Raw genomic sequence first — 57,671 nt, forward strand, 5'->3', positions numbered from 1 at the left:
CACAGCTGACCAGGTACCTGGTTCACGGGTGCATTTTGTGGTTGAGGTCAACGTCAAAGGTGAACTTCTGAAAATGGTTTGCGCGGGTGAGGTGACGAGGGTCGAGCACAAGGCGGGCACAGTCGGGGTCGCCGTCAAGCTGACCAGTTCGTTTTTCACCGATACTGACCACGCAGAAGATCCTGCGGAACCAGTTGACGACTGACACGCTGTTATGAAAATTTTGGTGACCGGTACCGCCGGTTTTATTGGGATGGCCGTTGCCCAGAGATTGCTGGCACGCGGTGATGAGGTTCTTGGGCTGGACAACCTCAACGACTATTACGCGGTATCACTCAAGGAAAGCCGGCTCAACCAGCTCACATCCCACCCCAACTTCCGCTTTGTCCGGATGGATGTGGCAGACCGGGCTGGAATAGCCGCCCTGTTCAAGGCCGAGGCTTTTGACCGTGTGGTGCATCTGGCCGCCCAGGCGGGTGTGCGTTATTCGCTGCAGAACCCGCTGGCCTACATCGACAGCAATCTGGTCGGTTTTGCCAACATTCTGGAAGGCTGTCGCCACAACCAGGTGGCGCATCTGGTGTATGCCTCCAGCTCCAGCGTGTATGGCGGCAACACCAAGATGCCGTTTTCCGAGCACGACAGCGTGGACCACCCGGTCAGCTTGTACGCTGCCACCAAAAAAGCCAACGAGCTGATGGCACACACCTACAGCCACCTGTACGGTCTGCCCACCACTGGCTTGCGCTTTTTCACGGTCTATGGCCCCTGGGGGCGCCCCGACATGGCGCCGATGTTGTTCACCCAGGCGATCCTTGAAGGCCGTAGCATCGATGTGTTCAACCACGGCCAGATGTTGCGTGACTTCACCTACATCGACGACATTGTGGAAGGTGTGGTCCGCACTCTGGACCACATCGCCACGCCCAACCCGGCCTACAACAGCGCCGAGCCTGACCCAGCCAGCAGCCACGCACCCTACCGGATCTTCAACATTGGCAACAGCGCGCCGGTGCCCTTGCTCGACTTCATTGGCTGCATTGAACAAGCCCTGGGAAAAATCGCCGACAAGCACTTGTTGCCGATGCAACCGGGTGATGTAGCGGCCACGTTTGCCGATACCGATGCCTTGAATGCGTGGGTGGGTTTTGCGCCTGACACCCCCTTGCAGGAGGGCATCAACCGTTTTGTGGCCTGGTACCGCGACTATTACCGCGTGTAGTCACAGCTCTGCCAGCAAACCACGGGCACCCGCCTCACACAAGCCCAGCACCCGCTCAAACCCGGCCAGGTCGCCGTAATACGGGTCAGGCACCTCGGACAAGCCCAAGGCCGGGGCATACGACAACAACAAGCGACATTTGCTGCGTAAAGAGGCTGGGCAGTGGCGATGCAACCCCGCCAGGTTATCCTGGTCCATGGCCAGGATCAGGTCAAAACGCTCAAAGTCCTGTGCTGTCACCAAACGGGAACGGGTTTTGGGTGGTGTGTAACGGTGTTTGAGCAACACATCTTTGGCCCGCGCATCCAGGCGTTTGCCACTGTGGGCGTGGGTACCGGCCGAGTCAAAGTGCAGTTGGGTACCACGGCCTTGGCTGTGTGCCAGTTGCCGGGCCACCGCGCAGGCCATGGGAGAGCGGCACACATTGGCCATACACACCAGAAGGACGTGGGTCATGGCGCGGAATTCTATCGACGCCCTGACAACAAGCCGCACAAGTTTGCGCTTCTTTGGCGCTACAAACTCCTGGCATGTGAGTAAACTGCAGCGCTGGCCTCGCATGGCCCCAAGAATCCTCGCTGTCCCTGGAGTCACCGCATGAAACTGCATCAACTGTCGCTTTTTTTGTTGGGTGCGCTGCTCAGCGCCTGTGCCCTGGCGCAAGGCGCAGCTCAGCCCAACGCGCAGGCCATGCTGCAGGCCAGCGACGCGGTGCGCAACCCGGACAAGCCTTTTGGCGTCACCGTGACACTGATCGAATACCGCGGCGGCAAACAGACCGACACCAGCACCTTGGGCAGTTATGCCAAGTCCGATGCCCGAAGCGGCCAGTTTCGCACCCTGATCCGATTTGTGGCACCGGCGCGTGACGAGGGCAAACTGATGCTCAAAAACGGCAACGACTTCTGGTTTTACGACCCGTCCAGCCGCGCCAGTGTGCGCCTGTCACCCCAGCAGCGGCTGATGGGCCAAGCCTCCAACGGCGATGTGGTCACCGTGAACCTGGCCAAGGACTACCAGGCCAAGATTGGTTTGGAAGAAGAGATTGCCGACGGCAACCGCCAGATGCGGCGCAGCACCCGGCTGGACCTGAGCGCCAGCAGCCCGGAGGCCAGCTACAACCGCATCGAGCTGTGGGTCGACAGCGCCAACAGCCAGCCACTCAAGGCCCGATTCTTTTCAGAAAGTGAGCGCCTGCTCAAGACGGTTTATTACCGGCGTTACCAGCAGCAACTGGGCAAGGAGCGCCCAACCGAGATGGTGATCATTGACGGTCTGGATACCAAATGGGTGACGGTGATGCGTTATTCGGACTTTGTCTACCGCGATGTGCCCGAGGTCTGGTTACAACGCGACTACCTGCCCAACTTCAAGCCGGAGTAACCATGCAATCTAAACAGGCTCTAGCCCTTATATCCATTGCCTTGTGCGCTCCTGTTTTTGCTGCAGACCTGGCCGAAGACGACGCCCTGAACCTGGCTGACGGCACCCATGAGAGTGCACCGGTCGAACTCAGCAGCTGGCGCCTCTTCACCGAAGCCACCGCCGGGCGCACCACGGTGCACCAATGGGGCCAGCCGAACCGGGCCGAGGACACCCAGCGCCTGTCGCTCGACCTGCTGATCGACAAAAAACTCAGCCCGGAGTTGCGCGCCGTGTTGTCTGACCGGCTGGACCTGAACCACCAGAGCGAAGCGCTGGGCCAGAAAACCCTCAACAGCCTCAAGGAAGCCTACCTGAGCTGGCAGCCGCAGAACGACAGAGTACTGGATGCTGGCCGCATCAATGTGCGTTACGGCGCGGCCATGGGTTACAACCCGACCGATTTTTTCCGCGAAGGTGCCAACCGCGCCATCACCTCGTTTGACCCCAACGCCATCCGCGAGAACCGCATGGGCACCGCCATGTTGCGCGGCCAGACCCTGTGGCAAGGTGGCGCGCTCACCGCCATTCTGGCGCCCAAAGTGTCTGACAAACCCAACCATGGCGACTGGAGTGCCGACTTCGGCTCGACCAACAACCGTGACCGCTGGCTGGTGTCGGTGAGCCACCAGCTGGCCGACAACCTGAACCCACAGTTTGTGCTCTACGGTGACCAGCGCCAGCCGGTGCAGATGGGTCTGAACCTGGCGATGCTGGTCAACGACGCCACGGTGGCGCATGTGGAATGGTCGGGCGGGAGGCAAAAGACGCTGCAGGCGCAAGCCTTGCCGCTGTCACCTGCGGTGGCGCAGGACGAGGCCTTTCGCAACCGGCTGGCCACCGGCCTTACCTACACCACAGCCAACAAGTTATCGATCACCGGCGAATACCACTACAACGGTGCCGCCGTCGACAAAGCGGTGTGGAACGCCCTGCGCACCAGTTCCATGCTGGACTACGCCAGCTACCGCGAGCTGCTGGAGGAGCAGCTTGAGTCAACCACCCGCCAGGCCGCGTTTGTGCGCGCCAGCTGGTTGGACGCTTTCATCAACCGGCTCGACCTCACTGCCGTGCTGCGCTACAACCTGGACGACCACAGCCAACTGTCTTGGCTGGAGGCACGTTACCGCTTTGACAAGTCCGAAATCGCCTTGCAGTGGATGACGGCCAGTGGCGACGACAGCAGCGACTTCGGCGCGATGGCCCAGCGCCGTTATCTGCAGGCGCTGTTTCGTCACTACTTCTGAGAACAATCGCTACGTAATAAGTAGCTATCCAACCTTGATAGATAAGGGATAGAGACCAATTTAGCTTACAAACCCGGCGCCCAGCTATTTTTTCAGGGCCAGCGATGGCGCACTCAGCGCGCTGTCGTACGGGTGGCGCGGTCCACCAAAAGAGCGCAACACGCGTTTGACGTAGTTACGCGTTTCCAGGTAGGGCGGCACACCTTTGTAGCGGTCCACCGTGCCTTCACCGGCGTTGTAGGCGGCAGCCACCAGCGCCACGTCACCCTCAAAATACGCCAGCAGCCAGCGCAGGTAGGTCAGACCACCGCGGATGTTCTGCGCCGGATCGAAAGCGTTTTTGACATTGAAACGCTGACTGGTCTCGGGAATCAGCTGCATCAGGCCCTGGGCGTTTTTGGCCGACACCGCCTGGGTGTTGAAGTTGGACTCGGCGGCGATGATGGACAGCGCCAATTGCGGCTCCACCTTGAAGCGCGGTGCCAGCTGGTGCACCAGCTTGTAGATGGTACGTGGTGCAATCAGCGCATAGTCCACCGGCGTCCAACTGGCAAAGTGAACATCCACCGGCAGCGGCTCGGGCTCACGCATGCAGTCGGGCATCTCAGGCTGGACGTCGACCAGTTTGTCGGCGAGCCGCCGCGCGGTGTCAATGCCCTGCTCGGCCGCCGCCTGAAACAGATACAGCGCCCGGCCATCGTGGCGCGCCACACCCCGGCCGTTGGCATACATCCAGCCCAGGTTGTACTGGGCATCGCGGTCACCCAAACGCGCTGCCTCGCAGTACAGGTTGGCCGCCAGCAGCGCATCACGCCGCACACCCTCGCCGTTTTCATAGGCCAGCGCCTGCTCAAACAAGCTGCGCTGCGGGGTGGCGGATGCGGTGTTGTCTTGCGCCAAAGCAGCTTGCGCTGCCAGGGCGCAGGCCATCAGCAGCCAAGTCGACAAACGGGGTGGGGAGGTCAGAGACATACACGGATGCTAACTTTGTCGTCTGGGTTGCGCCTTTTGAGCCATAAGCCCAGTGCATGCCGGCAACCGGCCCACAGGCCTGCCGGGGTGCGCCAGTCAAAAGCGACCAGACCCCAGCGCTCGCGCCGGTGGGACATCCAGTCACGTTTGTAGGCGTCGTCGCCGGTGAGGTAGTCGACCTCCTGCACCTGATCCACATCGATCACATGTTGCATCAACGCCGCCGTCAGCACCGAGCCCACCGAAAAACGTTCAAACCCAGTGACATAGGCCAGCTTGAAAATCGAGGCCTTGCCAGACTTGACCAGCCACAACTGCGCGGCAATGGCCTGGCCATCCAGGCGCAGCACACCCAGGCGCAGCCAGCCTTGCGCCGCCGCCGTGCGCGCCAGCGCCGGGATGAAGAGGGAGTTGGGCTCGGCGCCTTTCCAGCTTTTTTGGTAGACCGTCACAAAATCTTGAATAGCTGCCTCCAGAGACCCATCAGGCTGCCGCTGGATGTCGATGCGCCAGGGACCTTGCTTGTCCAGTCGGCGTTGCCCTCGTGTGATGCTGTGACGCAGGGCCGAGGGCAGGCTGCTCTGGTACTCGGCAAACGATCTGCCTGCCAGCTGCAGGTACCAGTTGCCAAAACAGAAATACCGACCCACCAGGTAACCCGCCTGGCGCAAAGCGACTTCAAACCCGGCAAAAAAACCACTCTGTGGATCCAGCGGGTCAAAACGCAGCACCGGCCAGCGCGCCCGATGTGATCGTATGGCCTGGGCAAAGGTCTGCCAGATCGCCTTCTCAGGCCCCGCGTCTGGCGCGTCAGCACACGCACCGGGCCAGACCAGGGGGGCATACAAGCTGCTGTAGTAGTTGCTCAAACCGGTGAGCTGGTGGCCCAGTAACAGCGGCAGGCACACCGCCGACCCGGCTGCACCACCATCCAGCAACCAGAGCTGGCAGCTGACTGAACCCTGACCCGTCGTATCCAGCCCGCAGGTAGCCAGGTTGTCAAACCAGGCCAGCGTGGCAAACACATCGGCCTGCTCGTGCACCTGCTGCACCCCCTGCTGTGCCAGCACAGCACGCAGATCGTCAAAGTTGTCCAGGATCTGGATAGCGGGTGGGCTCACGCGTGTCTTTCAGCTGAAGGGGGTTCACTGGTTATCATAACCAGCACCTTCCCGGGCGCAGGGCGCCTGGCAAGCAAGTCGGCATGACATAGTGACAGACCAAGGAGTAGTGGTGAGCGTAGAGACTGACGTCAAGAACATTCTGGACAGCGTGCTGAGCCTGCAAGGGCGCAGCGCAGACTGGCAGCGCCCAACCCCCCTGCTGGGGGCGGTGCCCGAACTCGACTCGATGGCGGTGCTGGGCATCATCACCGGGCTGGAAGAGCGTTTTGGTTTTGTCATCCACGATGACGAGCTCGACAGCGCCATTTTTGCCACCCTGGGTTCACTCAGTGATTTTGTTGCGGCCAAGCTGGCCGGGTAGACGAACCCGCGCACCATGACGCAAGCTGGCGCGACCCTACAAGCTTTTTTTCTGGACGGTGCACGCGGCCAGCGTTTTTGTCTGCTGCACACGCCCCCCAGTGAGCAGCCGGTGCGGGGCCATGTGGTGTATGTGCACCCCTTTGCCGAGGAAATGAATGCAACGCGGCGCACGACAGCCGTACAGGCGCGCGCCATGGCACGCGCTGGTTTTGCGGTGTTGCAGATGGACCTGATGGGTTGTGGCGACAGCTCCGGCCATTTTGAAGAAGCCAGCTGGGACGCCTGGGTGGCCGATGTGACCCTGGCTCGGCGTTGGATGCTTGAACGCTGGCCCGGGGTGGCCTGGTTGTGGGGCGTGCGCGCTGGTTGCCTGCTGGCAGCACAGGCCTGTCGGCAAGACAAGCAGCCAGCCAAGCTGCTGTTGTGGCAACCGGTGCTGTCCGGCAAACAACACCTGCACCAATTTTTGCGCCTGCAAATGGCCGGTGACATGGTGCGTGGTGAATCCAGCCGGGGCACCTCGCACCTGATGCACCTGCTGGAGCAGGGTGAGTCGGTGGAAGTGGCAGGCTACAGTGTGTCCGCGGCGCTGGCACAGGGCTTGGCACGCGCCGATCTGGAGGCCTTGCCTGCTGGCACACAGATTGTCTGCCTGGAGCTGGGTGATGCCGACACAGGCGCAGTCTCCCCAGCGCTGTCGGCACAACTGCAGCGCTGGTTAACCTCAGGCTGCCACGCGCAGGCCGAGGTGGTGGCTGGCTCGGCTTTTTGGCAGATGCAGGAAAGCGCAGACAGCCCCGCCTGGCTGACAACGAGCTTGCACAGCTTGGGCTGTGCCACACCGGAAGTGGCCTCTTGAAAACCACTGAACTGCCCGTGCTAATGTCCTGCGCTGGCGACACGCTGGTGGGTGTCATCTCGCAGCCAGAGCAGCCCGGCTCGCTGGGTTTGGTGATGGTGGTCGGTGGGGCGCAGTACCGCGCGGGTAGCCACCGGCAATTTGTGTTGTTGGCACGCTGCCTGGCTGGGGCGGGTTTCCCGGTGCTGCGGTTTGACCACCGTGGCCTGGGTGACAGCAGTGGTGAGCGCCAACCGTTCGATACCATCCACGACGACATCGGTGTGGCCCTGGACACACTGCAGCAGCAGTGCCCCAGCGTCCAACGGGTGGTGTTGTGGGGGCTGTGTGACGGCGCCTCAGCCGCCTTGTTGTACAGCGGGCAACGCGCGGATGCCCGCGTGGCGGGGTTGTGCCTGCTCAACCCCTGGGTGCGCTCGGACAACACGCTGGCACGCACACGCATCAAACACTACTACGCCGGGCGTCTGCTGGAGTGGTCGTTCTGGCAGCGCATATGGCAAGGTCAGTATGAATGGCGGCCGTCGTTGCAGGGCTTGTGGCAAAGCCTGCAGGCCTTGCGTGCGCCAGCACCATCCGGCACGCCTGCGCCAGCGTTTCAACACCACATGGCGCGGGCACTGCGCCAGTTTTCAGGGCCGGTGCTGCTGCTGCTGAGCGCACGTGACTACACTGCCAAGGAGTTTGTGGAATGCGCCCAGAGCGACCCAGCCTGGAAAGGTCTGTTGCAGCGCCCGCAATTGCAGCGTGTGGATGTGGCAGAGGCCGACCACACCTTCTCCAGAGCTCTGTGGCGCGCTGCCGCTGAGCAAGCGGTGCTGGACTGGATGTATCAACTGGAGACATCTGCTTGAAACGTCTTCTGATGATCGCTTTTCATTTTCCACCATTGGCGGGTGGCAGCGGAATCCAGAGAACTTTGCGTTTTGTGCAACATTTGCCAGCTTTGGGGTGGCAGCCACTGATATTGACAGCTGATCCACGTGCCTATGCAAAAACCAGTTCTGACCTATTGACAGACATTCCGGCCAGCACGGTGATTCAACGTTCGTTTGCGTTGGATTCTGCACGCCACCTGAGTCTGCGTGGGCGCTACCTGGGTTGGATGGCCCGGCCTGACCGATGGGTAAGTTGGAAATGGGCTGCTGTGCGTGACGGAATGCATCTGATCAACACTTTTAAGCCGAATGCCATTTGGTCGACCTACCCTATTGCCACAGCCCATTTGATTGGTGCCAGTTTGCAGCGCGAATCAGGGCTACCCTGGATTGCTGATTTCCGCGATCCGATGGCGCAAGACGGCTACCCCAGCGATAGGGCGACCTGGAATAGTTTTAAGCGTGTTGAGGAGCAGGCTACAGAGTTGGCCGCTGCATGTGTGTTTACTGCGCCAGGTGCTGTGCGGACATATCAAAAGCGCTACCCCAAGGCGGCCTCGCGCATGCATTTGATTGAAAACGGGTTTGATGACGAAAGTTTTGTCAGACCAGCTGAACAGACAGAAGCCTTGAATCCTGGCAAGTTGACCCTGTTGCACAGCGGCGTGGTTTATCCCTCTGAACGTGACCCTCTTCCATTGTTTGCTGCCATAGCGCAATGCATACAGGATGGGCGTGTGTCCCGTGAGCGTCTGCGTGTGCGCTTTCGGGCAGCTGTACACGAAGACATGCTTGCAAGCCTAGTCAGGCAACACTGCTTACACGATGTGGTGGAGTTGTGCCCAGCGCTGCCTTATCGCGAGGCTTTGGTCGAGATGCTGCGAGCCGATGCCCTGCTGGTGATGCAGGCCGCCAACTGCAATGAACAGATTCCTGCCAAATTGTACGAATACCTGCGCGCAGGACGGCCCATTTTGGGTCTGACTGACCCATGCGGCGACACCGCAAACGCCTTGCGGGCAGCTGGCATCGCATCCATTGCTGCACTGGACAGCGCAAGCGATATTGCCGCTCGGTTGCCCCAATTTTTGTCTCAGATCGAAAGCCATCAAGCAGACCTGCCACACCCTGGAGCTGTTAACGCCGCATCACGCCACAGCAGGTCGCAAACACTCGCCAGACTGTTAAACCACATCACTGACGGCTTGACCCTGCCACGCGGCAATCTGTAATTGCCTGCCTGTAAGATGGTTGCTTATGTTGCAGGCCACTTTGTTACCCGAACTTGTCATCCACACGGCGCAGCGCCGCCCTGATGCTGTGGCGCTGACACACGGGTCTGAACATGGGACCTACGCTGAATTGGCCGATCAAATGACGGCACTGGCCGGTGGGTTCATGCAACTGGGCTTGCAACGGGCCGACCGGGTTGGCATTTACCTGGAAAAGCGCCTGGAGACGGTGGTGGCCAGTTTTGCCGCGTCGCTGGCCGGGATGGTGTTTGTGCCGATCAACCCCCTGCTCAAGGCCGACCAGGTACGCCACATCCTGCGCGATTGCAATGTGTCTCTGCTGGTGACATCCCCCGAGCGGCTGGCCACGCTCGGTGCGGCCTTGTCTGATTGCCCGGACCTGCAACATGTGGTGCTCTGTGCACCAAGCGATGCTGCGCACGAGTTGGCGCACTGCAGCATCTCCACCTGGCAGGACCTTATCAACAGCCCACGCCGACCCGGCCATCGGGTCATCGACACCGACCTGGCAGCCATTTTGTACACCTCGGGCAGCACCGGCCTGCCCAAAGGGGTGATGTTGTCGCACCGCAATCTGGTGGCCGGAGCCACCAGTGTGGCCTCCTACCTGGGCAATCAGCCCGATGACACCCTGCTGGCCGCGCTACCGCTGTCGTTTGATGCAGGTTTCAGCCAGCTCACCACCGCGTTTTCTGTCGGTGCCCGGGTGGTGCTGCTCAATTATTTGTTGCCGCGTGATGTGCTCCGGGCCATGGCACAGGAAAAAGTCACTGGCCTCACGGCGGTGCCGCCGCTTTACCTGCAATTGCTCACCTTGGACTGGCCCAAAGCCACCCGCGAACACCTGCGTTATTTCGCCAACACTGGCGGCCATTTGCCGCGTGAAGCGCTGGCCCAGTTACGCCAGCGCGTGCCACAGGCCAAGCCGTATTTGATGTATGGCCTGACCGAGGCCTTTCGCTCCACCTACCTGCCGCCCGAGGATGTGGATCTCAAGCTCAACTCGATTGGCAAGGCCATCCCCAATGCCGAGGTAGTGGTGCTGCGCCCGGACGGCAGCGCGTGTGCGCCCGATGAGCCGGGTGAACTGGTGCACCGCGGCGCACTGGTGGCCATGGGTTACTGGAACGACGCGGAAAAAACCGCCGAACGCTTCAAGCCGCTGCCAGCTGGCCTGCCGGGTCGCCCGGCCGGTCTGCAGCTGCCCGAAGTGGCGGTGTTTTCAGGTGACACGGTGCGCCAGGATGCCGACGGTTACCTGTACTTCGTCGGGCGGCGTGACGAGATGATCAAGACCTCAGGCTACCGGGTCAGCCCGACCGAGGTGGAAGACATCCTGTACGCGACCCAGCTGGTGGGTGAGTGTGTGGCCTTTGGTGTGCCGCATGAGAGCCTTGGACAAACTATTCAAATCATAGCTACCAGCCCTTTATCTAAAAGGGCTACAGGCCAAAATGACCTGATATCTCTGTGCAAAAGCCGGATGCCAGCCTATATGTTGCCCAGCGGCATCGACTGGGTGGCCGGGCCGCTGCCACGCAATGCCAATGGCAAGATTGACCGCTCCGCCCTCAAGCGCGACTGGCAAGCACGCCAGTCCAACCCCGCACCTCTATTGCCTCCTGAGACATGACCCCCACCATACAAAACGCGCCCCCCGCTTTGCCCCAGCATGCACCCATGACCCAGTTTGCGGTGAGCCAGAGCGAGTTGATGCTCGGTGGTGACAGCCTGTCGCGCTTGGCCGCACGGGTCGGGCAGACCCCGTTTTACGCCTATGGCCGCTCTCAAATGCGCCAACGCGTAGCCGAACTGCGCCAAGCCTTGCCGTCCAAAATCCGGCTGCACTACGCCATGAAAGCCAACCCGATGCCCGCCTTGGTGGGCTTCATGGCAGGCCTGGTGGATGGCCTCGATGTGGCATCGGCGGGGGAAATGAAAGTGGCGCTGGATGCGGGTGTCAACCCCAAGGACATCAGTTTTGCCGGCCCCGGCAAACGCGATGCCGAGTTGCGCCAGGCGGTGGCGGCCGGGGTCTTGGTGAACATCGAGTCGTTCCGCGAGGTGGATGTGCTGGCCCAGGCCTCACAGACCCTGGGTTTGCCAGCGCGCGCCGCCGTGCGCATCAACCCCGATTTCGAGCTCAAAAGCTCGGGCATGAGGATGGGCGGCGGGCCCCGGCCCTTTGGTGTCGATGTGGAGCAAGTCCCTACCCTGCTCGCCAACCTGGGCCGTGCCGGTCTGGCGTTTGAGGGCTTTCACCTCTATCCGGGCTCACAAAGCCTGAGCACCGAGGCCATTTGCCAGGCGCTGCAGCAGTCGTTTGACCTGGCGCTGCGCCTGTCGCAACACGCACCCGACAAGGTGCGGGTGCTGAACCTCGGCGGTGGCCTGGGTGTGCCGTATTTCCCAGGTGACAAGCCGCTGCAGCTGGAGCCGATTGGTGAGCAACTGGAGCGCCTGTTACAACTTGCCCAGGCCCACTTGCCACACACCAGTCTGGTACTGGAACTGGGTCGTTACCTGGTGGCCGAGGCCGGTATTTACGTGGCACGGGTGGTCGACCGCAAGTACTCGCGCGACCAGCTGTACCTGGTGGCCGATGGTGGGCTGCATCAACACCTGGCCGCCACCGGCAACTTTGGCCAGCTGCTGCGCAAAAACTACCCTGTTGCCATCGGCAACAAGATGGGACATCCGGCCACACAGGTCACCAAGGTGGTGGGGCCGTCTTGCACACCGCTGGATGTGCTGGCTGACCGGGTGCCGCTGCCTGAGGCGCAGGTGGGAGATCTGCTGGTGGTGTTCCAGTCCGGGGCTTATGGCGCCAACGCCAGTCCGCACCAGTTTCTGACACACCCGCCGTGTGTTGAGGTGCTGGTTTAAGGATGCTCCCCCCCCGCCAGCGGTGGTCAAGTCTTGCTCGCTGGTTGGTGGCAGGTATCTGCCTGGCGGCAGGCCTGGGTCTGTCCAGTCATCACCCGGTGTCAACGATGCTGGCGCTGGTGCTGCTGTGCCTGGCAAGCTGCCTGGTGGCCTGGCAACCCCGGCTGTGGTTGTGGCTGGTACCAACCTGCCTGCCCTGGCTCAACTTTTCACCCTGGACCGGCTGGCTGATGTTCGAGGAGTTCGACATCCTGCTGCTGGGAGTGCTGGCCGGGGGCTACGCTCGCTTGGCGTGGGACAAACCGGCAAGCCTCCCCAAACCTCCCCGCAGTGCAGGGCACTGGCTGGTGCTTTTGGTGCTGGTCTCGGGTGTGGTGTCGCTATGGCGCGGTCTGGCCGATGCGGGAGGGCTGTCTTTTGACTGGTTTGCCAACTACAGCGATGCCTTGAACAGCTGGCGGGTTTTCAAGAGCCTGGGCTTTGCCGCCCTCTTTTTGCCGCTGCTGCGGCGGGAGTTGTTGCAGTCAACACGGCAGGCCACCACAACCCTGGCGACCGGTGTGGTCAGCGGGCTGACCCTGATGGTGCTGGCCACGTTGTGGGAGCGCGCCGCTTTCCCAGGTTTGCTGGACTTTTCCAACCCCTACCGCACGGTGGCTTTGTTTTGGGAAATGCATGTCGGCGGGGCCGCCATCGACAGCTACCTGGCTCTGACGGCGCCTTTTGTGGTGTGGGCCCTGTATGCCACACGTCGACCCGCTCTGTGGGTCAGCCTGGCCCTACTGGCTATTTCGGGCGCCTACATCTGCCTGACCACCTTTGCACGTGGCGTGTATCTGGCTGTGCTGGCACCGCTGGTGCTGCTGGCTTTTTTACTTTGGTTGCAAAACCAGACTCGCCATGGCCGAAGCGCCTGGCAGGGCCTGCGCCAACAGATAGGCGCACCGGGCTGGAGGCTCAAGGCCAGTGTGGTGCTGGTGCTGGCATTGGTCCTGGAAGTGGTGGGTGTGCTCGAAGGCGGCAGCTTCATGTCAGAGCGCCTGACCAGTGCAGGGCAGGACCTCTCCAGCCGAGTAGAGCACTGGAAAAATGGGCTGGGCCTGCTCCGGCGTCCAACCGACTGGCTGCTGGGCAAAGGCTTGGGGCGTCTGCCTGCCAACTATGCGGCACAAGTGCCTTTTGAGGAGTTTCCTGGTGACGCCAGGCATCAGCAGGAAACCCAGGACGGGCAAGCCACGCAGCAATTTGTCTCTCTCTATGGTCCCAAAACTCAGGGCAAACTGGGGGGTGTTTACGAGCTGACCCAGCGCGTTGCACTCACCGAGCCCGAACGTTACCGCGTGCGCCTGGCTGTGCGGGTCAAACAGGCAACCCGGATAGAACTGTTTTTGTGTGAACGTCACCTCTTGTACGACCGTGCGTGTCAGGCCGCCTTCTTGCTCATCCAACCGGCAGAAGGTGTAGATCCCTTCGCCTGGCAGCCCATCACAGTGGCGCTGCAAGGCCCTCTCTTGGGATACGAGCGCTGGTTCGCCCCTCGACTCAAAATGTTTTCCATCTCAGTGGTGGATGCAGGTAGCCAGGCCGATGTGGACAACATCGTGCTGACCGGCCGCAGGCCACAAAATCTGCTGGTCAACGGCGATTTTTCTGCCGGCCTGGCACGCTGGTTTCCCGCAGCACAGTCCTATTTTGTACCCTGGCATCTGGACAACCTGTTGTTGGAGCTGCTGGTGGAACGCGGCGGCCTGGGCCTGCTGGCATGTTTGCTGCTTATTGGCTACGCGCTGTGGCATCTGGTGCTGGGGCGCGCCAGACTGAACACATTGGCACCTTATGTTGCAGCATCCCTGGTGGCAGTTCTGCTGGTCGGATTGGTCAGCAGTGTGATGGATGTGCCACGGGTCGCATTTCTTTTTTTCCTGCTGGTTTTCCTGGCAATCAAGTTGTCAGAGATGCCCCAGGAAGCGAGCAGCAGGCAGCATTAAAACGCTGTTTTGTTGTGATAATGTTCTGAAATCAAAGCTGTTTAGGGTTTGCTCATGAAAATTACCGTGATTGGCACCGGCTACGTTGGCCTGGTGTCTGGAACTTGCTTGGCTGACGTGGGCAATGATGTGCTCTGCCTGGATGTGGATCCGGCCAAAATCAAAATTCTTGAAGACGGTGGCATCCCGATTTTTGAGCCCGGCCTGCAGGACATGGTCAAGCGCAATGTGGCAGCGGGTCGGCTGCACTTCACCACCGATGTCGAGCGCGCAGCGCACTTTGGCACAGTTCAGTTCATTGCCGTGGGCACCCCGCCTGACGAAGATGGCTCTGCCGACATGAAATACGTCACAGCCGCCGCCCGCAACATCGGCAAATACATGACCGACTACAAAGTGGTGGTCGACAAAAGCACGGTACCCGTGGGCACAGCCGACGCCGTGCGCGCGGCCATCACTGACGAACTGCAAAAACGTGGTGTCAACACCCCCTTCAGTGTCGTCTCCAACCCCGAGTTCCTCAAAGAAGGCGCAGCCATTGAGGACTTCATGAAGCCCGATCGGATCATCGTAGGTTGTGACGACGAGCAAGCCGCCCACAATATGCGTGCCCTGTACGCGCCGTTCCAGCGCAACCACGATCGAATGATCCTGATGGACATCCGCAGTGCCGAACTCACCAAATACGCCGCCAACGCGATGCTGGCCACCCGCATCAGCTTCATGAACGAGCTGGCCAACCTGGCCGAGAAGCTCGGGGCTGACATTGAACATGTGCGCCGGGGCATCGGCTCAGACCCGCGCATTGGCTACGACTTTTTGTATGCCGGCGCCGGTTACGGTGGTTCGTGTTTCCCCAAGGACGTCAAGGCATTGATCAAAACCGCTGCCGTGGATGGCAGCATCCACCTCAAGGTGCTCAACGCGGTGGAAGAGGCCAACGACCTGCAGAAACACGTACTTGGCAACAAGATCAAGGCACGCTTTGGCACTGATCTGACGGGTAAACACTTTGCGCTTTGGGGTCTGGCCTTCAAGGCCAACACGGACGACATGCGTGAAGCCACCAGCCGAGAAGTGATCAAGGACTTGATCGCTGCTGGCGCCACCGTCACAGCCTACGACCCGGTGGCAGGCAACGAGGCCAGACACTGCTTTCCCGATGAACCGCGTTTAAGTTATGCCAGCAACCAGAATGCAGCCCTCGACAACGCGGATGCACTGGTGATCGTCACCGAGTGGAAGGAGTTTCGCAGTCCCGACTTTGACAACATCAAAGCCAAGCTCAAAGCACCGATCATTTTTGATGGCCGCAATCTGTATGACCCAAAAACAGTTCGCGGCCTTGGGTTTGAGTATTTGGCCATTGGGCGCTAGGGAAACGGTGTCGGCGCCCCATCTGGCGCGCCTGACGTACTGTCGACCCTGGTTGACGCTGCAGAGGAACCCATGATCAAAATATTCAACCACTATTTCCACAAACGAACCCTGTTCCAAATTGGTCTGGACGTGATGCTATTGCTGTTGATTGCATTGATCACCTCCACGGCACATGAGTCACAACACACGCTTCTAGGCTCCAAGGTTGTCATGACCTTTTTGACCCTGACCGGCGCCATGATGCTTCTGAACGTCAGTCTGGGCTTTTACCAGAGGGTGCATAACCGTTCACTGGGACAAACCAGTGCACGTGCGGTGTTGGCCTTGTTGTGCATGGCTCCCGTGATTTTGGGCTTGGCGACCCTTTATTTCGACGCCAGGTCTTTCGCCATGACGCTGCTGTCTGCCATTGGATTGATGTTGTTGTTGCGTGTGTATGTGATGCATTTCACACCGCGCAACCTGATGCGCCAGCGCGTCCTGGTGTTTGGCACCGGCTCACGCGCCCGGTTGGTGGGAACGGCCTTACTGAAGTCCGACCCGACTGTGGACTTGGTCGGTTACTACGCTGGCCCTAACGAACAAGAGGCCATGGTGTCTGCCTGGGGGCTGCTGTCCATGACCAACTCCCTGACCGACATCGTCAAGGACCAACAGGTCGACGAGATTGTGGTGGCCCTGTCCGAGCGGCGTGGTGGCAGTATGCCTTTGCGTGAGTTGCTGGACTGCAAGCTGCAAGGTGTCAAGGTGGTCGACATCGCCACCCACTTTGAGCGAACACTTGGACAGATTCGACTGGAGTCGCTGTCGGCGGGCTGGTTGATTTTTGGTGATGGTTTTGGTACGGGTTGGTTCAGGGCCTTCATCAAACGGGTGTTTGACATTGTTTGCGCCAGCATCCTGATTGTGCTGACGTTGCCGGTGATGTTGATCACCGCTTTGCTGATTGTGCTCGAAGATGGTTTCCCGATCTTGTATTTTCAGGAGCGGGTGGGACAAAACGGCCGCCTCTTTCATGTGGTGAAGTTTCGCAGCATGCGCACCGATGCAGAAAAGGACGGAAAACCCCGCTGGGCTAGTGCCAAAGACGACCGTGTGACACGTGTTGGCCGGGTGATTCGCAAGCTGCGTGTTGACGAGCTGCCGCAGCTGTTCAGCGTGCTGACGGGCGCCATGAGCATGGTGGGTCCGCGCCCGGAACGCCCCTTCTTTGTGGACAAGTTGACGCAGGAAATCCCTTATTACGCGATCCGCCACAGTGTCAAGCCAGGCGTGACCGGCTGGGCGCAGGTACGTTACCAATACGGCTCGTCGGTTGAAGACGCGGCCGAAAAGCTGCAGTACGACCTGTATTACGTCAAGAACCACTCCTTGCTGCTGGACATCGTGGTGATGTTCGAAACCATTGGTGTGGTGGTCATGCGCAAGGGCGCGCAATAGGCCTTTGGCCATCATGAACAGCGGCAACCTCGATTTGACCGCGTGGAGCGGTGGGCTGGCGGGAGCGTGCTACATGGTCTTTGCGTTGCGCCTGCTGCAATCGGGCTACCTGAAGTCACTGCGAGAGACCTCCAAGCTTGCGGTGCTGGCCGCCGTGTTGCTGAGCGCCTTGTGGGGCTGGTCCATGTTGCTGCAGATGCAAACGCAGGCACCGCTACTGCCTCTGCTGACAATCCTTCTCGACCAGTTGCGTTACGCCGCCTGGTTCGCTTTTCTATTGCTCCTGCTGCGGACCAACCGAGCCGACAAGGAGCCCGTCGGAAACAGCCTGATCGTCTGGGCCGTTTTGCTGGCCGTCTCCGGCCCCTTGTCCCTGGTGTTGACGGCGCTGGATGCCGACAGCCTGGGTGAGCCCACGCGCTGGATCCTGTTCAGCGCCATGGCCATGCCGGTGTTTGCGCTGGTGCTGCTGGAACAGGTTTTTCGCAACGCCACCGAAGACTCCCGCTGGAACATCAAACCGTTGTCGCTGGGACTGGCAGGCACCTTCCTGTTTGATCTGTATCTGTTTTCACAGGCGGTGTTGTTCAACCGCCCCGACGAAGATGCCCTGAGCATCCGTGGCGGTGTACACGCTCTGATGATGCCCTTGCTTTTGCTCTCCAGCACCCGGCGCAACGACTGGATTGCCAAAATCCAGCTATCACCCAAAGCGGCATTCCACTCTGCCACGCTGCTGATCGCGGGCATCTATCTGATATTTATTTCTGGTGTGGGCTACTACGTGCGCTACTTCGGCGGCGAATGGGGGCGCGCTCTGCAATTGGGTTTGGTGGTGTTTGCGCTGATTTTGCTGGTGATACTCGCGCTATCAGGCACCATGCGCGCCAAGCTCAAGGTGTTTTTGGGCAAACACTTTTTCCGTTACCGTTATGACTACCGTGAAGAATGGCTCAAGTTCACGCGGGCCCTGTCGGCCAGCAGCTCACCGCAAGAGCTGGGTTCTCAGGTGGTCCGAGGCCTGGCAGAGATGGTGGAAAGCCCGGCCGGCGGATTGTGGCTGCGTGTCAAAGGCGAAGCCGCCTTCACCCAGACCGCACGCTGGAATCTAGCCCCCACTGACGACAAGGAACCGGTGGACACGGCGATGTGTCAATACATGGCCGAAGGTGGCAGGCTCATCAACCTGGAGGATTACCGCTCGGCATCCAGGCGTTACGGCAGTTTGAAAATTCCCGTCTGGTTGCAGGAGTTGCCGCAGGCCTGGCTGGTGGTGCCACTGATGGTGGGTGAAGAGTTGACCGGTTTTGTGGTGCTGGCCAGTGCACGCACCTTGTTTGATGTGAATTGGGAAGTCAACGACCTGTTAAAAACAGCCAGCAAACAAGCCGCCAGTTATCTGGCCCAGATGCAGGCGACCGAGGCCTTGCTGGAAGTGCGCAAATTTGACGCTTTCAACAAGATGTCGGCGTTTGTGGTGCATGACCTCAAAAACATCGTGACGCAACTCTCACTCATGATGAAAAATGCCAAACGTCTGGGTGACAACCCAGAGTTTCAGCAGGACATGCTGATGACGGTAGAAAACTCGCTGGACCGCATGCGCCAGTTGATGTTGCAGTTGCGCGAAGGTGCCACGCCTCCGGGCAAGGCTTTTGGTGTCAACCTGAGTGCCATCGTCACACGGGTGCAAGCGGTTGCCGCGGCACGCGGCCGCACTCTGGAAGTGCTGGCGATGGAGCCGGTTGATACGCGCGGACACGAGGAACGGCTGGAGCGCATCATCGGCCACGTGGTGCAAAATGCCTTCGATGCGACCGACCCGAGTGGCCATGTCTGGCTGACACTGGAGCGCGCTGGTGGTCAGGCCAGCATTGTGGTGAAAGACACCGGCCAGGGCATGACGCAGGACTTCATCCGTGATCGGCTTTTCAAACCATTTCAAACCACCAAACAGGGTGGCATGGGCATTGGTGCTTACGAGAGTTTCCAGTATGTTCAAGAGTTGGGTGGCAAGATAGATGTCCAGAGCGAAGTCAATCAAGGCACCACCGTGACCCTGCTGTTGCCACTGTTTGAGACCCAGAAAAATTCCGACCTACATTCCCTGGAAAGCGCATGACCTCCGAAAAATCTCGCCCGTTAATGATTGTTGAAGATGATCTGGCGCTGCAAAAACAGATCAAGTGGTCCTTGGACCGTTTTGAAACCGTCACCGCAAGTGACCGCGAAACCGCCTTGCTGCAGTTGCGCAAGAGCCTACCTGCGGTAGTAACCATGGACCTGGGCCTGCCACCTGATGCCGATGCTGTCTCCGAGGGTTTCAGGCTGCTCGAACAGATCATGGCGTTTGACCCGGACATCAAGGTCATTGTGCTGACAGGTCAGAACGACCAGGCCAACGCTTTGCGCGCCGTGGCCATGGGGGCGTACGACTTTTTTGCTAAACCGTTCGAGCCCGAACTGCTGAACCTGACCGTCGAGCGGGCCTTTCGCTTGTTTGAATTACAGGCTGAAAACAGGCGACTGCGCGCTCTGCATCAGCCGGACGCGCTGGCGGGCCTAACCACCCGCGACCCACAAATGATGCGCATCTGCCGCACCATTGAAAAGGTCGCCGCCAGCAACGCCACTGTCATGCTGCTCGGTGAAAGTGGCACCGGCAAAGAAGTGTTGGCGCGCGGATTACATCAGGCGTCGCCGCGGCGGGGAGAGAAATTCGTGGCCATCAACTGCGCCGCCATTCCCGAGAATCTGCTGGAGAGTGAGCTCTTTGGTTATGAAAAGGGGGCTTTCACCGGGGCTGCCAAAACCACCCTGGGCAAAATCGAAACCGCCAATGGCGGCACCTTGATGCTAGATGAAATTGGCGATTTGCCCTTTCAGTTACAGGCTAAGTTGCTACGTTTTTTGCAAGAAAGAACGATTGAACGTGTCGGTGGCCGACAAGAGATTGCAGTGGATGTGCGCATCGTCTGCGCCACCCATCAGGACTTGATGGCTCTTGCCAAGGAAAACCGCTTCCGCGAGGATTTGTATTACCGGTTGGCAGAAATTGTGGTCAACATCCCGCCACTGAGAGACCGCGTGGGTGACTCGGCGCTGCTGGCGCATGCCTTTGCCCGCCGATTTGCGCAAGAGCAAAACCGGGCTTCGCTGACACTCAGTGAAGATGCAGTCAAGGCCATCGAGCAACACCCCTGGCCCGGCAACATCCGTGAACTGGAAAACTGCATCAAACGCGCAGTCATCATGGCCGATGGCAACCAGATCACCCGCGAAGATGTTGGCCTGCAAGCGGCCAGTGACGCGCTGGATACCTCGCTGGATTTGCGCGTCATCCGCGACAACGCCGAAAAAACCGCCATTTTGGCGGCGCTGGGCCGTGTCAACGGCAATGTGCTCAAAGCCGCCGAGTTGTTAGGTGTAAGCCGACCCACGCTGTACGATTTGATGCACCGGCTCGGTTTGAAATAAGTTCTTCGTTCCAATCATGTCCATCCAGGGGTCTGTCATGAGAATCACAAAAAATCCTACACGTGCCGCACTCTCAGTGCTGATGGTGTCTCTGCTGTTGGTGGCTTGTGGCGACAAGCCCGAAGCCATGATCAGCTCCGCCAAAGACTATCTGGCCAAGAATGACAGCAAAGCCGCCGTCATCCAGATCAAAAACGCACTGCAAAAAAGCCCGGACATGCCAGAGGCGCGCTTTTTGCTTGGCAAGACTTTGTTAGAAAGTGGCGACGTAGCAGGCGCGGAAACCGAGTTGCGCAAGGCCTTGGCGCTGAATTTTCCTCAAGACCAAACCCTCCCCTTGCTGGCTACTGCGCTGCTGGCACAAGGTCAAGCTAAAAAGTTGACCTATGAATTTGGTAAAACGATCTTGACAGACAAGACCGCGCAAGCGGCATTGCAGACCAGCCTGAGTAGCGCCTACGCAGCCCAGGGGCAGGCCGAGTCAGCACAAGCATCCCTGGATGCTGCCCTGGTGGCTTCACCTGACTACGCACCTGCCAAGCTGATTCAAGCACGCCAAAAAGGTGGCCAACGCGACTTTGATGGCGCGCTAGCCATTGCCAATGAAGTCATTTCCAAAAACCCGCAAAGTTTTGAAGCCTGGAAGCTCAAAGGTGACCTGCTGCGTTACGCCAAAAACCAACCAACCGAGGCACTGGCCGCCTACCGCAAATCGGTCGAGATCAAACCCGATTTTCTGACGGGCCAGGCTGCTGCAGTCACCTTATTGTTACAACAAGGTGATCTACCGGAGGCAGCCAGTCAGATCGAGCAGCTGAGAAAAATCGCGCCCAACATCCCACAAACCAAATTCCTGGAGGCCAACCTGGCTTACCAGCAAAAAAACCTGCCCGCCGCCCGCGAGTTGGTACAGCAAGTTCTCAGAACTGCGCCCAACAGTGTGCAGGGAATGCAACTGGCTGGCGCCATTGAGCTTCAGCTCAATTCTCCGGTGCAAGCAGAGGTCTATCTGAACAAAGCGCTGCAAGCTACACCCAATCTGCCTTTGGCGCGCCGCTTGCTGGTGATGACTTACCTGCGATCCGGCCAAGCCACAAAAGCGTTGGAGACACTGAAACCAGGCTTGGCCGGTGACAACGTGGACCCCGGCCTGTATGCGGTGGCGGGCGAGGTGTACCTGCAGAACAATGACGTGAAAAAAGCCGAGGAATACTTCACCAAAGCCACCCAGCAAGACCCCCAAAATGCCAGGAACCGAACTTCGTTGGCTTTAACCCACTTGATCAGTGGGCAGGTAGATAACGCCTTTGGTGAACTGAACAACATTGCCGCCTCAGATACCGGAACTACCGCTGACCTGGCCCTGATCAGTGCCCACCTGCGCCGCCAGGAGCTGGACAAGGCACTGAAGGCCATCGACGCTCTTGAAAAAAAACAGGCAGACAAGCCACTGGCAGCCAACCTGCGCGGACGGGTGTTGCTGGCCAAGCGTGACGTACCTGGCGCACGCAAGAGTTTTGAACGTGCCCTGCAGATTGATCCGCTGTTCTTTCCAGCCGTCGCCAGTCTGGCGGGCCTGGACTTGGTAGACAAGAAACCGCAAGACGCCAAGGCACGCTTTGACGCTGTGCTGGCCAAAGACCCAAAAAATGGCCAGGCGCTGCTGGCACAAGCGGAACTGGCTGGCAGAACCGGCGCTGGCAAGAACGAGGTCGGCAAACTGATCGCCAACGCCGTTTCAGCCAATCCCACGGAGGCTGCACCACGCCTGCTGCTGATTGACTTCCATCTGCGCAATAAGGATGTGAAACTGGCGACCTCAGCTGCGCAGGACGCGGTTGCGACTTTGCCCAACAGCCCAGAGTTATTGGACGCTTTGGGCCGCACCCAACTTGCGGCAAGTGAATTCAACCAGGCGATTGCCAGTTTCAACAAACTGGCTGGCATGCAACCACTGTCGCCGCAGCCTTACCTGCGCTTGGCTGATGTTCATATGGCCAACAAAGACAAAGCTTCCGCCGCAGTCGCTCTGCGTAAAGCGTTAGAGATCAAACCTGATCTGCAGCAGGCACAACGTGGCACCATCTTGTTGGACATGGATGGCAATAACATCTCTGGCGCATTGGCTACTTCCAAGACCATGCAAAAACAAGGCCCCAAGGATGCGGTGGGGTATGTTTTGGAAGGTGATATCAACGCATCCCAAAAGAACTGGGAGGCGGCGGCCTCAGCCTACCAGACGGGCCTGAAACAAACCAGCTCGGCCGAATTGGCCGTCAAACTGCACTCGGTACTGCTGGTGGCAGGCAAGGCAGCAGAGGCGGAGCGATTTGCCATCACCTGGCAAAGGGAGCAGCCCAAAGATGCTATTTTCCTGCTCTATCTGGGTGATGGTGCCATCGCCCGCCAAGACTACACCAGCGCTGAAAGATACTACACCCGTGTGACTCAACTGCAGCCCAACAACGGTATGGCTTTTAATAACCTGGCCTGGGTGACTGCACGCTTGCACAAGGACAACGCCATAGCTTTGGCGGAAAAAGCCAACACCCTGGTACCCAACCAGCCGGCATTCATGGACACCCTGGCCGTGTTGCTGTCTGACAAAGGCGACTACGCCAAAGCGTTAGAAGTGCAAACCAAGGTGGTCACACTGCAACCTGATAACCCGGTGTTCAAACTGAGTCTGGCCAAGATTCACATCAAAGGTGGCAGGAGAGATCTGGCAAAGGTGCAACTGGATCAATTGGCCAAGTTAGGAGACAAATTTACTGGGCAGAAGGAAGTGGCCGAGTTGCTGAAGTCTTTCTAAACTTCGACACAGTTGTTTTACTGTCGGTATTGTTTACATCTGACTGGACGTTGATGGGCTTTGTATCAAAAACACCTGCAATTTCAACAACATAAGCCTGTTGGCGCACAATTTGCTTGATCTAGCAAATACGAGGTGAGCTTATGAACGAAACACAAACTGAATCTTTGCCACAAACCGTTGAGACAACTCAAGCGACTGGTATTGCGCGTCGGCGGTTGTTGCGTGCTGGCTTGGCTGCTGGACCTGTGGTGCTGACTTTGAGTGGGCGATCCGCCATGGCGGGAACGAGTTGTGGCACCGTTAAAGGTCTGTCGCCTATGGCTTGGGCGTCAATGGCTCCCGATGGTGCTTGTGTTGGCACATCTCACACCATCACTGGTCACGCTTGTGGCAGATCACCCGGGTATTGGAAACCGAACTGCGGCAGTAGTGCGCAAACTTTTCAGCCTGACTACAAATGGCCGGTTGCACCGTGTGACAAGCTCCAGACATTGGTGTACGGAACTTACCAACTCAAATCATGGGGCGATTACCATTACACATCCTTCAAGGGGGTGGCGTCAAACGACTCCGGTTTCGCTAGGGGTGTGAAATTTAAGTCTGTGTTTACAACCAGCGCCGATACCCGCAGTTTCAGCCGGATTTTGATTGACGAGAGTGCCGCAGGAAATATCGAATGGCATTTTTGTGCCGCTTATTTGAATTGCAAGGCCATGGCGGGGAGCTATGCGGTCACTGAAGCTGAGTTGAAATATCTCTATGAAAACAGACGCCTTGTGCCCGGTGGTAAACAGTTAACAGTCGGTCAAATCAAAGAGTTTTTGAACCAAACCTGGATTTAAACTTTTTTCCAGGCTCTAACAAAGGATGCAAGCGGCACTATCCAACCCGTTAGAGGACATTGCCGTTGCGCAATTTGCGGACGAACCCAGCGTTGTTCTTTTCATCCCTTGCTCCGGGGAAGTTTTCTTGTGTGCCGCTGATGATTGGAAGCAGTTCAAAGAAAATCCAACCGACAGGTCATCCGATTTGAAAGATGTCTTGTTGCGATCATGTGTGACCGGCCTGTGAGCAGTGTTTGGCTGGCTTCATTGCTATGACAATGGAGCCATGACTTCCCGTCGTCTCAGCGAGCTTACAGAAACCCAAATCGAACAGGCCCTTCAAGGCGAGGGCTTGGGTTTGGTTGTTGCTTCATTCCACGGTCTGGTGCAATGCAATGCGGGGCTGCTTTCAAGTCCCCTTCACCTGTTGTATACAGACTATCTCGCGGACACCTCTCCCGTCGGCTTCTACGACTTCCGCATCAACCTGAAGAAATTCCGGTCCGCCCCCTGGAAACCTTGGCAAGTTAAATTTGACTGGGAGGGCAGCAGCCCGTTTCCCGCTCTACCCCTCGCTCATGCCCACCCTTTGTTTGAATGGGGCTTGAACTGGTGTGTGGCGACCGCCAGCGGCGCCCACACCGTCATTCACTCGGCGGTGGTGGAGCGTGATGGCTTGGCACTGGTGTTGCCTGGGTCACCAGGATCAGGCAAAAGCACCTTGTGCGCCGCGCTGGCGTTGACCGATTGGCGGCTGCTTTCGGATGAACTCACAATCATCTCGCAGGTTGATGGCAAGGTGCAGCCGGTGCCTCGCCCCATCAGCTTGAAAAATCAATCCATCGACATCATCAAAGCCTTTGTGCCGTCTGCAGAGCTGACGCCGCCGGTGGTGGCCACCCACAAAGGTGCGATTGCGTATGCCCGACCACCGCGAAGCGCCGTGCAGGCCAGCCATATGGCGGTGCCCGTGGGGTATGTGGTCTTTCCGAAGTTTGTACCGGGTGCGCAGCTGGACTTTGAGCCTTTGACCCGTGCCGAGGCCTTGACCGAACTGATGGAAAACACCTTCAACGTCGGGCTGCTGGGCGCCGAAGGTTTTGCCTCGCTGGCGCGCGCCATCGCCAACGCCAAGTGCTACGCCGTGGAATATGGTGATCTGGTCTCCATCGTGAACTGGGTGAACACTACATGCCGACCCAGCGCCTGACACACCTGCTGAAAACACCCCAAAGCGTCTCAGAGGTGACCGATGCGCAGTGGAATGGGATCGTCGAGGCAGGGCGCAAAAATCAATTACTTGGCCAACTGGCGGCAGCGCTGCGTCGTGCGGGTGTGTTTGAGCTGGTTTTGCCTGCCGTTCAACGGCATCTGGCACTCGATGAACTGACTGCCCAACGGCGTGCGGAGGCGGCCCTGTGGGAACTCAAAGGCATGCGCCGAGCGATTGACCCGAGTGTTCCCCTGGTGGTGCTCAAAGGCTGCGCCTACATGGTGGCGGGTGACGTCAATGCCGGTGGTCGGCTGTTCTCGGACGTGGATCTGATGGTGCCCCGCGCTCATCTGGACGCCGTGGAATCCTCTTTGATCAGCGTTGGCTGGAAACCCAGCCGTGTGAATGACTACGACTTGGCGTATTACCGCAACTGGATGCACGAGGTGCCGCCGATGGAACATGTGCGCCGCCACACCGTGTGTGACCTGCACCATGCCATCAACCCGCCGGTGTCACGCTACTACATCCCTCCGGAAAAGCTGTTTGCGCACCTGGTGGAAGTGTTGCCCGGCATCCACGTGTTGTCACCTACCGACCGGGTCATTCACTGCGCTTTGCATTTGCTGCAGGAAGGTGAACCGAAGAAGTTAATCCGTGACTTGTATGACTTGCACCTGTTGCTACAGCAGCACTTTGGCGCAGACCAGGGCCTGACGCCACTGCTCTTGCGGGCCGATGAACTGGGCGTGGGCGCACCAACAAAAACAGCGGTCGCTGCCGCGCAGAGCCTGTTCGTTGACAACACAACAGCGCAGCTCCCGAAGGGCTGGTTGCAAAAGCAGGTAGAAATAGCGGCTTTGAGCACTCTGGACAAAGGCCATCTGTCAGGTGAACTGGCCGGTTGGGCGGTGCTTGCCCATTCCCATTGGATGAAGATGCCCTTGCGCCTGCTTGTGCCGCATCTGACCCGAAAAACTTGGGTAACCTGGTTTCCTGACAAGGAAGTCTAGGCGTCTTGCCAACTGACAGCTGGCTCGACAAAGAGCGGCTGACTCGTCCAACAGCCCGCCAGCGGATAATCCCGCCCCTATGGCACTCATCACACTTCTAGACGCCCAGCTGGCATTCGGGCACGTGGCCCTGCTCGACCACGCTGATTTTTCCCTTGAAACGCAGGAGCGCGTTGGGCTGATTGGCCGCAACGGCGCTGGCAAGTCCAGCATGCTCAAGATCCTGGGTGGTCTGGACAAGCCCGATGACGGCACGACGCAGGTACAAAACAACATCCGCATCGCCTATGTGGCACAGGAGCCGCAGCTCGACGCAGACGCTACTATTTTTGAAGCTGTCAGCGAAGGTCTGGCAAGGGTCAGAGCCCTGATTGAAGAATATTCCGAGGGACATGGCGACCTCGACGCGATGCAAAGCGAGATCGAGTCGCTCGATGGCTGGAACTGGGAGCAACGTGTGGGTGAAACCCTGCACCGCCTGCATCTGGCGCCTGACGCGATTGTGCGCACCCTCTCAGGCGGTAACAAAAAACGTGTCGCCCTGGCACAAGCGCTGGTGGCCGCCCCCGACGTGCTGCTGCTGGACGAACCAACCAACCACCTGGACCTGGACAGCATCGAATGGCTGGAAGGCCTGCTGTGTGAGTTCAAGGGCAGCATCATCTGTATCACCCATGACCGCTCGTTCCTAGACAACGTGGCGACGCGCATCGTTGAATTGGACCGGGGCAAATTGTTGTCCTACCCTGGCAATTTCGCGGCTTACCTGGTCCAAAAAGAGGAGCAGCTGGCGCAAGAGGCGGTGATCAACGCACGCGCCGACAAACTGCTGGCCCAGGAAGAAATCTGGATCCGCAAGGGTGTCGAAGCACGCCGTACCCGGGCCCAGGCCCGCATCGTGCGCCTGGGGGAATTGCGTGCCAAACACCAGGCACGCCGCGACGCCGTGGGCAGCGTCAACATGGACGTGGTCACCGGTGGAGCCAGCGGCAAACTGGTGGCCGAGTTGACCCATGTCTCCAAGAGTTTTGGTGACCGAAAAATCGTTGACGACTTCTCCGCCACCATCCTGCGGGGTGACAAGATCGGTCTGCTAGGCCCCAATGGCGCGGGCAAAACCACCTTGCTCAAGCTGATTCTGGGTGAACTCAAGGCCGACCCGGCACCCGCCAACTCCCCCGCGCCCGAACCCGGCCACAGCCCCTGGGGCACGGTGCGCCAGGGCGCCAACATCTCGGTGGCGTATTTCGACCAGATGCGCAACGCGCTGGACCTGGACGCCACGCTGGAGGACTTCATCAGCCCGGGGAGCGAGTGGATTGAGATTGGCAACCAGAAAAAACACGTCAAAAGTTACCTGGGCGACTTTCTGTTCTCGCCGGCCCGTGCCAACTCACCCGTGCGTTCCTTGAGTGGTGGTGAACGCAACCGCCTGTTGCTGGCGCGCCTGTTTGCCCGCCCGGCCAATGTGCTGGTGCTGGACGAGCCGACCAACGATCTGGACATCGACACCCTCGAATTGCTGGAAGACCTGCTGCAAAACTACGACGGCACGGTGTTTCTGGTCAGCCATGACCGCACCTTCCTCGACAACGTGGTCACCAGCACCATCGCGTATGAAGGCGACGCCAAGTGGCGCGAGTATGAGGGCGGCGTGACCGACTGGCTGGTGCAGAGCAAACGCGCTGCCGAGATTGCCAAGAGCAAAGGCCAAAAAGCCCCTAAGCCCTTTCATTATGAGCGCGAACAGCTCTCAAAAACGCAGCAGACCAAGCCGCCTGAGACACCTGCCCCAGCGCCTGCAAACGCAGCCACCACAGCGAAGGCACGCAAGCTTAGCTTCAAGGAACAGCGCGAACTCGATGGCCTGCCTGATCTGATTGCCAGCCTGGAAGCGGAACAAGCCGAGGCCGCCGCTCTGCTGGCCGACGGCAGCCTGTACGCAGTGGACAACGCCCGCGCCCTGAAACTCGCTGCGCGTAGCGCCCAGATTGATGAAGAGCTGCTGGCCGCGCTGGAGCGCTGGGAAATTCTGGGCAACCCCGCGGCTTGACCTGAACGTCGCGCAAGGCCTGCGCGCGAAAGCTGGCGGCGGCAAGCCCTCAGATCAGAGGTCAGCCAAGGGAATGCCACCGGCCGACTCGTCCACTCGCAGCAGGGCGATCAGCTCGGCCAGGTCATGGTCCAACTGTTGCAAGGTGTGTTCAGGCAGCTGGGCCAAGGCATCGGGCAGCACCCCCTCAAATGGACCCGGTGACTTGGCCAGCAAGGCCTGCGCTGGGGGCAAGATAAACAGCTGCACCTGGCGTTTGTCGACCTGACCTTTGTCGGCGCGGATCAGGCCCTTGGTCAACAAGCCTTTGACCAGATTGCTAGCAGTGGACTGGTGCACATCCATGCTGCGGGCCAACTCACCCAGGCCAACACCAGGCTGGTCGCGGATCACACTCAAGGCCCAGACCTGGGCGCCACCCAGGCCCACCTGTTTTTCGACTTGTTTGAAATGGGTGCGCACCGCGTTGAACACAACGCGGAAACGGCGCAACACCTGGGTCGATTGCGCAGACTTGGCGCGAGAGGCTTCCGAGGGTGACATAAACAGCGGCAAATGGTTAAACAGGCGCCATGATAGTGGCCACCACTGCGGCCCAGCATGGGGCAGAAGCAGAAAAGCAGCCTGGCTCAGGCTGGCGCCGTCTCCAGCAGTTCCTGGCGCACCAGACGCATCATCAGGTCGTCAAAGCTGTAAAAACCATTCTGGCACTCGGCCAGCTGGGTCAGCGCAAACACCGCACCAGTGCCAAAGGCACGCCGCTCAATCGAGTTGTGGATCAGGCGCACGGTCTGGTGTGGAAAACCAAAAATCACCTCGTGGTGGCCGATGATGCCACCCAGGCGCAGCGAGGTGATCCGCTCATCCTCCACCTGCAGGCTTTGTGCGATCTTGCGCGCTGTGCCAGAGACTTCGGGCTTCTCGCGAAAGTGCTGCTCCAGGATCTCGACATCGGCAAACGGTGCAATCCGGCGCAGCAGCTTGGCCGCCAGAATCAGGAAGTTGATGCCTAAGGTGATGTTGGGGGAGCACATCACCCGCGTGTCGCGCCCCAGATCACGCGCATAGTCCAGATCCGCCGGGCTGTAGGCCGAAATCGCACTGACCAGCATGATCTGGCGCTGGCGTAGCGCCTCGCCATAGGCATGCAGGCTCTCGGCCTGTGAGAAATCCACCAGCGCATCCACCGGGTGGGTATCGAGCCAAGCTGCCCAGTCCGACGCACCCAGCCCCACCAGCGGGATGTTGGTCTCGGGCACCGTCTGCTCGGCGGCGCTGGGCGACCTGCGCACCACCCAGGCCAACTCGAAGCCTGGGGCCTTGTGCAGCACCTGCGCCACCGCCTGCCCCGCCTTGCCGTAACCCACCAAACCAACTTTCATGCTGTTGACCTCCTGTATTGTTATGTCTTGTGGCGCCAGCATTCACGCGCCGAGACCCAATATAACAAACTACATTTGCATCAATGTATCATCCCCCCATGCACTGTGATGATATGCCGCGCTGCGCCCACTGCGGCTCAAATACCCCCTACCCATGAACCTGGACGAACGCAGTTCCACTCTGCTGGACGCTTTGCGCAGCGACCTGTCCAACTGGCAACTCTGGGCCTCACGGGCGGTGGTGATTGGTTTTGCCGCATTGGCTGGCCTGACCGTGGTGGCGCTGACCTGGCTGACCGAACGCGCCTTTGGGCTGTTTGAGCAGTTACACAGTGTGGTGGCCTGGGCCCCGTTGTTGTGGACGCCGCTGTGCACCGCCGCCATCGTCTGGGTGATGCGCCGGTACGCCATGGGTGCGTCGGGCTCGGGCATACCGCAAGTCATGGCTGCGATGGACGGCTCTGTGGCACCCGAGCAGCGCCATCTGTTTGTGTCGCTGAAACTGACCCTGAGCAAAATGGCCCTGACCAGCTGCGGCCTGCTGGGGGGTTTGTCGCTCGGGCGCGAAGGCCCCAGCGTGCAGATTGCCGCAGGTGTCATGCACCACGCCCGGCGTTACCTGCCTGCCAATGCCCCGGTGTCGCACAACGGCCTGCTGATGGCCGGTGGCGCTGCGGGCATTGCGGCGGCCTTCAACACACCGCTGGGCGGCATCATGTTTGCCATTGAGGAGTTGTCGCGCCGCCCAGAGCAGCGCAACACCGGCTTGCTGCTGGCCGCCATTGTGCTCAGCGGCTTGATGGCCGTCTCCATTTATGGCAACGCCACCTACTTTGGGGTGATCCGGGTGGACCAACTGAGCCTGGCGCTGATCTGGCCAGGCCTGCTGGTGGCACTGGCCTGCGGTCTGGCCGGTGGGCTGTTTGCCCGGGTGCTGTTGCTGTCGGTGCGTGGCAGCTCGGCCGACTGGTTCAGCCGCTGGCGGCAACGTTCACCGGTGGCTTTTGCCGCAGCCTGCGGTCTGGTGGTGGCGGTGATCGGTCTGGTCAGCCATGACAGCACCTTTGGCACCGGCTACCACCACAGCCGCGCCCTGCTCGAAGGCAGCGGTGAAGTCACGCCGCTCTACACCTTGCTGAAATTCCTGGCCACCTGGATCACCGCCTGGTCGGGTGTTCCTGGCGGCATCTTTGCACCGGCCTTGTCGATTGGCGGCTCTCTGGGCAACGACGTGGCCCAACTCACCCACTATGCCAACGCGCCCACCTTGATCGCGCTGGGCATGGCGGGTTTTCTGGCGGCGGTCACCCAGGCGCCGCTCACCGCCTTCATCATCGTCATGGAGATGGTGGACGGCCATGCCCTGGTGCTGAGCCTGATGGCCACCGCGCTGGTGGCCAGTGGTGTGTCGCGCCTGCTGTCAGCACCGCTGTACCAGGCCATGGCCCAGCTGCAGCTGCAACGCCTGCCCAAGAACGAACCACCGACCTGAGCCGAAGCCCCACAGCAACTGGCCCAAAAAAAGGAGCCCCGCAGGGCTCCAAACTCGTCTGTACTTCCGCTGACTGCCACCGGAATTACCTGCAAAGTATATTTGCACAAATTTATTTTGCGACTAGGGTAAACCCTTGACTTACAACAAGCCCGTGCATTCACGGTGTGCTGGGCGGCACCTGGGCCAGTGTGGGCCTGTCCTGCGGCTCGGGCAGGGGCAGTGTTTTGTCCATCCAGAGCCGCAGATCACGCCACATCTTGGCCATCTCGTCGCCGCTGGGTGTGCGCAAGGCGTTGGGCAACTCCACCGTGACCACCGGAACGCCGCGCTGCACCCCGCTGTAGTTGCCCAGGGAACCCGGGAACACGCCCACCTGGTCGAGGTACAAGCGGCCCAAACGCGTGGGCGGCAACACCGGGCCGTCAAAGTCCAGCACCCCATAGGGCGCGTGGATGCTGACGATCAGCTGCGGGTCAAAGCGGCCGATCTCGTCAAACAGGTACCTGGCCTCGGGCTCACTCAAGGGGTGGGGACCGGGCCAGCGGCGCGGGTCCTTGCGGGTGCGCTGCTCCCAATAGACCTTGGTTTCTCGCTGCCAGTTGGGGGTAGGGAAGTTGCGGTTCAGGTCCACCCCGTGGGCGTTCATGCGCCAGGGTGTGCGCCGCGCCAAACCGTCCGGGTTGAGCACCGGGATGAAGCGCCAGTGGGTCTGCGCCGGCGCCGCTTGCGCCATCTGCAACCAGTGCAACGCCACCGACGCGGCCGACAACTCGTCACCATGCATGGTGGCCACCACCAGCACCCGCCGCTGCGCCTCTGGCGGGATCAGATCTCGCACCAGGATGGCCCGCCCCTGCACACTGCGTGCGCCACTGGGCTGCAGCTGGGCGGCTTGGCACAGGGCCGATGGCACATTCGGTAATTTGGTATAAAAATCGGTGCAAGCCCTTGCAGAATAAGGGCCTACAGCTATTAAAAACGCAACACCCAGGGTGTATGGCTTCAAACGGATCAACATGGCAAGGATTCTAAGAAAGCTTTTTGACGGGTCGATAAGCCCGCCAAACACGCCAGAGCGCCGTTTTCGGGTAGATTCAGCGCGATGTTTTCAAGTTCACACCGCGCCCAGGCGCAAGCACCCGGCTTCTCCAGCACCGAATTTCGCACCGCCCTGGGCATGTTTGCCACCGGGGTGACCATCGTCACCGCCCGCACGCCGGCGGGGGCCTTGGTCGGGCTGACCGCCAACTCGTTCAACTCAGTCTCGCTGACACCCCCGCTGGTGTTGTGGAGTCTGTCTCAAGCCGCCAGCTCAATGGCGGCATTTACCCAGGGTTCCCACTACGCCATCAACATCCTGGCGGCTGACCAGCAAGCGCTGGCGCTGCGTTTTGCCTCGCGCAGCGCCGACCGTTTTGCCGACCTGGAGTTCACCGAAGGCCACAACGGCGCCCCGTTGATCAGTGGCAGCGTGGCCAGTTTTGAGTGTTTCAACCGCAGCCGTTATGCCGAAGGTGACCACGTGATTTTTGTCGGCGAGGTGGAGCACTGCAGTTGCCGCGCCGGTGCCTCACCGCTGCTCTACCACGGTGGCAAGTTTTACACAGAGCACCCTCTTTACTATTGATAACAGAGTGACCAGCCCTTACTCAGCAAGGGCTAGAGGCCGATTTTTCTTGAAACCCACGGCACCAGTGTGCCTGTGTAAAGCGGTCTGAACCGAAGCTTGACCGGAGCCCCACATGCAGTTCCTGAAGCTCTCCGAACTCATGGCTGCACTCAGCCACGCGCTGGACATCACCGAGGGCCAGCCTGAGGGCCACTGCGTGCGCTGCTGCTGGATCGGCATGCACATCGGCCAGAAAATTGGCCTGGACAACGACGCACTCTGGACGCTCTACTACACCCTGCTGCTCAAGGACCTGGGTTGCTCCAGCAACGCGGCACGCATCTGCGAGCTCTACGTCACCAACGACCTGCAGTTCAAACGCGACTTCAAATGGGTGGACGGCAGCCTACCCCAGGTGCTGCGTTTTGTACTGCGCCACACCGGACCCGCCGCTGGCCTGCGTGAGCGGCTCAAGGCGCTGGGTGGCATCCTGAGCCACGGCGACGAGATCGCCCAGGAGCTGATCCAGACCCGCTGCACCCGCGGTGCCGATATCGCGCGCCAGCTGCGCTTTCCCGAAGCGGTGTCGGCTGGCATCCACGCGCTGGACGAACACTGGGATGGCCGTGGCCGTCCCGACAAGTTGGTGGGCCAGGCCATCCCGCTGCAGGCCCGGATTGCCTTGCTGGCCCAGGTGATTGATGTGCACCACGGCGCCCAAGGCCGCCACAGCGCACTGGCTGAGGTCAAGGCACGCTCTGGCAGCTGGTTTGACCCGGCGCTGGTGGCCGCTTTTGAGGCTGTGGCGCAGACCGACAGCTTCTGGCAGATGCTGGCGGCCCCGGCAGCCCAGGTGGAGCAGGCGGTGTACGCACTGGAACCCGGTGGCCATGAGGTCAGCATCACCGAAGACTATCTGGACGACATTGCTGAAGCTTTTGGCCAGGTGGTCGATGCCAAAAGCCCGTTCACCGCCGGCCACAGCGCCCGCGTGGCCCTGTACACCGCATTGCTGGCGGAGTCGATGGAGGTGCCCGAGGCGCGTCGGCGTTGGCTCAAGCGTGGCGCGCTGTTACACGACGTGGGCAAGCTCGGTGTGAGCAACCGCATCCTGGACAAACCCGGCAAGCTCGATGCGGTCGAGTGGCAGGCGGTGCAGCGGCATGCCAGCTACACCGAAGCCATCCTGAGCCGGGTGCGCATTTTTGACGAACTCGCACGTGTGTCGGCCGCGCACCACGAACGTCTGGACGGCCAGGGTTACCCGCGCGGCCTGATGGCCCAGGACATCACGCTGGAGACCCGCATCATCACCACCGCCGACATTTTTGACGCCATCACCGCCGAGCGCCCCTACCGTGCTGCGGTGCCCCTGGACAAAACATTGGACATCATGAAAGACGCCGTAGGAACGGCGATTGATGCTACATGTTTTGAAAATCTGCAGCGAATCACCCGACAAAACCCAGAACTTTTCCCGCCCTGAAAAAGCGTTGTTTTGACGTTTGACCAGGCCTCAAAACATCTGTCAAAAATCAGAGCACAAGCGTAAACTCATGGCTCATAACATCCTTTTACGAGCCATTTATGAGCGCCAAATCCTCTGCAAACATCCGTGCCGTGGCCCTGGTGGGTCACGGGTCTGTGGGCAAAACGACCTTGGTGGAAAGCCTGCTGGCGGCCACCGGCGCCATCACCAGCCGCGGCGCGGTGGAAAAAGGCAACACCGTCTGTGACTTTGACCCGATTGAAAAACAGCTCGGCCACTCCTTGCAGTCGGCCCTGGTGAGCCTGAGCAGCGACAACACCCACATCCACCTGCTTGACACCCCCGGCTACCCCGACTTTGCCGGGCAGGCCATCAGCGCACTGGCCGCGGCTGACACCGCGCTGATTGTCATCAGCGCGCAAACCGGCATCGAACTCACCACCGAGCGCATGTTCACCCTGGCCGGGGAGCGTGGCCTGTGCCGCATGATCCTGATCAACAAGATCGATGCCGACAACATCGACCTGGGCGCGCTGGTGGAGAACATCCGCGAACGTTTTGGCAAACAGTGCCTGCTGCTGGACCTGCCCACGCATCACGCGCAAGAGGTGGTTGAATTGTTGGGCCACGACGACGGAGAGAGTGACTTTGCCAGCGTGGCCTCCGCCCACCGTGCGCTGATCGACCAGCTGATCGAAGAAGACGACGCACTGATGGCGCGTTACCTCGAAGACGGTGCCGACCCTAGCCCGCAGGAGTTGCATGCGCCGTTTGAGAAAGCGTTGCGCGCCGGGCACCTGATCCCGATCCTATTTGTCTCGGCCAAAACCGGCGCCGGTGTGCCGCAGCTGCTGGACGCCCTGGTCAAGCTGGCACCTAGTCCGTTGGAGGGCAACCCGCCACCCTTCTACAAAGGTGAGCCCGGGGCCGTGCCGACCGCTTTTGCCGCGCAGCCCGACCCCAGCCTGCATGTGCTGGCCCATGTGTTCAAAGTGGTGATGGACCCGTTCATCGGCAAGGTCTGTGTGTTCCGCGTGCACCAGGGCACGGTGCGCAAGGACAGCCAGCTGTTCGCCGGGTCGAGCAAACGCCCGTTCAAGGTCAACCACCTGTACCAGCTGCAGGGCAAGGAGTATGTCGAGGTGGACGCCCTGGTGCCGGGTGACATCGGTGCCGTGGCCAAGGTCGACGAGATCAGCTTTGACAGCGTGTTGCACGACTCCCACGACGAGGACCACATCCACCTGCAGCCGCTGGCCTTTCCGCAGCCGATGCAGGGCCTGGCGGTGCAGACCCAGCGCAAGGGCGACGAGCAACGCCTGTTCGAGATCCTGCACAAGCTGGAGATGGAAGACCCCTGCTTCACCGTGGAGCGCCACCCGGGCACCAACGAGACCGTGATCCGTGGCCTGGGCGACATGCATCTGCGCGCCAAGATGCTGCGCATGCAGCAGCAGTTCAAGCTTGAACTCAGCACCAGCGAACCACAAATCGCTTACCGAGAAACCATTCTGGGCCAGGCCGAAGGCCACTGCCGCCACAAGAAACAAAGTGGCGGCGCCGGCCAGTTTGGCGAGGTGATGTTACGCGTGGCACCGCTGGCGCGCGGCGCCGGTTTCGAGTTTGAGGACGTGGTCAAGGGCGGCGCGATTCCGGGCGTGTTCATGGCGGCAGTGGAAAAAGGTGTGTTGCAGGCGCTGGCCGAGGGCGCAGTGGCAGGGTTCCCGGTGCACGACCTGCGGGTCACGGTGTATGACGGCAAAACCCACGCAGTGGACGGCAAGGAGGTGGCCTTTGTGGCCGCTGCCCGCAAGGCCACGCTCGAAGCGGTGCGTGCGGCCCAGCCCGTGGTGCTGGAGCCGGTGGTGAGCATCGAAGTGGTGGCGCCCGAGTCCAGCATTGGTGATTTGACCGGCGATCTGGCCAGCAAACGTGGCCACATCACCGGCACCCAGCCGCGCCCGATGGGCACCGTGGCCATCAGTGGCCAGATGCCGCTGGCCGAATTGGGTGACTACCAGAGCCGATTGAAGTCACTCACCGGCGGCCAGGGGTCGTACAGTCTGGCCTTTTCCCACTACGCCCAGGTCCATGAAGAAATGCAGGCCAAGCTGGCAAGCCAATTCAAACCCGGCAACCTGACCGAGGATTGATGACATTTGTCAGGCCACAGGTTAGCGCAAGCCACTAAGATCGCGTCGACCTTTTCACCACACCTTGCTGCCGTGCCACACCACACCCTTCTCATCTACTCCACCGTTGACGGCCACACCCGGCATATCTGTGAACGCATGAAATTTGTTTTGACGGCGCTGGGGCAACAGGTCAGCCTGGTGCCGCTGGACCAGGCCGAGTCGCTGGATCTGGCGTCGTTCGAGCGCATTGTCATCGGCGCCAGCATCCGCTACGGCAAACACCGCCCGCAGGTGGCCCAGTTCATCAGCAAACACCAGCCGCTGCTGGAGCGCAAGGCCAGCGCGCTGTTCAGCGTCAACGTGGTGGCGCGCAAGCCCGAGAAAAACCAGCCGCACACCAACCCGTACATGGTCAAACTGCTGCGGCAACTGAGCTGGAAGCCGCAACTGGCGGCTGTGTTTGCCGGGCGGCTCAACTACCCTGCGCTTGGTTTTGTGGACAAACAGATGATCCGTTTCATCATGCTCATCACCAAAGGCCCGACCGACGCCACCCAGGCCTTTGAGTTCACCGACTGGGCGCAGGTGGAAGCCTTTGCCCACCAGGTGTGTGCCCTGCCGCTGCCGTCCCAGGCCTGAGCGCCATGTGCCCGCACCGTGCGCTGAGCCTGCTGTTGGTGAGTGCGCTGCTGGCTGGGTGTGCGTCGATGTCGGAGTCCGAATGCCAGGTGGCCGACTGGGGCCGTGTGGGGCTCAACGACGGCGCGCGGGGTGAGCCCGAGCGCAGATTGGCGGATTACACCGAAGACTGTGGAAAAACCGGGGTGGTGCCCAATGCGCTGGCGTACCGTCAGGGCTGGGACGCCGGTATCAAACGTTTTTGCACGGCGGCCAACGGTTGGCAACAAGGGCTGCAAGGCCGCGCCGACAAAGCACAGGTGTGTGCGACACAACCCGGCGCAGAGGCTTTTACGCGTTATTTGAACGCGGGTCTGCAGGTGCACCAGACCCAGGAACGCATGCGCCAGAACACTCAGGAAATCCAGCGCCTGCACAAGAAGCTGGAGTCTGCGGCCAGTGACGACGAGAAGCGCCGCATCCGGCGCAGCCTGCAAGACATTGACCAGGACCAGTTCAGGCTGCGCATGTACTTGGGCCAGCAGCAGATGCTGGCGCCCTGAGTTGCCACAGGCTGCTGCGTCTTCTATAGCTATCAGCCCTTATCAAATAAGGGCTACAGACTGATTTGATGCCTGATTTAGCAGATTACTGCTTGATGGCTTCGACCTGCACCACCAGGTGCACGTTTTTCGGGAAACCCCAGTCGATGCCGTAGTTCATGCCGTACTGGGTGCGGTCCAGCGTGCCTTCAAAGTCGCCGCCACAGACTTCGCGTTTGAGCATCGGGTTCTCGTAGCAATTGAAGTTGGTGGCCTTCAGGGTCAGCGGGTTGGTCTTGCCCAGCAGCGTGAGCGTGCCGGTGACTTCAGCCACCTTGTCGCCGTTGAAGACAAACTTGTCGGCGGCAAACTTCATGGTCGGAAATTTTTCCACATCAAACAACTCGGCACTTTGCAGGTGTTTGTTGAACATGGCAAAACCGGTGCTGATCGAGCTGGTGTCCACCACGATCTCGACCTTGCCGGTCTTGGCGGCGCGGTCCAGCTCCACGCTGCCTTCCTTCTTGTCAAAACGGCCCCGGTTGGTCGAGGTGCCAAAGTGGCCGATCTCAAACGTCACATAGGTGTGGGTTGGGTCAATGGCGTAGCTGGCAGCCTGGGCAGACACGGTGCTGGCGAGCAAAACAACGGCGGCAGCGGCGGGGATGAGGGGCAAACGCATGGGTAAAAACTCCTGGAGGGTTGAAGGGAAAAAGACAAAAATGTTTACAGCTTGCCCACGCCGCTGAGCGCCAGCTTGAACTTGACCTGAACGTCGTCGGCCACCATCGAGGTGTCGGCCCAATCACCTTCACCAATCTTGAAGGCCAGGCGCTTGATCGGCACCACACCAGTGGCCACGGTCACCGCGCCCGTTTGTGTCATGGTCAAAGGCACCAGCACCTCACGCACCTGGCCTTTGATGCTGAGTTGGCCAGCCAGCTCGTACTTGCCAGCACCTAGGGCCTTGAAAGCGCTCGACGTGAACGTGGCCTGGGGGAACTTCGGTGTGTTGAACCAGGGCAGCGTGGGCAGGGCGCTGTCGGCCTCGACATTGCCCATGGTGGCGCTGCCCATGTCGACGGTGAACGACACCTTGCTGGCCGCCAGCTTGGCCGCGTCAAAACTGACCTGGGCATCAAAACGTTTGAACTGGCCGCTGACCGGCACCCCCATTTGTTTGGCCACAAAGCTGAGTTCACTTTGCGCGGGCAAGAGTTTTTGCTGGGCCGCCGCTGGCAGGGCAACACTGGCCACCAGCAAGGTGGCCAAAACAGGAAGCAGGGTCTTGGTGTTCATAAGAGGATCAAAAAAGGAATAGGAAATAACTCGACCAGGCCCAGGGATCAGCCCCGACCCGGCAACATGCGCAACATCAGGCCATCGCGGTCCAGCCAATGGTGTTTCAGGGCGGCACCGATGTGCAGTGCTGCCAGCACAATCAGCGCCCAAGCCGACAGGCCGTGCAAGGGTTTGATCAGTTCAGCCAAGGCCTTGTCGGGGCCGACAAAGTCTGGCAGCGGCAACACACCAAACAACACAATTGGGTAACCTGCGGCCGAGCTGTAAGCCCAGCCCAGCAAAGGCACGACCAAAAACAGGGCGTACATCAGATGGTGGGTGGCGTGGTAGGCCTGCATCTGCCAGCCGGGCATGGCCAGCGTGACGGTCTGTGGCAGCGCGGGTGGACGGTGTGTGACACGCCACACCACACGCAGGACCGTGAGCAACAGGAAACACACACCGGCCCATTTGTGCCAGTTGTAGAGTTTCATGCGGGTGGGTGAAAAGGGCAGATCAGCCATGTACAGGCCCATCCCAAACATGGCCAAAATGACCAAGGCCAACAGCCAGTGCAGGGTCATGGCCACCGAGCTGTAACGGGGCTGGCCTATCAGGCCGGTAGAAGAAGATGAGGAACGGGTCAAAACTATTCTCCGAGGAAGGTCAACAAGCTTGGGGCCTGCGCTGAATCGCAGTTTAGAAGTCACTCAGTGCAAAAAAGTTCAACGAAATTGTTTACTGCATTCATTTATTTTGACTAGGCCCGACTGGGTGACCGATACTGGCGGGGTGATGACGTGCAAACTTGCTTTTATAAAAGAAGACCAGATGACCAGGGATGTTGATGTCATGAAATACCCACATGCCTGAAACCAAAACAACGCCCGACCCCGTCCCCCTCATGACGGATCAGAAACGACTCGCACTGCTGGAGGCGGTGTTTGAGGAAACCCCCGACGTCATCCTGCTCAAAGACGCCAAAGGCAATTTTTTGTTGTGCAACAGAACGCTGGCGCGCCTGTACAACACCACCCCCGAAGCCATGGTCGGCAAACACGACGGCGACTTTGGTGTGCCCAAAGAGCTGGCCGATGGTTACCGCGCCAATGTGCTGGCGATCATGGCGCGCGGTGAAACCGAGGTGGTGCTGGAAGACAGTCGCAATGCGGTCACCGGTGAAATCCGCCACTTCAAGTCGATCAAACGCCCGTTCAAGGATGCCGAGGGCAACAAGCAGATTCTGGTGATTGCCCACGACATCACCGACCTGGTGCGGGCGCAGCAACAGGTGGCGCAAAGTGAACAACGCCTGCAAGAGGTGCTGGCCGCCACGCGTGAAGGCATCTGGGACTGGCATGTGGCCAGTGGCCGTGTGGTGCACAACCAGCAATGGTTTCGCATCCTGGGGTTTGCACACGGCGAACTCACCGGCCACGTCGATGTGTTTTCAGCCCGCCTACACCCCGAGGACAAGGCGCTGGTGTGGCAAAGGCTGCGCCAATTGCTCAGTGGCAGCGAAGAGTTTTACCGCTCTGAGCACCGCATGGTTCGCAAAGATGGCACCGTGATCTGGGTACTGGACCGCGGTCGCGTGGCCGAGTACGACGCCCACGGCGCACCGGTGCGGGTGGTGGGCGCTTATGTAGACATCAGCGACCGCAAACGTCATGAGGTGGAATTACGCCAGGCGCTGGAACAGGCCAAGTCTCGGTCGGGCGATTGATGGATGGCGCTGCTTGCAGCGCCTGGTGAATGTCGGGGCGGTTGACGAACCCAAGTCACCCCATGCGTACCTGCGTCAGGTCTTTTTGCTGGCCTTGACGGCTTTCACCGCCTTGGGTGCCGTCGGCGGCAGGTAGTTGGCGCTCGTCACCACTGACTTGCCGGTTTGGCTTTCCAACTGCTGCCGGGCCTGGGCGGCGATGTGACCACCACTTTTAGCCGCAGACTTGTTGTCTGCCAAACCAGTGGCCTCAACACTCTGCGCAATCTGGCGGGTGGACAGCTCGGCCAACGCGGTAAAAATCAGCTCAGCCTCGCTCATGTGGTCGCGCAGGTTGTGGCTGGTGAGGTCCTTCATGTCCTTGTGCTGCGCCACACTCACACCCGCCCATTCCTGGTGAATGATGTTGGTGAGGATGGCAAACTCGCTGCCCTTTTTGATGTCGTGCGCGCTCCAGTAGTCAGTGAGCTTGTTGCGAGTTTCCTGCCCGGTCATGCGCTGGGCAATCCACTTGTCGCTGCGGCCATGTTGCTGCCAGGTCTGGCGGGCGCGGTCTAACGACAGGGCCGGGTCGGCCATCTCTTGCATGCGCTCATAACCCACCTTGGCCAGCCAGAGTTTGATCGGCTCGGCTTTGGGGCTCGGGATGGATTGGACGATGCGCAACAAGCTTTCTGCGGTGGCGCAATCGGTGAGCCTCTGTTTACCGTCCGCCGCAGGCAATTTCAACTGTCGACAAACTGTCGACAGTTCAGCGCCGTCCTCCGACTTCACGCGAAGTTTCATCTTGAACCAGTAGTCGCGGGCGTTTTCGCTATCCGTCAACACCTGCACCACATCAATCACCGAAAACCACCAGGTTTCCGTTGTTTCGTCATACACGCGGCGGATGGCTTGGCCGTCGAACTCGGTGGGCAGGATGTTCATGGTGCTGTCCTTTCAGGGCTCTCACGTTGAGCAATGTCTGGATGCTACACCAGATAACTGTATTTAAATACAGTTACTTCGCTTCAAATCACACACCTCTGCAGTGCAGCAAACCACGGACCAGCACACTAGAACAAAGCCGCATTGACCTTGAGTTGCTCGGGTCCGAACCGGTAAATGGTCATGATGTCGACACTCTGGGCACCCAGATTGCGGTAGAACTGGATGCTGGGCTCGTTCCAGTCCAGGCAGGCCCATTCCAGCCGCTGGCAGCCGCGCGCCAGCGCCAGCTTGGCCATGAAAGTCATCATGATCTTGCCCAGTCCTTTGCCGCGCATGGACTCACTCACCAGAAAACCGTCGATATACAGGCCAGACTGGCCGATGAACGCCGATGAGGTTTGGCAAAAATAGGCAAACCCCACGGTTTTGCCGTCGTAATCCCCCAAAATCGCTTCCCCCTTGCCCTGAGTCAAAAGCTGGCGCAGGCCGACTTCGGTGGCGACGATCTTGTCGCGCATTTTCTGAAAAGTGCCCAGCTGGTGCATGAAGTCCAGCAGCAGACCCGCATCGTCGGGGGTGGCAAACCGCAGCGCAAACCGGGGGTCTTTGGTGGCCATGGTGTTCATGGGCGTGAAGTGTGACATGGTTTGAAAACCTGGTTAAACCACGCCACGGCCACGCAAGGCGGCCATCTGCGTCGCGTCCGGACCCAACTCTGCCAGCACCTCGTCGGTGTGTTCACTCAAGCAAGGCGGCGGGCGGTGCAGCACGGGTGGCGTGGCCGTCAGCCGTAAGGGGCTGGCCCCAGCTCAACGGTCTTTGCCTGCAGGATGTAGCTGGCAACGGCATCCGCAGACATCGGCCGCGCAAAGTGGTAGCCCTGTGCCTCGTCGCAACCGAAGACGCGCAGCTGGTGCAGCATGTCGGCGTTTTCAACGCCTTCGGCGATGGTGCGCAGATTCAGGCTGCGGGCCATCTGGATGATGGCCCGCACGATGGCGGCGTCATCGGGGTCCGAGCCCAAATCGCGCACAAAGGACTGGTCGATCTTGAGCTTGTCTATGTCAAAACGCTTCAAGTACGACAGACTGGAATAACCGGTGCCGAAATCGTCGATAGACAGCTTCACACCCAGTAGCTTCAAGCGCTTGACACAGTCCAGCACGCCCTCCACGTTCTGGATCAGGATCGACTCGGTCAGCTCCAGTTCCAGCAGCGCGGGGTTCATCCGGCTTTCTTCCAGCGCATGGATCACCGACTGCTCCACGCTACCGCGTTTGAACTGCACGGCAGAGAGGTTCACCGCCATGCACAGTTCAGGCAGTCCGTCGCGCTGCCAAGCCATGGCCTGGCGGCAGGCCTCACGCAAGACCCAATCGCCAATCGGAATGATCAAGCCACTCTCTTCGGACACCGGGATGAAGCGCGCAGGCGACACCATGCCTAGCTGGGGGTGGTTCCACCGGATCAGTGCCTCGACCCCAACGATGGCACCGCTGGTCAGATCGATCTGGGGCTGGTAATGCAAAACGAATTCGTTGCGCTCCAGCGCGCGCCGAAGACCATTGCGGATGAACTGGTGCTCGATCGCCTCCACGTCCATCGCGTCATCAAAGTAACGGTAGGTATTGCGCCCATCGCCCTTGGCTTTGTACATGGCCATGTCGGCCTTCTTGAGCAAGCTCTCAAAACTCGTACCGTCCTCGGGAAAGATGGTCACGCCCATGGACACCGAAGTCGAGATTTCATGGCCGTCGGCCAAAAAGGGCAGCTGCATCTGCTCCATGAGCTTGGTCAGAACGGGCGCGGCATCGTCCGCCTGGACCAGGTCGGTCAACAAAATAAGGAACTCATCGCCACCCAGTCGGCTGATGGTGTCGGTCTCGCGCATGCAGGCGCTCAGGCGGGTAGCGATCTGCTGAAGCAGCGCGTCGCCGCTATCGTGGCCCAGCGTGTCGTTGATGCTCTTGAAGTTGTCCAGATCCAGAAACAGCAGCATCACGCGCCAATTTGTGCGGTTCGCTTGGGCCTTGGCCTGCTCGAAGCGGTCTTGCAGCAGCAAGCGGTTGGGCAGGCCGGTCAATGCATCGTGGAAGGCCTGGAACTGGATCTGCTGCTCGGCAAGCTTGCGCTCGGTAATGTCGGCCACAAGGAACAGGTGGGCATCGAGCGTCCCATCCGTCGTGAACAAGGGCGCGGTGGACAGACTGATGTGGATGACGGAGCCGTCACGGCGCTGCCGTACCAGCTCAATCTGGTTGAGCGATTCCCCATTGCGCAACCTGCAAGCAATGTGTTCGTACTCCTGCTGCTTGTCCTTCGGGATGAAGAACACCTTGTGGCCGATAGCCTCTTCGGCGCTCCAGCCAAACATCCTCTGAGCAGCCGGATTCCAGCTGCTCACAATATAGTTGAGATCGCTGGTGTAGATGGCCAGCGGCGAGTTCTTCACCATCGACTCCAGCCGATCATTGCTGGCTTTGAGCTCGGCGCCAGAGCGCTTGATCTCTTTGCGCATCTGATTGACGGCGTTCGCCACATGGTCCAGCGCGTCGGGGCGCCAGCGACCGCCTTCCCGACGGTTGAGCTGCAACGGCTGCTCGCTGGACACATTCCTTGAAAACTGCCGCAGATAGCCGGCAATATGTTCCAGGTGTTGCCCCACCAAAACCTGGAAGATCAGCAGAACAAAGGCGGTGACCAGAAAGGTCTTGATGGCATTGCTCACCAGCATGACGATGAATTTGGACCACAGCCGCGACACCACGTTGTCCACACTGGCCACCACGTGCAGCTCGCCAATCGTCATGCGCTCGCCAGCGTTGAGGCGACTCAAGGGGAAGACGGTTTCAATCTGGCGCTTGGAGGTCTGTGAGCCTGCCGACCACTGGGTCTTGCCGTTGGAGACGATGCCCACGTACTCGATATCGCCCAGGTTCATCAGGCCATTGAGGTGGTTCTGGATTTGGGTGGGCTCCAGTACCCAGACGCTTTCCACCAGGGTGGGCAGATACACCTTGCGGATCGACTCCACCCGCTCATGGATACCGCGTATGTCCACCCGATAGTCCAGGTAGAGCTCGACTGCGGTGATGACGGTGGTCACGGCGGAACTGAACAAGATCACGGCCAACATGATCCTGCGCGCGATCCCGTTGTTGCGAATCAACGCCTTGTTGAGGAAATTCAACTTAAGAACGTCGGCAAGTGTCATCAGCTCTCCTGTTGTTGGGGGTTGCAGCAACAATGCTCTTATCGTTCTTATTCTCGCCATGGACTATGAGACCGTGACTACGGTCAAGTACCTGAGCGATCTGGAAAACCCGGTCCGCATGCGCCTCCTCGCACATGCTGGCGTCCCTCTTTCACAGTGTAAGTGCCGCACGTAAAACTGCAGGGTAAAACCAGCCACCGGAATTTAAGCCCCTCTGCAGCGACCAAACAGGGGTATAAATACCAGTGCTCCGTATTCTCTGCCCTGGCCACTTTCACAAACCATACCGCTGAGGAACTCCAGATGACAATCAACAAGAGAGTTCCGTTTTTTCATACATTGAGGCTTTGCTTGTCCGCCGTGCTCGCCATCACCATGGCATCACCTGCTGCGCATGCCGAAGACCTGGTATTGGTCGCCGCCGATAGCCGCCCCACGGCTTACATTGTGGATGGCAAACCGACGGGCATTCTTGTGGACGTGGTGACCGAAGCCTTCCGAAGATCAGGCCACTCCGTCAAAATCCAGTTAATGCCATGGGCGCGTTGCCTGGCAGAAGTGCGTGACGGCAATGTGGATGGCATATTCTCGGTTTTCAGACTGCCTGAGCGAGAAGCTTTTCTTGCCTACACCGACAACCCGGTCATCACGCAAGTCGAGGTCTTTTTTATCCACGCAGATTCGGATATTCGATTGACGGGCAATTTAGCCGACCTGTCGCACCTCAGAGCCGGCATTATTCGCGACACCAGCTACGGCCCGGATATCGACAAACTGGTCAAGAATGGAACCTGGCAGAACATCACCTACACCAGCAGCGTGGACAGCCTCGTCGCCATGCTTGCCGCCAAGAGAATTGATTTTGCGCCCAGCTACCGTGCGGTATTTCTGGATGCCGCAAAACAGGCGGGCACCGTCGGCAAGATCAAGGAATTAAGCCCCGCTGTCAAGTCCATCCCCAGCTACCTGGCTTTCAACAAGAAACGCGAATACACGAAAATCAGCGCCGAATTTGACAAGGCGCTGGCGTCCATGAAGAAGGACAAGTCCTTCGACGCCATCTACGCCAAATACTTGAATTAAGCGCCCATCCCGGTTGAGCCCGCAATCGTCACAGCGAGCGCGGGCAAAGCCGTGCGCGAAGATGCCACATTCGAGGTGTTTGCAAAACGCCTGTCGCACACAAGCCTTGGGGGTGTGATGGTCGCCCTGGCCGCCGAACTGGCCTGCGTTGGCGAGTTCATGCCAGGTCTCGACGTGTCGGAGCCTCGCTATACCACCCCCGCGCTTCTGAGCCGCGCAATCTGCGCGGTATCCAGGCCCAACTCGGCCAGAACCTCATCTGTGTGTTCACCCATAGATGGCGGCGGGCGGTGCAACACGGGCGGCGTGGCAGTCAGGCGCAGTGGGCTGGCCACAGTGTTGATCACGGCTTGATTTGCTTGATTATTTATAGCTTCTTGCCCAGAAACTACTTGGGCTACAGGCTGTTTTAGCACCAAACCCCGCGCTTGCACCTGCGGGTCGGCAAAGGCTTGTGCCATGTCGTTGATGGGGCCGCAGGGCACGGCCTTGTCTTCCAGCAACTGTGTCCATTCCAAGGTGCTGCGGGTGCGGGTGACGGGCAGCATCAGGGCCACCAGGGCTTCCCGGTTTTTGACGCGCAAGGTGTTGCTGCGAAAACGTTCGTCCTGTGCCCACTCGGGTTGACCAGCAGCCTCACAAAAACGTGTGAACTGACCATCGTTGCCAATCGCCAGCAGCATGCTGCCGTCCAGAGTGTCGAAGGTCTGGTACGGCGCCAGACTCGGGTGGGTATTGCCCTGGCGTTGCGGCACTTGGCCAGTGTTCAAAAAGCCAGCGGCCTGGTTGGCCAGCACCGCCATGCCGACATCGAGCAAAGCCATGTCGATGTGCTGGCCCGCACCCGTGGTGTGGCGCGCCTCGACGGCGGCCAGGATGGCGCTGCAGGCGTAGATGCCGGTCAGCACGTCGATCAGCGCCACACCCATGCGCATCGGGCCGCCGCCGGGCTCGCCATCGGCGTGGCCGGTGATGCTCATGAGGCCACTCATGGCCTGGATCATCAGGTCGTACCCGGCGCGCTCGGCATACGGGCCGGTCTGGCCAAAGCCGGTGACCGAGCAGTAGATCAGGCGTGGGTTGATGGCTTTGAGGCTCTCGTAGTCCAGCCCGTAGTGTTGGAGACCGCCCACCTTGAAGTTCTCGACCAGGATGTCGCTTTGCGCCGCCATTCTCCGGATCAGCGCCTGACCTTCCGGCTGGGCCATGTCCAGGGTGATGGCGCGTTTGTTGCGGTTGCAGGCGGTGAAGTAGGTGGCCTCTGTGGTGTCATTGCCGTCGGCATCTTTGAGGAAAGGTGGGCCCCAGTGGCGCGTGTCGTCACCGGCACCGGGGCGCTCGACCTTGATGACATCGGCCCCCAGATCAGCCAGCATTTGGGTGCACCAAGGGCCGGCCAGCACACGCGAGAGGTCCAGAACTTTGAGGTGGCTGAGAGCGGCTTGCTGGGTTGTCATGATTTGCTTCTGTCGTTCGTTTGAAGTCAGGGGGTCAGTCGTTGACGGATCGGTGTTTGTGGCTGGCCACGCGGGCTTGGGCAGGGTGCCTCAACGCGCTGCGCTTTGCGAAGTCGGCCCCCTGCCCAAGCCCGCATGACCCGAATGGCGGATGGGTTCGTCGAGCAGAAAACCAAATGCAGGCTGACAAAACGGTATGGTTTGGCTGACTGCCTTGGTATGGAAAGCTCGCACTCTGCAATACATGCAGCAGCGGGTGGGCTGTGGGGCTCCGCCGACTTCGCAAAGCGCAGCGCGTTGAGGCGGGGGCCCACAGCCCACCCGCTGCCACCGCCGATGCCCGCGTTCTCACGGTCGGGTGTCTGGCAGTTCCCACACCTCCGCACTACTCAGCAAAACGCCTGAATACCCGTCTGCGCCCGCCCCAGAATCAGCGAGTGGATGTCGTGGGTGCCTTCGTAGGTGTTGACCACCTCCAGGTTCACCAAATGCCGCGCCACACCAAACTCGTCGCTGATGCCGTTGCCACCCATCATGTCGCGCGCCAGGCGGGCAATGTCGAGCGCCTTGCCGCACGAGTTGCGCTTCAAGATCGAGGTGATCTCGACCGCTGCCGTGCCCTCGTCCTTCATGCGGCCTAGGCGCAGACAGCCCTGCAGGCCCAGCGCAATCTCTGTCTGCATGTCAGCCAGCTTTTTCTGGATCAGCTGGTTGGCGGCCAGCGGGCGGCCAAACTGCTGGCGGTCCAGGACGTACTGGCGTGAACGCAGCCAGCAATCCTCGGCCGCACCCAAAGCGCCCCAGGCGATGCCGTAGCGGGCGCTGTTGAGGCAAGTGAACGGGCCTTTGAGGCCTTGCACCTCGGGGAAAGCGTTTTCTTCAGGGCAGAAGACACCGTCCATCACGATCTCGCCGGTGATGCTGGCGCGCAGGCCCACCTTGCCGTGGATGGCCGGGGCGCTCAGGCCAGCCGTGCCTTTGTCGAGCACAAAACCGCGGATCGGGCCGACCGTGCCGGACTCGGAAACCTCTTTGGCCCAGACCACAAACACGTCGGCAATCGGGCTGTTGGAAATCCACATCTTGTTGCCGCTAAGCTTGTAACCACCCGGCACCTTGACCGCACGGCTCAGCATGCTGGCAGGGTCGCTGCCGTGGTTGGGCTCGGTCAGGCCAAAACAACCGATCCACTCACCGGTGGCCAGCTTGGGCAGGTATTTTTGGCGCGTGGCTTCGTTGCCAAACTCACAAATCGGCAACATCACGAGTGAACTTTGCACACTCATCATGCTGCGGTAACCACTGTCCACACGCTCGACCTCGCGCGCAATCAGGCCGTAGGACACGTAGTTCAGCGCCGGGCCACCATAAGCCTCGGGGATCGTTGGCCCCAGCAGGCCGAGTTCACCCATCTCGCGGAAGATGGCCGGGTCGGTCTGCTCGTGGCGAAAGGCCTCAATCACACGCGGCTGCAACTTGTCTTGGCAATACGCGGCGGCGGCGTCCTTGACCATGCGTTCGTCATCGGTGAGCTGCTGTTCCAGCAAAAAGGGGTCTTGCCAATGGAAGTTCGCGTGGGCCATGGGTGTCTTTCAGTGGATGGTGAAACAGATGTGCACAAGGCAAAGCACAGAGCTTGGCGACCATGGTAGCGCGCAGCCCGTTGCATCACAAACGATTTGTTGTCATCCAGGTATGCGATTCAATCATGTATGGGTTTGACAAGAGTCACTGTTTTTACCTAGGCGTGTCGGAAAAAAGGCACTATAGCCCTCTATCTATAAAGGTATAGCGCTATATCAAATGAACAGACTCACACCCATCTGCGATGGCTCTTGTGTATATTGCACACATCATGCGCAGAAAAATCCCCTCCCTTCAAGCCTTGGCCTGTTTTGAGGCCGCCGCCCGCCACCAGAGTTACACCCGTGCCGCGCAGGAGCTGGCACTCACCCAAGGTGCGGTGTCGCGCCAGCTGACCGCGCTGGAAGCGTTTGTGGGCGTGGCCCTGTTCAAACGCACCCGCCACGGCGTGAGCCTGACGGAACGTGGCCGCGACTATGCCGCGCAAGTGGCCGTCCGTCTGCAGGCGTTGGAGCAGGACACGCTTGATGTGATGAACCACCAAAGTGGTGCGCTCAACCTGCACCTGGCAGCGGTGCCGACCTTTGCCACCCGCTGGCTGATTCCGCGCCTGCCCGAGCTCAAACGTTATCAGCCTGAACTGACGGTGCATATCGAAACGCGCACCCGCCCCTTCATGTTTGCCGACACCCCGTTTGATGCCGCGCTGTATGCCGGCACGCCGGAGCAGATCGACCAGTGGGCCGGCACCCGAGCCATCCAGCTGCTTGACGAGGTGGTGCTGCCGGTGTGTGCACCCAGCCTGCTGCAAGGTGCAGCCAGTCTGTCGCCCGAAGCGATTGCGGGCCTGCCGCTCTTGCAACAAAGCACCCGGCCCGACGCTTGGCGGCAGTGGTTCGAGGCGCAGGGTGTGGCCGCACCCCAGGCGCTGTCGGGCGCCCGTTTCGAGCTGTTTTCCATGACCGCCGCCGCTGCAGTGCACGGCATGGGCCTGGCGCTGGTGCCGCAGTTGCTGATTCAGGATGAGCTGGCGCGCGGTGACCTGGTGGTGGCCTGCCAACAGCCGCTGGCCAGCGGGCGTGCTTATGTGCTGGTCTGCCCCGAGCGCGACGACAAAGCACCTGCCTTGCAGCTGTTTGTGGACTGGTTGTTGCAGGCGGTGCGTGCTGGCCCCGTGCTAAGCTGATCACACCTGCTCAACCAATGGAGTGCTTCCCATGCCCGGTCTTCTGCCCAACATCGATCCCGACGGCCTGCTTGAATTCTCGGTGGTCTACACCGACCGCGCCTTGAACCACATGTCCCAGCGCTTTCAGGGCGCCATGCGTGACATCTCCAGCATCCTCAAAGAGGTCTACCACGCCAAGTCGGTCGTGATTGTTCCCGGCAGCGGCAGCTTTGGCATGGAGGCGGTGGCGCGGCAGTTTGCCACCGGCAAAAAGGTGCTGGTGATCCGCAACGGCTGGTTCAGCTACCGCTGGACGCAAATTTTTGACATGGGCCAGATCCCGGCCGCGTCCACTGTGCTCAAGGCCCGGCGCACCAGCGACCACAGCCAGTCACCCTGGATTCCCTGCCCGGTGGACGAGGTGGTGGCCACCATCCAGACGCAGCAGCCCGATGTGGTGTTTGCCCCGCATGTGGAAACCTCGTCGGGCATGTTGTTGCCTGATGATTACCTGCGCCAGGTCAGTGAGGCGGTGCACGCGGTCGGTGGCCTGATGGTGCTGGACTGCGTGGCCTCGGGCACGATCTGGGTTGACATGGAAGCCACCGGCATCGATGTGCTGGTGACCGCACCCCAAAAAGGCTGGAGCGGCTCACCCTGCTGTGCCATGGTGATGCTGAGCCCGCGCGCCCGCACGGCCATTGAGGGCACCACCAGCACCAGCTTTGCCTGCGACCTCAAAAAATGGCTGCAGATGATGGAAGCTTATGACAACGGTGGCCACGCCTACCACGCCACGATGCCCACCGACGCGCTGATCAGCCTGCGTGATGTGATGCAGGAAACCCGTGCCTACGGTTTCGAGAAGGTGCGCGCCGAGCAACTCGCGCTGGGCAGCAAGGTGCGCGCCTTGCTGGAGAGCCGTGGTTTCCCGAGTGTCGCGGCAGATGGCTTCAAGGCGCCCGGTGTGGTGGTCAGTTACACCACCGACCCGGACATCCAGAACAGCAAGAAGTTTCTGGCGCAAGGCCTGCAAACCGCCACCGGTGTGCCGCTGCAGTGTGACGAACCCGCCGACTTCAGAACCTTCCGCATTGGCCTGTTTGGCCTGGACAAGTTGCACAACCCTGACCGCAGTCTGGCACAACTGGCCACCGCATTGGACCAGATGGGCATCCACTGACAAACAAATCTGGCACCCGGTGGGTGCCACAACCCCTTTGGCGAAGGGGTCTTAATTGCCCTGGCAAAGGATGACTTGACAATCATTGCCTAGACAATCATAATCCCGGGCCATGACCACCAAGCCCGCACCCCAAGCCGCCGCGCCCGACGCCACACCAGCGCCCGCTGTGGCGTTTTACAACGCACAGTCTTACGACCCCAACGACAGCGTGGGTTACCTGATGCGCCGCATCCTGAACCTGGTGGGTGAAGGTGTGGAGCGCGAACTCGAACCCACCGGTCTGACCAATGCGCAGTGGATGCCGCTGTTCAAGCTGTACCGTGGCTGCGCCACCACCGTGGCCGAACTGGCGCGTGAATGTGGTCACGATGCGGGCTCGACCACCCGCATGCTGGACCGGTTGGAGATCAAAGGCCTGTGCCAGCGGGTGCGCTCACAGGAAGACCGCCGGGTGGTCCACATCGAGCTCACCCCGGCAGGCATCGCGGCCGCCCAAGACATCCCCGTCACCCTCAGCAAGATCCAGAACGACTACCTGGCCGGTTTCTCGCTGGAGGAATGGCAAACCCTCAAAAGTTACCTGCGCCGCATTCTGGACACCGCCCAGACTTTGCAGGCCGAGAAAGAACCCCATGACAAAAAATAACAAACACCTGTTGGCCGCCACCTTGCTGCTGGGCAGCCTGGCGGGTTGTGCCGACTTCTCCGGCATCACGGCCCAGTCCACATTGCGCAGCGCCACCGACGTTGGGCTGGCCAGCGCAGCCACCAACCCGGCACCTGCGGTGGACGCGCAATGGTGGCGCGCCTTTGGCGACGACACCTTGGATCAACTGGTGGCGCAGGCGCTGCAAGCCAACCCCAGTCTCAAACTGGCCCAAACCCGGATCGCTGCGGCCCAAGCCGCCAGCCAGCTCAGCGACGCCGCACGCCAACCCCAGCTCAATGCACAACTGAACCTGACCCAACAGCTCTACACCGCCAACGGCGCCATTCCCGCACCACTGGCCGGCACCGAGCGTGGCAGCGGCACCGCCCAGCTGGCAGGCAGCTGGGAACTCGACTTTTTTGGCAAGAACCGCGCTGCCTTGCAAGCCGCACTGGGTAACGAGCGCGCCGCCCAGGCCGATGCCCAGGCCGCCCGCGTGTTGCTGGCCGCACAGGTGGCGCAGAGCTACTTTGCCTGGGTGGGCCTGACGGAACAACGTAGCGTGGCCAGCCGCACACTGGCCCAGCGTGAACAGACACTGCAGCTGGTGCAAGACCGCGTCAAGGCTGGGCTGGACACCCCGCTCGACCTGCGCCAAGCCCAGGGCGCCCTGCCCGACGCGCGCCTGCAACTCGAAACGCTGGACGAGCAGATCACCCTGACACGCAACGCGCTGGCGGCGCTGATTGGCACACCAAATCAGTCTATAGCCCTTATACCCAAAGCCTTGTCCGCCATCAAACCCATAGCACTTGGCCGCCAGCTCGACACCAACCTGTTGGGCCAGCGCGCCGATGTGGCCGCCGCCCGCTGGCGGGTGCAAGCGGCGGAGCAGAGTGTGGACAGTGCCCGCGCCCAGTTCTACCCCAACATCAACCTCACCGCCTTTGCCGGGTTCTCCAGCATCGGCTTCGACAAACTGTTCAAGTCGGGCAGCGAGCAGTGGGGTGTTGGCCCGGCGCTGAGCCTGCCGCTGTTTGACAGTGGCCGCCTGCGCGCCAACCTCGGCAGCAAGACCGCCAACCGCGATGCAGCCGTGGAGAGCTACAACAGCGCAGTGATCAACGCGGTGCATGACGCGGCCGACCAACTGGCCTCACGCCAGGCGATCACGCGCCAGCAGGCCGAACAGGCGCAAGCCGCCCAGGCCGCCCAAGACGCTTATGCCGCCGCGCAACAACGTTTTCGCAGTGGTCTGCTCAACGCCCAGCAGGTCTTGAGTGCCGAAACAGCGGTGCTGGCGCAGCGCCGCCAGGCGACCGAGCTGGCCACCCGCGCGCTGCAAAACCAGGTGGCGCTGGCCCGCGCCCTGGGCGGTGGCTTCAGCCCGAGTGCCGATCTGCACAACTAGACACTACTTTTTAGATAGCTATTAGCCCAGTCAATACAAGGGCTATAGCCCATTTTTATTCAAATATTTGACCGCCATCGACAGGAATCACCATCATGACTGACACCCCGAACACCTACGCAGCCAGCAGCAGCAAGGCCAACCAACGCAAACGGGGCCTGACCCTTCTGGCAGGCGTGGTCGCCGTGGCCGGCCTGGGCTGGGGTGCCTACGAATACCTGGTAGCCAGCCACTACGAGGACACCGACAACGCCTATGTGCAAGGTGACGTGATCCAGATCACGCCACAGATCGGCGGCACGGTGTTAAGCATCCTGGCCAACGACACCGACTTTGTCAAAGCCGGGCAAACGCTGGTGCAGCTGGACCCGGCCGACGCCAAGGTGGCGCTCGACCAGGCTCAGGCGGCACTGGCCCAGGCAGTGCGCCAGGCGCGCACACTGTATGCCAACAACACCACGCTGAGCGCGCAAATCGCCCTGCGTGAGGCCGACATCAGCAAAGCCAAGGTGGACGTGGCACGCGCCAGTGACGACCTCAAACGCCGCCAGTCGCTCAGCGGCAACGGCGCGGTGTCCCAGGAAGAACTGCAACACGCACAACAGCAGCTGGAAAGTGCCCAAAGTACCCTGGCTGCCGCCCAAGCCGGTGTGGTCACCGCGCGTGAACAACTCAACAGCAACCAGACGCTGACCGAAGGCGCCAGCGTCGAACAACAACCCAGCGTGCAGCTGGCCGCAGCCCGCCTGCGCGAGGCCTTTCTGGCCACCCAGCGCACCGCTTTGCTGTCGCCAGTGGATGGCTACGTGGCCAAACGCACGGTGCAACTGGGCCAGCGTGTGGCTGCCGGTGCGCCGCTGATGTCGGTGATACCGCTCAACACGGTCTGGGTCGAGGCCAATTTCAAGGAAGTACAGCTGCGCAACATCCGCATCGGCCAACCGGTCAAGCTGGTGGCTGATCAATACGGCAAAAAAGTCAGCTACACCGGCACGGTCAGTGGTCTGGGTGCCGGCACCGGTGCCGCGTTTTCGCTGCTGCCGGCACAAAACGCCACCGGCAACTGGATCAAGGTAGTGCAACGGGTGCCGGTGCGTATGGCGCTGGATGCCAAACAGCTGGCTGAGCACCCGCTGCGCGTCGGTCTGTCGATGACCGCCGAGGTGGATGTCAGCAACACCGATGGCCTGGCCCTGGCCGATGTGCCGCGTGTGGCCACCCCTACGGCCGCGCTGACCTACACCGATGAAGCAGCCAACGACTTGGTGAAGCGTGTGATTGCCGCCAACCTGGGCCACGCGGCCACCACCAAGTCCCAGGCCAAACTCTGAGCCGTCCAACTCCTATTTGGCGCTACCCATGTCTGAATCCACGCCCGCTGCTGCTTATACCCATCCACCGCCGCTGAGCGGCTCGGCCCGTCTGTGGGGCACGCTGGCCCTGTCGGCGGCCACCTTCATGAACGTGCTGGACACCTCGATTGCCAATGTATCGCTACCCGCCATCGCTGGTGACCTGGGCGTGAGCCCGAACCAGGGCACCTGGGTCATCACGAGTTTTGGTGTGGCCAACGCGATTGCGGTGCCACTGACCGGCTGGTTGTCACAACGTTTTGGCCAGGTGCGCCTGTTTGTCACCAGTGTGCTGTTGTTTGTGCTGACCTCCTGGTTGTGTGGCCTGGCGCCCAACATGACCACGCTGATCCTGTTTCGGGTCTTACAAGGCCTGGTGGCCGGGCCGATGATTCCGCTGTCGCAGGCCCTGTTGCTCTCGAGCTATCCACCGGCTCTGGCCGGGGTGGCGATGGCGCTGTGGTCGATGACGACGCTGATCGCCCCGGTGATGGGGCCGTTGCTGGGCGGCTGGATCACCGACAACATCTCCTGGCCGTGGATCTTTTTCATCAACATCCCGGTGGGGTTTGGCGCGGCCTTCATCACCTGGAGCATTTTTCACAAACGCGAAACCCAGACCAAAAAACTGCCGATTGACTCGGTTGGCCTGGCGCTGCTGGTGATCTGGGTGGGGTCGCTACAAATCATGCTCGACAAGGGGCAGGAGCTGGACTGGTTCCACTCGCAGGAAATTGTGGGCCTGGCGGTGGTGGCGGTGGTCGGGCTGCTGGCCTTCCTGATCTGGGAGCTGACCGAAGAACACCCGGTGGTCGACCTGACGCTGTTCAAGCGGCGCAACTTCTGGGCCGGTGTGCTGGCCTTGTCGGTCGGTTACGGGCTGTTTTTTGGCAATGTGGTGTTGCTGCCACTGTGGTTGCAGCAGTTCATGGGCTACACCTCCACCACAGCGGGCATGATCCTGGCGCCGGTGGGGCTGGCAGCGCTGCTGCTGTCGCCGGTGGTGGGCAAAAACATCTCCAAGTTTGACCCACGCCACTTTGCCGCCTTTGCCTTCATGGTGTTTGGGCTGGTGTTGTGGATGCGCTCCAACTTCAACACCCAGGCCGACTTTGGCACCATCATGGTCCCGACCCTGATCCAGGGTATCGCGATGGCGTTTTTCTTCATCCCGCTGATGACCATCACGCTCTCGGGCCTGACACCCGACCGCATTCCGGCCGCCTCGGGCCTGTCGAACTTTGTGCGGATCACCGCGGGCTCGTTTGGCACCTCGATTGCCACCACGCTGTGGCAGGACCGTGCCGCGCTGCACCACGCGCAGCTCAGTGAATACGTCAACCTGGGCAGCAGCGCCACCAACAGCACCCTGTCGGGGCTGGCTGCGGGCGGCCTGAGCCGTGACCAGGCACTGGCCACCATTGATCGCCTGGCCAACCAGCAGGCCTATATGCTGGCGGCCAACGACATCTTTTTTGCCTCGGCCGTGGTGTTTCTGGCGATGATCCCGCTCGTGTTTTTGACGCGCCATGTGCGTAGCGGTGGTGGTGGCGCCGATGCGGCGGCAGGGGCACACTGAAGGCCAGACGCAGGCGAACGAAAACCCTTTCAGCTTCAGCTTGGGGCAAGGCTGCCGATAAGTTAACAACAGCCTGCAAAAAAAACCGTTGATGTTGACCCTGAACACACCTTCACTGCCTGCCAGCTGGCTCACCCAGCGCCCCACCAACCCCACGGCGACCACGGTGGCGGTCAAAAGTGCCGACGCCTTGACGTGGTCGCCATCCCCCAGCACGCTGGTGTCGGTGACCCCACCCGATCAAGTTGCAGCAGACGCAGAGCCCTTTCTGCACGTGACGCAGATGCCAACCACCCTGAATGCCACCGAGGCCACCTACGGTCCGCAGGGCCTCATCCATGTGAAGGGTGGGCAGATGCAGGTGTGGGAGCAGGCATCGGACAATGCCCTGGGGCAGTTGATGGGCCGCAATGCCGGCCGGTTGACCACAGCAGCCAGGCTCGAAGGACTGGGTGCCGCGCTGCTGGAGCAGGTGGGCAGCCATGGCAGCAGCTACCGGCAATCCGTGGTGAATGTTGGTGCACCGAATTCAGCGGAAAAAATCCAGTCCAAGGCGGCGAGTTCACTTCTGGAATTCCAAAGCACGCCAACAGCCAGGGTGGAACTGAGCATCCAGACCCAATCCGGCGCACAAGTCCGCCTGGCCATCGTTGACCAAAGAGAGAGTGGTCTCCATGGCACGGGCATCTCGGTCGAAGTGATCGTGGAGGGTGAACTCAACGAGGCAGAACGGGCGGCATTAACGTCCCTGGCCAGCGGGTTTGAAAAAGCCATTCAGGGTCTTGCCGGGGATGCCACCCAGGTCGATCTGGCCGGGCTGACCCAGTTTGACAGCAAGGTGATTGCCAAGCTGGAGCTGACAACCAGTATTTATGGTCGCGACGAACACGGTCTGCGTTATGAAAAGCTGGGGGCCAGTTTCAAGGCAGATGCCAACACCCAGGAGATCCAACTCAGGCGTCCTGACGGCGATGTGAAGATGCGCACGGATTTGCGCCAGCCCGCGCTGTGGGGCAGTGGTGAACAAAAAGCCTACGCGGTGCGCCAGTACCTGCAACAGATTGACCAAGCGGCGCAACGTGGACACGCCAGCGCAGACCTGGTGGACATGTTCAAGTCCACATTCGTGGCCATGAACGCCGGTTATGGGACGCAAGAGATCAGCGACACGGCCCGTGCAGCGCTGGTCGCGGCGCCTGTTGACCCGCGCACCGATGCCGAGGCCTGGAGCGAGGCCGACAAAAGCTGGCTGACGGGTTTGGCTGACTTTGATGCCAAGCTGAGTGCCACACCGCGTGCCTCCAATCCACGCAAAACCATGGAGCTGGACAGCTTTGTCTACGCCATCAACC

General features: G+C 60.2%; 49 protein-coding genes and 2 pseudogenes (2 of these 51 cut by a window edge). 35 read left to right on the forward strand and 16 right to left on the reverse strand.

The annotated features are described in order from the left end of the window. Positions 1-205: the 3' portion of a PilZ domain-containing protein gene (locus tag FDG13_RS07380; RefSeq protein WP_180126287.1), read on the forward strand. 137 nt of this gene lie to the left of the window's left edge; only the last 205 of its 342 coding nucleotides appear in the window; its start codon lies off the left edge, out of view; it ends in the stop codon at positions 203-205. Between the two features lie 9 nt (positions 206-214). Beyond that, a complete protein-coding gene (locus FDG13_RS07385; RefSeq protein WP_180126289.1) occupies positions 215-1,222 on the forward strand; it encodes an NAD-dependent epimerase in 1,008 nt (335 codons plus the stop codon). On the opposite strand, the gene FDG13_RS07390 is transcribed toward FDG13_RS07385, so the two are convergent. Beyond that, the gene (locus tag FDG13_RS07390) at positions 1,223-1,678 is read right to left on the reverse strand and encodes a low molecular weight protein-tyrosine-phosphatase (protein WP_180126291.1); all 456 of its coding nucleotides are present in this window, start codon (positions 1,676-1,678) and stop codon (positions 1,223-1,225) included. A 141-nt stretch (positions 1,679-1,819) separates the two neighbouring features. On the opposite strand from FDG13_RS07390, the gene FDG13_RS07395 reads away from it, so the two are divergent. Both FDG13_RS07395 and FDG13_RS07400 read left to right on the forward strand, forming a co-directional pair. After that, positions 1,820-2,605: an outer membrane lipoprotein-sorting protein gene (locus tag FDG13_RS07395; protein ID WP_180126293.1), complete on the forward strand. Its 786-nt coding sequence runs from the start codon at positions 1,820-1,822 to the stop codon at positions 2,603-2,605. A 2-nt stretch (positions 2,606-2,607) separates the two neighbouring features. Continuing rightward, entirely contained in the window at positions 2,608-3,891 is a 1,284-nt protein-coding gene (locus FDG13_RS07400) for a hypothetical protein (RefSeq protein ID WP_180126295.1), read from the forward strand. Positions 3,892-3,975: 84 nt separating this feature from the next. On the opposite strand, the gene FDG13_RS07405 is transcribed toward FDG13_RS07400, so the two are convergent. Beyond that, entirely contained in the window at positions 3,976-4,863 is an 888-nt protein-coding gene (locus FDG13_RS07405; RefSeq protein WP_180126297.1) for a lytic transglycosylase domain-containing protein, read from the reverse strand. Then, positions 4,854-5,984, reverse strand: coding sequence for a GNAT family N-acetyltransferase (locus tag FDG13_RS21355; protein ID WP_180126299.1), 1,131 nt, complete (start codon positions 5,982-5,984; stop codon positions 4,854-4,856). Before FDG13_RS21355 ends, FDG13_RS07405 begins: the two co-directional genes overlap by 10 nt. A 112-nt stretch (positions 5,985-6,096) precedes the next feature. Here FDG13_RS21355 and FDG13_RS07415 point away from each other — a divergent pair, with 112 nt between their 5' ends. From FDG13_RS07415 to FDG13_RS07490, 16 genes are all read left to right on the forward strand, one after another. Next, the gene (locus FDG13_RS07415) at positions 6,097-6,348 is read left to right on the forward strand and encodes an acyl carrier protein (protein ID WP_180126302.1); all 252 of its coding nucleotides are present in this window, start codon (positions 6,097-6,099) and stop codon (positions 6,346-6,348) included. Positions 6,349-6,363: 15 nt separating this feature from the next. Next, positions 6,364-7,209: a hydrolase 2, exosortase A system-associated gene (locus tag FDG13_RS07420; RefSeq protein WP_180126304.1), complete on the forward strand. Its 846-nt coding sequence runs from the start codon at positions 6,364-6,366 to the stop codon at positions 7,207-7,209. Beyond that, complete coding sequence (locus tag FDG13_RS07425) at positions 7,206-8,063, forward strand: hydrolase 1, exosortase A system-associated (protein WP_180126306.1); 858 nt, start codon at positions 7,206-7,208, stop codon at positions 8,061-8,063. The genes FDG13_RS07420 and FDG13_RS07425 overlap by 4 nt, the downstream gene beginning before the upstream one ends. Beyond that, positions 8,060-9,319, forward strand: coding sequence for a glycosyltransferase (locus FDG13_RS07430; RefSeq protein ID WP_255435149.1), 1,260 nt, complete (start codon positions 8,060-8,062; stop codon positions 9,317-9,319). Before FDG13_RS07425 ends, FDG13_RS07430 begins: the two co-directional genes overlap by 4 nt. Positions 9,320-9,344: 25 nt before the next feature. Continuing rightward, the gene (locus tag FDG13_RS07435; protein WP_180126307.1) at positions 9,345-10,973 is read left to right on the forward strand and encodes an acyl-CoA ligase (AMP-forming), exosortase A system-associated; all 1,629 of its coding nucleotides are present in this window, start codon (positions 9,345-9,347) and stop codon (positions 10,971-10,973) included. Next, entirely contained in the window at positions 10,970-12,226 is a 1,257-nt protein-coding gene (locus FDG13_RS07440) for a pyridoxal-dependent decarboxylase, exosortase A system-associated (protein ID WP_255435150.1), read from the forward strand. The genes FDG13_RS07435 and FDG13_RS07440 overlap by 4 nt, the downstream gene beginning before the upstream one ends. A gap of 98 nt (positions 12,227-12,324) precedes the next feature. Then, the gene (locus tag FDG13_RS07445; protein ID WP_180126309.1) at positions 12,325-14,214 is read left to right on the forward strand and encodes a hypothetical protein; all 1,890 of its coding nucleotides are present in this window, start codon (positions 12,325-12,327) and stop codon (positions 14,212-14,214) included. Between the two features lie 54 nt (positions 14,215-14,268). Next, complete coding sequence (locus FDG13_RS07450) at positions 14,269-15,591, forward strand: UDP-glucose/GDP-mannose dehydrogenase family protein (RefSeq protein ID WP_180126311.1); 1,323 nt, start codon at positions 14,269-14,271, stop codon at positions 15,589-15,591. Between the two features lie 72 nt (positions 15,592-15,663). Beyond that, positions 15,664-17,034, forward strand: coding sequence for a TIGR03013 family XrtA/PEP-CTERM system glycosyltransferase (locus tag FDG13_RS07455; RefSeq protein ID WP_180126314.1), 1,371 nt, complete (start codon positions 15,664-15,666; stop codon positions 17,032-17,034). Between the two features lie 13 nt (positions 17,035-17,047). Beyond that, positions 17,048-19,156 carry an XrtA/PEP-CTERM system histidine kinase PrsK gene (gene prsK, locus FDG13_RS07460; protein ID WP_180126316.1) on the forward strand — a complete coding sequence of 703 codons (2,109 nt, stop codon included), beginning with the start codon at positions 17,048-17,050 and terminating at the stop codon, positions 19,154-19,156. Further along, a complete protein-coding gene (gene prsR, locus FDG13_RS07465) occupies positions 19,153-20,511 on the forward strand; it encodes a PEP-CTERM-box response regulator transcription factor (RefSeq protein ID WP_180126318.1) in 1,359 nt (452 codons plus the stop codon). The genes prsK and prsR overlap by 4 nt, the downstream gene beginning before the upstream one ends. Positions 20,512-20,548: 37 nt before the next feature. Then, a complete protein-coding gene (gene prsT, locus FDG13_RS07470; RefSeq protein WP_180126320.1) occupies positions 20,549-23,323 on the forward strand; it encodes an XrtA/PEP-CTERM system TPR-repeat protein PrsT in 2,775 nt (924 codons plus the stop codon). A 143-nt stretch (positions 23,324-23,466) separates the two neighbouring features. Next, positions 23,467-24,168 carry a hypothetical protein gene (locus tag FDG13_RS07475; RefSeq protein ID WP_180126322.1) on the forward strand — a complete coding sequence of 234 codons (702 nt, stop codon included), beginning with the start codon at positions 23,467-23,469 and terminating at the stop codon, positions 24,166-24,168. 268 nt (positions 24,169-24,436) lie between these two features. Continuing rightward, positions 24,437-25,360, forward strand: a complete 924-nt coding sequence (locus tag FDG13_RS07480; protein ID WP_180126324.1) for an HprK-related kinase A — start codon at positions 24,437-24,439, stop codon at positions 25,358-25,360. Next, positions 25,342-26,376: a nucleotidyltransferase family protein gene (locus FDG13_RS07485; protein ID WP_180126326.1), complete on the forward strand. Its 1,035-nt coding sequence runs from the start codon at positions 25,342-25,344 to the stop codon at positions 26,374-26,376. Before FDG13_RS07480 ends, FDG13_RS07485 begins: the two co-directional genes overlap by 19 nt. 79 nt (positions 26,377-26,455) lie before the next feature. Further along, positions 26,456-28,429, forward strand: a complete 1,974-nt coding sequence (locus tag FDG13_RS07490) for an ATP-binding cassette domain-containing protein (protein WP_180126328.1) — start codon at positions 26,456-26,458, stop codon at positions 28,427-28,429. A gap of 54 nt (positions 28,430-28,483) precedes the next feature. Here the strand turns inward: FDG13_RS07490 and FDG13_RS07495 are convergent, their stop codons facing one another. Both FDG13_RS07495 and FDG13_RS07500 read right to left on the reverse strand, forming a co-directional pair. Then, positions 28,484-28,972, reverse strand: coding sequence for a MarR family winged helix-turn-helix transcriptional regulator (locus FDG13_RS07495; protein ID WP_180126330.1), 489 nt, complete (start codon positions 28,970-28,972; stop codon positions 28,484-28,486). A gap of 86 nt (positions 28,973-29,058) precedes the next feature. Beyond that, a complete protein-coding gene (locus FDG13_RS07500) occupies positions 29,059-29,811 on the reverse strand; it encodes a 4-hydroxy-tetrahydrodipicolinate reductase (RefSeq protein ID WP_180126332.1) in 753 nt (250 codons plus the stop codon). A 154-nt stretch (positions 29,812-29,965) separates the two neighbouring features. Between FDG13_RS07500 and FDG13_RS07505 the strand changes: the two genes are divergently transcribed. Next, positions 29,966-31,303 (forward strand): chloride channel protein, encoded by a 1,338-nt coding sequence (locus tag FDG13_RS07505; RefSeq protein ID WP_180126334.1) that lies wholly within the window; start codon positions 29,966-29,968, stop codon positions 31,301-31,303. Positions 31,304-31,463: 160 nt separating this feature from the next. On the opposite strand, the gene FDG13_RS07510 is transcribed toward FDG13_RS07505, so the two are convergent. Next, positions 31,464-32,324: a M14 family zinc carboxypeptidase gene (locus FDG13_RS07510; RefSeq protein ID WP_180126336.1), complete on the reverse strand. Its 861-nt coding sequence runs from the start codon at positions 32,322-32,324 to the stop codon at positions 31,464-31,466. An 84-nt stretch (positions 32,325-32,408) separates the two neighbouring features. Between FDG13_RS07510 and FDG13_RS07515 the strand changes: the two genes are divergently transcribed. From FDG13_RS07515 to FDG13_RS07535, 5 genes are all read left to right on the forward strand, one after another. After that, positions 32,409-32,933 carry a flavin reductase family protein gene (locus FDG13_RS07515; RefSeq protein WP_180126337.1) on the forward strand — a complete coding sequence of 175 codons (525 nt, stop codon included), beginning with the start codon at positions 32,409-32,411 and terminating at the stop codon, positions 32,931-32,933. A gap of 115 nt (positions 32,934-33,048) precedes the next feature. After that, entirely contained in the window at positions 33,049-34,401 is a 1,353-nt protein-coding gene (locus tag FDG13_RS07520) for an HD-GYP domain-containing protein (protein ID WP_180126339.1), read from the forward strand. 101 nt (positions 34,402-34,502) lie between these two features. Then, positions 34,503-36,557: an elongation factor G gene (gene fusA / locus FDG13_RS07525; protein ID WP_180126341.1), complete on the forward strand. Its 2,055-nt coding sequence runs from the start codon at positions 34,503-34,505 to the stop codon at positions 36,555-36,557. A gap of 72 nt (positions 36,558-36,629) precedes the next feature. Beyond that, positions 36,630-37,178, forward strand: a complete 549-nt coding sequence (gene hemG, locus FDG13_RS07530) for a menaquinone-dependent protoporphyrinogen IX dehydrogenase (protein ID WP_180126343.1) — start codon at positions 36,630-36,632, stop codon at positions 37,176-37,178. Positions 37,179-37,183: 5 nt separating this feature from the next. Next, complete coding sequence (locus FDG13_RS07535; protein ID WP_180126345.1) at positions 37,184-37,720, forward strand: DUF2799 domain-containing protein; 537 nt, start codon at positions 37,184-37,186, stop codon at positions 37,718-37,720. 85 nt (positions 37,721-37,805) lie between these two features. Here the strand turns inward: FDG13_RS07535 and FDG13_RS07540 are convergent, their stop codons facing one another. From FDG13_RS07540 to FDG13_RS07550, 3 genes are read right to left on the reverse strand one after another with little or no spacing between them, the layout of a single operon-like run. Continuing rightward, positions 37,806-38,381: a YceI family protein gene (locus tag FDG13_RS07540; RefSeq protein WP_180126347.1), complete on the reverse strand. Its 576-nt coding sequence runs from the start codon at positions 38,379-38,381 to the stop codon at positions 37,806-37,808. A 44-nt stretch (positions 38,382-38,425) separates the two neighbouring features. Beyond that, a complete protein-coding gene (locus tag FDG13_RS07545; protein ID WP_180126349.1) occupies positions 38,426-38,998 on the reverse strand; it encodes a YceI family protein in 573 nt (190 codons plus the stop codon). 47 nt (positions 38,999-39,045) lie between these two features. Continuing rightward, on the reverse strand, positions 39,046-39,627 hold the full coding sequence (locus FDG13_RS07550) for a cytochrome b (RefSeq protein ID WP_255435151.1): 582 nt from the start codon (positions 39,625-39,627) through the stop codon (positions 39,046-39,048). 218 nt (positions 39,628-39,845) lie between these two features. Here FDG13_RS07550 and FDG13_RS07555 point away from each other — a divergent pair, with 218 nt between their 5' ends. Continuing rightward, positions 39,846-40,706, forward strand: coding sequence for a PAS domain S-box protein (locus FDG13_RS07555; protein ID WP_180126351.1), 861 nt, complete (start codon positions 39,846-39,848; stop codon positions 40,704-40,706). 75 nt (positions 40,707-40,781) lie between these two features. Here the strand turns inward: FDG13_RS07555 and FDG13_RS07560 are convergent, their stop codons facing one another. The 4 genes and pseudogenes from FDG13_RS07560 to FDG13_RS07570 form a co-directional block, all read right to left on the reverse strand. Then, positions 40,782-41,633, reverse strand: coding sequence for a Bro-N domain-containing protein (locus tag FDG13_RS07560; RefSeq protein WP_180126353.1), 852 nt, complete (start codon positions 41,631-41,633; stop codon positions 40,782-40,784). A 128-nt stretch (positions 41,634-41,761) separates the two neighbouring features. Next, complete coding sequence (locus tag FDG13_RS07565) at positions 41,762-42,280, reverse strand: GNAT family N-acetyltransferase (RefSeq protein WP_255435153.1); 519 nt, start codon at positions 42,278-42,280, stop codon at positions 41,762-41,764. Between the two features lie 15 nt (positions 42,281-42,295). Continuing rightward, positions 42,296-42,439 (reverse strand): annotated as a pseudogene (locus FDG13_RS21045) (CoA transferase); the annotation flags it as partial. Then, on the reverse strand, positions 42,421-44,910 hold the full coding sequence (locus tag FDG13_RS07570; RefSeq protein ID WP_370528186.1) for an EAL domain-containing protein: 2,490 nt from the start codon (positions 44,908-44,910) through the stop codon (positions 42,421-42,423). The pseudogene FDG13_RS21045 and the gene FDG13_RS07570, both read right to left, overlap by 19 nt. 243 nt (positions 44,911-45,153) lie before the next feature. On the opposite strand from FDG13_RS07570, the gene FDG13_RS07575 reads away from it, so the two are divergent. Next, on the forward strand, positions 45,154-45,933 hold the full coding sequence (locus FDG13_RS07575) for an ABC transporter substrate-binding protein (protein WP_180126357.1): 780 nt from the start codon (positions 45,154-45,156) through the stop codon (positions 45,931-45,933). An 18-nt stretch (positions 45,934-45,951) separates the two neighbouring features. Here the strand turns inward: FDG13_RS07575 and FDG13_RS07580 are convergent. The 3 genes and pseudogenes from FDG13_RS07580 to FDG13_RS07590 all read right to left on the reverse strand — a co-directional run. Further along, positions 45,952-46,110, reverse strand: a pseudogene (locus FDG13_RS07580) (IS91 family transposase); the annotation flags it as partial. A gap of 11 nt (positions 46,111-46,121) precedes the next feature. Next, a complete protein-coding gene (locus tag FDG13_RS07585) occupies positions 46,122-47,390 on the reverse strand; it encodes a CaiB/BaiF CoA-transferase family protein (RefSeq protein WP_180126359.1) in 1,269 nt (422 codons plus the stop codon). Between the two features lie 389 nt (positions 47,391-47,779). Next, the gene (locus tag FDG13_RS07590) at positions 47,780-48,973 is read right to left on the reverse strand and encodes an acyl-CoA dehydrogenase (RefSeq protein WP_180126360.1); all 1,194 of its coding nucleotides are present in this window, start codon (positions 48,971-48,973) and stop codon (positions 47,780-47,782) included. Positions 48,974-49,245: 272 nt separating this feature from the next. On the opposite strand from FDG13_RS07590, the gene FDG13_RS07595 reads away from it, so the two are divergent. From FDG13_RS07595 to FDG13_RS07625, 7 genes are all read left to right on the forward strand, one after another. Then, positions 49,246-50,160 (forward strand): LysR family transcriptional regulator, encoded by a 915-nt coding sequence (locus FDG13_RS07595; RefSeq protein WP_180126362.1) that lies wholly within the window; start codon positions 49,246-49,248, stop codon positions 50,158-50,160. Positions 50,161-50,191: 31 nt separating this feature from the next. Further along, positions 50,192-51,325 carry an aminotransferase class V-fold PLP-dependent enzyme gene (locus FDG13_RS07600; RefSeq protein WP_180126364.1) on the forward strand — a complete coding sequence of 378 codons (1,134 nt, stop codon included), beginning with the start codon at positions 50,192-50,194 and terminating at the stop codon, positions 51,323-51,325. Between the two features lie 112 nt (positions 51,326-51,437). Further along, a complete protein-coding gene (locus tag FDG13_RS07605; protein ID WP_180126367.1) occupies positions 51,438-51,974 on the forward strand; it encodes a MarR family winged helix-turn-helix transcriptional regulator in 537 nt (178 codons plus the stop codon). Further along, positions 51,961-53,388 carry an efflux transporter outer membrane subunit gene (locus FDG13_RS07610; protein ID WP_180126369.1) on the forward strand — a complete coding sequence of 476 codons (1,428 nt, stop codon included), beginning with the start codon at positions 51,961-51,963 and terminating at the stop codon, positions 53,386-53,388. The genes FDG13_RS07605 and FDG13_RS07610 overlap by 14 nt, the downstream gene beginning before the upstream one ends. 95 nt (positions 53,389-53,483) lie before the next feature. Next, positions 53,484-54,719 carry an efflux RND transporter periplasmic adaptor subunit gene (locus FDG13_RS07615; protein WP_180126371.1) on the forward strand — a complete coding sequence of 412 codons (1,236 nt, stop codon included), beginning with the start codon at positions 53,484-53,486 and terminating at the stop codon, positions 54,717-54,719. 28 nt (positions 54,720-54,747) lie between these two features. After that, on the forward strand, positions 54,748-56,319 hold the full coding sequence (locus tag FDG13_RS07620; RefSeq protein ID WP_180126373.1) for a DHA2 family efflux MFS transporter permease subunit: 1,572 nt from the start codon (positions 54,748-54,750) through the stop codon (positions 56,317-56,319). A gap of 91 nt (positions 56,320-56,410) precedes the next feature. Next, positions 56,411-57,671 carry the 5' portion of a hypothetical protein gene (locus FDG13_RS07625; RefSeq protein WP_180126375.1) on the forward strand. The gene runs 437 nt beyond the window's last position, so only the first 1,261 of its 1,698 coding nucleotides appear in the window; it begins with the start codon at positions 56,411-56,413; its stop codon lies off the right edge, out of view.

Origin of the sequence: Rhodoferax sp. BLA1 (genome assembly GCF_013416775.1) — a bacterium.
Taxonomy (GTDB): Bacteria; Pseudomonadota; Gammaproteobacteria; order Burkholderiales; family Burkholderiaceae_C; genus Rhodoferax.

Bases quoted from the DNA above. Each gene is read 5' to 3' on its own strand.
- FDG13_RS07440 (WP_255435150.1), top strand. From the start codon at position 10,970: ATGACCCCCACCATACAAAACGCGCCCCCCGCTTTGCCCCAGCATGCA.
- FDG13_RS07620 (WP_180126373.1), top strand. From the start codon at position 54,748: ATGTCTGAATCCACGCCCGCTGCTGCTTATACCCATCCACCGCCGCTG.
- FDG13_RS07405 (WP_180126297.1), bottom strand. From the start codon at position 4,863: ATGTCTCTGACCTCCCCACCCCGTTTGTCGACTTGGCTGCTGATGGCC.
- FDG13_RS07575 (WP_180126357.1), top strand. From the start codon at position 45,154: ATGACAATCAACAAGAGAGTTCCGTTTTTTCATACATTGAGGCTTTGC.
- FDG13_RS07545 (WP_180126349.1), bottom strand. From the start codon at position 38,998: ATGAACACCAAGACCCTGCTTCCTGTTTTGGCCACCTTGCTGGTGGCC.
- FDG13_RS07605 (WP_180126367.1), top strand. From the start codon at position 51,438: ATGACCACCAAGCCCGCACCCCAAGCCGCCGCGCCCGACGCCACACCA.
- FDG13_RS07485 (WP_180126326.1), top strand. From the start codon at position 25,342: ATGCCGACCCAGCGCCTGACACACCTGCTGAAAACACCCCAAAGCGTC.
- prsT (WP_180126320.1), top strand. From the start codon at position 20,549: ATGAGAATCACAAAAAATCCTACACGTGCCGCACTCTCAGTGCTGATG.
- FDG13_RS07585 (WP_180126359.1), bottom strand. From the start codon at position 47,390: ATGACAACCCAGCAAGCCGCTCTCAGCCACCTCAAAGTTCTGGACCTC.
- FDG13_RS07570 (WP_370528186.1), bottom strand. From the start codon at position 44,910: ATGGCGAGAATAAGAACGATAAGAGCATTGTTGCTGCAACCCCCAACA.
- FDG13_RS07400 (WP_180126295.1), top strand. From the start codon at position 2,608: ATGCAATCTAAACAGGCTCTAGCCCTTATATCCATTGCCTTGTGCGCT.
- FDG13_RS07475 (WP_180126322.1), top strand. From the start codon at position 23,467: ATGAACGAAACACAAACTGAATCTTTGCCACAAACCGTTGAGACAACT.
- FDG13_RS07395 (WP_180126293.1), top strand. From the start codon at position 1,820: ATGAAACTGCATCAACTGTCGCTTTTTTTGTTGGGTGCGCTGCTCAGC.
- FDG13_RS07500 (WP_180126332.1), bottom strand. From the start codon at position 29,811: ATGAAAGTTGGTTTGGTGGGTTACGGCAAGGCGGGGCAGGCGGTGGCG.
- FDG13_RS07565 (WP_255435153.1), bottom strand. From the start codon at position 42,280: ATGTCACACTTCACGCCCATGAACACCATGGCCACCAAAGACCCCCGG.
- FDG13_RS07495 (WP_180126330.1), bottom strand. From the start codon at position 28,972: ATGTCACCCTCGGAAGCCTCTCGCGCCAAGTCTGCGCAATCGACCCAG.
- FDG13_RS07505 (WP_180126334.1), top strand. From the start codon at position 29,966: ATGAACCTGGACGAACGCAGTTCCACTCTGCTGGACGCTTTGCGCAGC.
- FDG13_RS07435 (WP_180126307.1), top strand. From the start codon at position 9,345: ATGTTGCAGGCCACTTTGTTACCCGAACTTGTCATCCACACGGCGCAG.
- FDG13_RS07510 (WP_180126336.1), bottom strand. From the start codon at position 32,324: ATGTTGATCCGTTTGAAGCCATACACCCTGGGTGTTGCGTTTTTAATA.
- FDG13_RS07535 (WP_180126345.1), top strand. From the start codon at position 37,184: ATGTGCCCGCACCGTGCGCTGAGCCTGCTGTTGGTGAGTGCGCTGCTG.
- FDG13_RS07555 (WP_180126351.1), top strand. From the start codon at position 39,846: ATGCCTGAAACCAAAACAACGCCCGACCCCGTCCCCCTCATGACGGAT.
- FDG13_RS07420 (WP_180126304.1), top strand. From the start codon at position 6,364: ATGACGCAAGCTGGCGCGACCCTACAAGCTTTTTTTCTGGACGGTGCA.
- prsR (WP_180126318.1), top strand. From the start codon at position 19,153: ATGACCTCCGAAAAATCTCGCCCGTTAATGATTGTTGAAGATGATCTG.
- FDG13_RS07615 (WP_180126371.1), top strand. From the start codon at position 53,484: ATGACTGACACCCCGAACACCTACGCAGCCAGCAGCAGCAAGGCCAAC.
- FDG13_RS07385 (WP_180126289.1), top strand. From the start codon at position 215: ATGAAAATTTTGGTGACCGGTACCGCCGGTTTTATTGGGATGGCCGTT.
- fusA (WP_180126341.1), top strand. From the start codon at position 34,503: ATGAGCGCCAAATCCTCTGCAAACATCCGTGCCGTGGCCCTGGTGGGT.
- FDG13_RS07455 (WP_180126314.1), top strand. From the start codon at position 15,664: ATGATCAAAATATTCAACCACTATTTCCACAAACGAACCCTGTTCCAA.
- prsK (WP_180126316.1), top strand. From the start codon at position 17,048: ATGAACAGCGGCAACCTCGATTTGACCGCGTGGAGCGGTGGGCTGGCG.
- FDG13_RS07610 (WP_180126369.1), top strand. From the start codon at position 51,961: ATGACAAAAAATAACAAACACCTGTTGGCCGCCACCTTGCTGCTGGGC.
- FDG13_RS07490 (WP_180126328.1), top strand. From the start codon at position 26,456: ATGGCACTCATCACACTTCTAGACGCCCAGCTGGCATTCGGGCACGTG.
- FDG13_RS07390 (WP_180126291.1), bottom strand. From the start codon at position 1,678: ATGACCCACGTCCTTCTGGTGTGTATGGCCAATGTGTGCCGCTCTCCC.
- FDG13_RS07515 (WP_180126337.1), top strand. From the start codon at position 32,409: ATGTTTTCAAGTTCACACCGCGCCCAGGCGCAAGCACCCGGCTTCTCC.
- FDG13_RS07520 (WP_180126339.1), top strand. From the start codon at position 33,049: ATGCAGTTCCTGAAGCTCTCCGAACTCATGGCTGCACTCAGCCACGCG.
- FDG13_RS07480 (WP_180126324.1), top strand. From the start codon at position 24,437: ATGACTTCCCGTCGTCTCAGCGAGCTTACAGAAACCCAAATCGAACAG.
- FDG13_RS07590 (WP_180126360.1), bottom strand. From the start codon at position 48,973: ATGGCCCACGCGAACTTCCATTGGCAAGACCCCTTTTTGCTGGAACAG.
- FDG13_RS07560 (WP_180126353.1), bottom strand. From the start codon at position 41,633: ATGAACATCCTGCCCACCGAGTTCGACGGCCAAGCCATCCGCCGCGTG.
- FDG13_RS07540 (WP_180126347.1), bottom strand. From the start codon at position 38,381: ATGCGTTTGCCCCTCATCCCCGCCGCTGCCGCCGTTGTTTTGCTCGCC.
- FDG13_RS07450 (WP_180126311.1), top strand. From the start codon at position 14,269: ATGAAAATTACCGTGATTGGCACCGGCTACGTTGGCCTGGTGTCTGGA.
- FDG13_RS07600 (WP_180126364.1), top strand. From the start codon at position 50,192: ATGCCCGGTCTTCTGCCCAACATCGATCCCGACGGCCTGCTTGAATTC.
- FDG13_RS07595 (WP_180126362.1), top strand. From the start codon at position 49,246: ATGCGCAGAAAAATCCCCTCCCTTCAAGCCTTGGCCTGTTTTGAGGCC.